General features: G+C 30.8%; 63 protein-coding genes (2 of these 63 cut by a window edge). 32 read left to right on the top strand and 31 right to left on the bottom strand.

Annotated features, from left to right (window positions below):
- The 3 genes in view from ACTTAW_RS06230 to ACTTAW_RS06240 are tightly spaced (at most 3 nt apart) and all read left to right on the top strand, a layout consistent with a single transcriptional unit that may run on beyond the window.
- On the top strand, positions 1-409 hold the end of the coding sequence (locus ACTTAW_RS06230) for an aldehyde dehydrogenase (protein WP_440614213.1). 1079 nt of this gene lie to the left of the window's left edge; 409 of the gene's 1488 nt are visible here — the last part of the coding sequence; its start codon lies off the left edge, out of view; it ends in the stop codon at positions 407-409.
- A 3-nt stretch (positions 410-412) separates the two neighbouring features.
- Complete coding sequence (locus ACTTAW_RS06235) at positions 413-1567, top strand: epoxide hydrolase family protein (RefSeq protein WP_440633521.1); 1155 nt, start codon at positions 413-415, stop codon at positions 1565-1567.
- Positions 1568-2581, top strand: coding sequence for an Ldh family oxidoreductase (locus tag ACTTAW_RS06240; RefSeq protein WP_440651551.1), 1014 nt, complete (start codon positions 1568-1570; stop codon positions 2579-2581).
- On the opposite strand, the gene ACTTAW_RS06245 is transcribed toward ACTTAW_RS06240, so the two are convergent.
- Positions 2561-2758, bottom strand: coding sequence for a hypothetical protein (locus ACTTAW_RS06245; RefSeq protein WP_440651552.1), 198 nt, complete (start codon positions 2756-2758; stop codon positions 2561-2563). The genes ACTTAW_RS06240 and ACTTAW_RS06245 overlap by 21 nt on opposite strands.
- A 114-nt stretch (positions 2759-2872) precedes the next feature.
- On the opposite strand from ACTTAW_RS06245, the gene ACTTAW_RS06250 reads away from it, so the two are divergent.
- On the top strand, positions 2873-3829 hold the full coding sequence (locus ACTTAW_RS06250) for a MarR family transcriptional regulator (RefSeq protein WP_440651553.1): 957 nt from the start codon (positions 2873-2875) through the stop codon (positions 3827-3829).
- Here the strand turns inward: ACTTAW_RS06250 and ACTTAW_RS06255 are convergent.
- Entirely contained in the window at positions 3822-4670 is an 849-nt protein-coding gene (locus ACTTAW_RS06255) for a bile acid:sodium symporter family protein (protein WP_440651554.1), read from the bottom strand. The genes ACTTAW_RS06250 and ACTTAW_RS06255 overlap by 8 nt on opposite strands.
- Before the next feature lie 155 nt (positions 4671-4825).
- On the opposite strand from ACTTAW_RS06255, the gene ACTTAW_RS06260 reads away from it, so the two are divergent.
- Genes ACTTAW_RS06260 through ACTTAW_RS06285 form a run of 6 tightly spaced genes read left to right on the top strand, consistent with a single transcriptional unit; the run spans position 4826 to position 11774 of the window.
- Entirely contained in the window at positions 4826-5863 is a 1038-nt protein-coding gene (locus ACTTAW_RS06260) for an ABC transporter substrate-binding protein (protein ID WP_262590513.1), read from the top strand.
- Between the two features lie 12 nt (positions 5864-5875).
- Complete coding sequence (locus ACTTAW_RS06265; protein ID WP_440651555.1) at positions 5876-8068, top strand: ABC transporter permease; 2193 nt, start codon at positions 5876-5878, stop codon at positions 8066-8068.
- A gap of 3 nt (positions 8069-8071) precedes the next feature.
- Positions 8072-9127, top strand: a complete 1056-nt coding sequence (locus ACTTAW_RS06270; protein ID WP_440651556.1) for an ABC transporter ATP-binding protein — start codon at positions 8072-8074, stop codon at positions 9125-9127.
- Between the two features lie 4 nt (positions 9128-9131).
- Positions 9132-10043, top strand: a complete 912-nt coding sequence (locus tag ACTTAW_RS06275; protein ID WP_440651557.1) for a bifunctional enoyl-CoA hydratase/phosphate acetyltransferase — start codon at positions 9132-9134, stop codon at positions 10041-10043.
- Between the two features lie 60 nt (positions 10044-10103).
- Positions 10104-11384 (top strand): histidinol dehydrogenase, encoded by a 1281-nt coding sequence (gene hisD, locus ACTTAW_RS06280; protein WP_440614200.1) that lies wholly within the window; start codon positions 10104-10106, stop codon positions 11382-11384.
- Between the two features lie 24 nt (positions 11385-11408).
- Positions 11409-11774, top strand: coding sequence for a rhodanese-like domain-containing protein (locus tag ACTTAW_RS06285; protein WP_075505893.1), 366 nt, complete (start codon positions 11409-11411; stop codon positions 11772-11774).
- Here ACTTAW_RS06285 and ACTTAW_RS06290 read toward each other — a convergent pair.
- Positions 11771-12856 (bottom strand): ester cyclase, encoded by a 1086-nt coding sequence (locus ACTTAW_RS06290; protein WP_440651558.1) that lies wholly within the window; start codon positions 12854-12856, stop codon positions 11771-11773. The genes ACTTAW_RS06285 and ACTTAW_RS06290 overlap by 4 nt on opposite strands.
- A gap of 49 nt (positions 12857-12905) precedes the next feature.
- On the opposite strand from ACTTAW_RS06290, the gene ACTTAW_RS06295 reads away from it, so the two are divergent.
- The 7 genes from ACTTAW_RS06295 (at position 12906) to ACTTAW_RS06325 (ending at position 19872) form a co-directional block, all read left to right on the top strand.
- Positions 12906-13850 (top strand): cupin domain-containing protein, encoded by a 945-nt coding sequence (locus ACTTAW_RS06295; RefSeq protein ID WP_440651559.1) that lies wholly within the window; start codon positions 12906-12908, stop codon positions 13848-13850.
- Entirely contained in the window at positions 13820-14812 is a 993-nt protein-coding gene (locus ACTTAW_RS06300; protein ID WP_440651560.1) for an ester cyclase, read from the top strand. Before ACTTAW_RS06295 ends, ACTTAW_RS06300 begins: the two co-directional genes overlap by 31 nt.
- Positions 14813-14815: 3 nt before the next feature.
- Positions 14816-15943, top strand: coding sequence for a cobalamin-independent methionine synthase II family protein (locus tag ACTTAW_RS06305; protein WP_262590504.1), 1128 nt, complete (start codon positions 14816-14818; stop codon positions 15941-15943).
- An 85-nt stretch (positions 15944-16028) separates the two neighbouring features.
- Positions 16029-17249, top strand: a complete 1221-nt coding sequence (locus tag ACTTAW_RS06310) for an ABC transporter substrate-binding protein (protein ID WP_440651561.1) — start codon at positions 16029-16031, stop codon at positions 17247-17249.
- A 48-nt stretch (positions 17250-17297) separates the two neighbouring features.
- On the top strand, positions 17298-18326 hold the full coding sequence (locus ACTTAW_RS06315) for a carbohydrate ABC transporter permease (protein WP_262590502.1): 1029 nt from the start codon (positions 17298-17300) through the stop codon (positions 18324-18326).
- A 2-nt stretch (positions 18327-18328) separates the two neighbouring features.
- Positions 18329-19210, top strand: a complete 882-nt coding sequence (locus tag ACTTAW_RS06320) for a carbohydrate ABC transporter permease (RefSeq protein WP_075505887.1) — start codon at positions 18329-18331, stop codon at positions 19208-19210.
- Positions 19207-19872 (top strand): HAD-IA family hydrolase, encoded by a 666-nt coding sequence (locus ACTTAW_RS06325; RefSeq protein ID WP_440651562.1) that lies wholly within the window; start codon positions 19207-19209, stop codon positions 19870-19872. The genes ACTTAW_RS06320 and ACTTAW_RS06325 overlap by 4 nt, the downstream gene beginning before the upstream one ends.
- Here ACTTAW_RS06325 and ACTTAW_RS06330 read toward each other — a convergent pair.
- The 6 genes from ACTTAW_RS06330 to ACTTAW_RS06355 form a co-directional block, all read right to left on the bottom strand.
- Entirely contained in the window at positions 19859-20614 is a 756-nt protein-coding gene (locus ACTTAW_RS06330) for an alpha/beta fold hydrolase (RefSeq protein WP_440651563.1), read from the bottom strand. The genes ACTTAW_RS06325 and ACTTAW_RS06330 overlap by 14 nt on opposite strands.
- Entirely contained in the window at positions 20611-21228 is a 618-nt protein-coding gene (locus ACTTAW_RS06335) for a LysE/ArgO family amino acid transporter (protein WP_440651564.1), read from the bottom strand. Before ACTTAW_RS06335 ends, ACTTAW_RS06330 begins: the two co-directional genes overlap by 4 nt.
- 9 nt (positions 21229-21237) lie before the next feature.
- Complete coding sequence (locus tag ACTTAW_RS06340; RefSeq protein ID WP_440618248.1) at positions 21238-22743, bottom strand: ABC transporter permease; 1506 nt, start codon at positions 22741-22743, stop codon at positions 21238-21240.
- Entirely contained in the window at positions 22733-23794 is a 1062-nt protein-coding gene (locus ACTTAW_RS06345) for a quaternary amine ABC transporter ATP-binding protein (protein ID WP_440651565.1), read from the bottom strand. Before ACTTAW_RS06345 ends, ACTTAW_RS06340 begins: the two co-directional genes overlap by 11 nt.
- 68 nt (positions 23795-23862) lie before the next feature.
- Positions 23863-24825 (bottom strand): ABC transporter substrate-binding protein, encoded by a 963-nt coding sequence (locus ACTTAW_RS06350; RefSeq protein ID WP_440651566.1) that lies wholly within the window; start codon positions 24823-24825, stop codon positions 23863-23865.
- Positions 24826-24926: 101 nt separating this feature from the next.
- A complete protein-coding gene (locus ACTTAW_RS06355; protein ID WP_440651567.1) occupies positions 24927-25337 on the bottom strand; it encodes a VOC family protein in 411 nt (136 codons plus the stop codon).
- A 73-nt stretch (positions 25338-25410) separates the two neighbouring features.
- Here ACTTAW_RS06355 and epsC point away from each other — a divergent pair, with 73 nt between their 5' ends.
- The gene (gene epsC / locus ACTTAW_RS06360; RefSeq protein WP_440651568.1) at positions 25411-25995 is read left to right on the top strand and encodes a serine O-acetyltransferase EpsC; all 585 of its coding nucleotides are present in this window, start codon (positions 25411-25413) and stop codon (positions 25993-25995) included.
- The gene (locus tag ACTTAW_RS06365) at positions 25988-26989 is read left to right on the top strand and encodes a cysteine synthase A (protein ID WP_440651569.1); all 1002 of its coding nucleotides are present in this window, start codon (positions 25988-25990) and stop codon (positions 26987-26989) included. The genes epsC and ACTTAW_RS06365 overlap by 8 nt, the downstream gene beginning before the upstream one ends.
- Here the strand turns inward: ACTTAW_RS06365 and ACTTAW_RS06370 are convergent.
- Positions 26986-27402: a hypothetical protein gene (locus ACTTAW_RS06370; RefSeq protein ID WP_440651570.1), complete on the bottom strand. Its 417-nt coding sequence runs from the start codon at positions 27400-27402 to the stop codon at positions 26986-26988. The genes ACTTAW_RS06365 and ACTTAW_RS06370 overlap by 4 nt on opposite strands.
- A 162-nt stretch (positions 27403-27564) precedes the next feature.
- On the opposite strand from ACTTAW_RS06370, the gene ACTTAW_RS06375 reads away from it, so the two are divergent.
- From ACTTAW_RS06375 to ACTTAW_RS06405, 7 genes are read left to right on the top strand one after another with little or no spacing between them, the layout of a single operon-like run.
- Positions 27565-27993: a hypothetical protein gene (locus tag ACTTAW_RS06375; RefSeq protein WP_440651571.1), complete on the top strand. Its 429-nt coding sequence runs from the start codon at positions 27565-27567 to the stop codon at positions 27991-27993.
- A 13-nt stretch (positions 27994-28006) separates the two neighbouring features.
- Complete coding sequence (locus tag ACTTAW_RS06380; protein ID WP_440651572.1) at positions 28007-28381, top strand: hypothetical protein; 375 nt, start codon at positions 28007-28009, stop codon at positions 28379-28381.
- 25 nt (positions 28382-28406) lie between these two features.
- Positions 28407-28781, top strand: coding sequence for a hypothetical protein (locus tag ACTTAW_RS06385; protein WP_440651573.1), 375 nt, complete (start codon positions 28407-28409; stop codon positions 28779-28781).
- Between the two features lie 15 nt (positions 28782-28796).
- On the top strand, positions 28797-29120 hold the full coding sequence (locus ACTTAW_RS06390) for a GYD domain-containing protein (RefSeq protein WP_075505873.1): 324 nt from the start codon (positions 28797-28799) through the stop codon (positions 29118-29120).
- 13 nt (positions 29121-29133) lie between these two features.
- The gene (locus ACTTAW_RS06395) at positions 29134-29454 is read left to right on the top strand and encodes a nuclear transport factor 2 family protein (protein WP_440651574.1); all 321 of its coding nucleotides are present in this window, start codon (positions 29134-29136) and stop codon (positions 29452-29454) included.
- A gap of 38 nt (positions 29455-29492) precedes the next feature.
- Positions 29493-29825, top strand: a complete 333-nt coding sequence (locus ACTTAW_RS06400; protein WP_440651576.1) for a DMT family transporter — start codon at positions 29493-29495, stop codon at positions 29823-29825.
- 1 nt (position 29826) lies between these two features.
- Complete coding sequence (locus tag ACTTAW_RS06405; RefSeq protein ID WP_262590486.1) at positions 29827-30162, top strand: DMT family transporter; 336 nt, start codon at positions 29827-29829, stop codon at positions 30160-30162.
- Here the strand turns inward: ACTTAW_RS06405 and ACTTAW_RS06410 are convergent.
- From ACTTAW_RS06410 to ACTTAW_RS06420, 3 genes are read right to left on the bottom strand one after another with little or no spacing between them, the layout of a single operon-like run.
- Positions 30141-30512, bottom strand: a complete 372-nt coding sequence (locus tag ACTTAW_RS06410; RefSeq protein WP_440651578.1) for a DUF952 domain-containing protein — start codon at positions 30510-30512, stop codon at positions 30141-30143. The genes ACTTAW_RS06405 and ACTTAW_RS06410 overlap by 22 nt on opposite strands.
- A 1-nt stretch (position 30513) precedes the next feature.
- Complete coding sequence (locus ACTTAW_RS06415; protein ID WP_440651580.1) at positions 30514-31077, bottom strand: DUF924 family protein; 564 nt, start codon at positions 31075-31077, stop codon at positions 30514-30516.
- Positions 31074-31880 (bottom strand): inositol monophosphatase family protein, encoded by an 807-nt coding sequence (locus ACTTAW_RS06420; protein ID WP_262590483.1) that lies wholly within the window; start codon positions 31878-31880, stop codon positions 31074-31076. The genes ACTTAW_RS06415 and ACTTAW_RS06420 overlap by 4 nt, the downstream gene beginning before the upstream one ends.
- A 67-nt stretch (positions 31881-31947) precedes the next feature.
- Between ACTTAW_RS06420 and ACTTAW_RS06425 the strand changes: the two genes are divergently transcribed.
- Positions 31948-33051 (top strand): TauD/TfdA family dioxygenase, encoded by a 1104-nt coding sequence (locus tag ACTTAW_RS06425; RefSeq protein WP_440651582.1) that lies wholly within the window; start codon positions 31948-31950, stop codon positions 33049-33051.
- On the opposite strand, the gene ACTTAW_RS06430 is transcribed toward ACTTAW_RS06425, so the two are convergent.
- From ACTTAW_RS06430 to ACTTAW_RS06490, 13 genes are all read right to left on the bottom strand, one after another.
- On the bottom strand, positions 33041-33628 hold the full coding sequence (locus ACTTAW_RS06430) for an FMN-dependent NADH-azoreductase (protein WP_075505866.1): 588 nt from the start codon (positions 33626-33628) through the stop codon (positions 33041-33043). The two genes, ACTTAW_RS06425 and ACTTAW_RS06430, sit on opposite strands and share 11 nt — an antisense overlap.
- 8 nt (positions 33629-33636) lie before the next feature.
- A complete protein-coding gene (locus tag ACTTAW_RS06435; RefSeq protein WP_440651584.1) occupies positions 33637-34344 on the bottom strand; it encodes a cytochrome c biogenesis CcdA family protein in 708 nt (235 codons plus the stop codon).
- Positions 34345-37035: a phosphoenolpyruvate carboxylase gene (ppc, locus tag ACTTAW_RS06440; RefSeq protein ID WP_440651586.1), complete on the bottom strand. Its 2691-nt coding sequence runs from the start codon at positions 37033-37035 to the stop codon at positions 34345-34347. It lies immediately after the preceding gene.
- Entirely contained in the window at positions 37010-37921 is a 912-nt protein-coding gene (locus ACTTAW_RS06445) for an SMP-30/gluconolactonase/LRE family protein (RefSeq protein ID WP_440651588.1), read from the bottom strand. The genes ppc and ACTTAW_RS06445 overlap by 26 nt, the downstream gene beginning before the upstream one ends.
- Positions 37914-39086, bottom strand: coding sequence for a mandelate racemase/muconate lactonizing enzyme family protein (locus tag ACTTAW_RS06450; protein ID WP_440651590.1), 1173 nt, complete (start codon positions 39084-39086; stop codon positions 37914-37916). Before ACTTAW_RS06450 ends, ACTTAW_RS06445 begins: the two co-directional genes overlap by 8 nt.
- A 6-nt stretch (positions 39087-39092) precedes the next feature.
- Positions 39093-39935, bottom strand: a complete 843-nt coding sequence (locus ACTTAW_RS06455; RefSeq protein ID WP_440651592.1) for a fumarylacetoacetate hydrolase family protein — start codon at positions 39933-39935, stop codon at positions 39093-39095.
- A 21-nt stretch (positions 39936-39956) separates the two neighbouring features.
- Complete coding sequence (locus tag ACTTAW_RS06460; protein ID WP_440651594.1) at positions 39957-40700, bottom strand: SDR family oxidoreductase; 744 nt, start codon at positions 40698-40700, stop codon at positions 39957-39959.
- The gene (locus tag ACTTAW_RS06465) at positions 40697-41566 is read right to left on the bottom strand and encodes an NAD(P)-dependent oxidoreductase (RefSeq protein ID WP_440651596.1); all 870 of its coding nucleotides are present in this window, start codon (positions 41564-41566) and stop codon (positions 40697-40699) included. Before ACTTAW_RS06465 ends, ACTTAW_RS06460 begins: the two co-directional genes overlap by 4 nt.
- Complete coding sequence (locus tag ACTTAW_RS06470; protein ID WP_075506115.1) at positions 41563-42885, bottom strand: TRAP transporter large permease; 1323 nt, start codon at positions 42883-42885, stop codon at positions 41563-41565. The genes ACTTAW_RS06465 and ACTTAW_RS06470 overlap by 4 nt, the downstream gene beginning before the upstream one ends.
- A gap of 1 nt (position 42886) precedes the next feature.
- Positions 42887-43456: a TRAP transporter small permease subunit gene (locus ACTTAW_RS06475; RefSeq protein WP_262590473.1), complete on the bottom strand. Its 570-nt coding sequence runs from the start codon at positions 43454-43456 to the stop codon at positions 42887-42889.
- A gap of 59 nt (positions 43457-43515) precedes the next feature.
- Positions 43516-44532, bottom strand: coding sequence for a TRAP transporter substrate-binding protein DctP (gene dctP / locus ACTTAW_RS06480; RefSeq protein WP_262590472.1), 1017 nt, complete (start codon positions 44530-44532; stop codon positions 43516-43518).
- Positions 44533-44657: 125 nt separating this feature from the next.
- Positions 44658-45626: a 2-hydroxyacid dehydrogenase gene (locus ACTTAW_RS06485; protein ID WP_440651598.1), complete on the bottom strand. Its 969-nt coding sequence runs from the start codon at positions 45624-45626 to the stop codon at positions 44658-44660.
- Positions 45627-47411 carry an IlvD/Edd family dehydratase gene (locus ACTTAW_RS06490; RefSeq protein WP_440651599.1) on the bottom strand — a complete coding sequence of 595 codons (1785 nt, stop codon included), beginning with the start codon at positions 47409-47411 and terminating at the stop codon, positions 45627-45629. It abuts the gene before it with no gap.
- 46 nt (positions 47412-47457) lie between these two features.
- On the opposite strand from ACTTAW_RS06490, the gene ACTTAW_RS06495 reads away from it, so the two are divergent.
- From ACTTAW_RS06495 to ACTTAW_RS06505, 3 genes are read left to right on the top strand one after another with little or no spacing between them, the layout of a single operon-like run.
- Positions 47458-48963: a UxaA family hydrolase gene (locus tag ACTTAW_RS06495; RefSeq protein WP_440651601.1), complete on the top strand. Its 1506-nt coding sequence runs from the start codon at positions 47458-47460 to the stop codon at positions 48961-48963.
- A gap of 13 nt (positions 48964-48976) precedes the next feature.
- Positions 48977-49840 (top strand): DMT family transporter, encoded by an 864-nt coding sequence (locus tag ACTTAW_RS06500; RefSeq protein WP_440648122.1) that lies wholly within the window; start codon positions 48977-48979, stop codon positions 49838-49840.
- 13 nt (positions 49841-49853) lie between these two features.
- Entirely contained in the window at positions 49854-50711 is an 858-nt protein-coding gene (locus tag ACTTAW_RS06505; protein WP_440651603.1) for an NAD(P)-dependent oxidoreductase, read from the top strand.
- 284 nt (positions 50712-50995) lie between these two features.
- On the opposite strand, the gene ACTTAW_RS06510 is transcribed toward ACTTAW_RS06505, so the two are convergent.
- From ACTTAW_RS06510 to ACTTAW_RS06520, 3 genes are all read right to left on the bottom strand, one after another.
- A complete protein-coding gene (locus tag ACTTAW_RS06510) occupies positions 50996-51517 on the bottom strand; it encodes a hypothetical protein (RefSeq protein ID WP_440634417.1) in 522 nt (173 codons plus the stop codon).
- An 8-nt stretch (positions 51518-51525) separates the two neighbouring features.
- The gene (locus ACTTAW_RS06515; RefSeq protein WP_440651605.1) at positions 51526-53955 is read right to left on the bottom strand and encodes an FAD-dependent oxidoreductase; all 2430 of its coding nucleotides are present in this window, start codon (positions 53953-53955) and stop codon (positions 51526-51528) included.
- Between the two features lie 78 nt (positions 53956-54033).
- The gene (locus tag ACTTAW_RS06520; protein ID WP_440648128.1) at positions 54034-54501 is read right to left on the bottom strand and encodes a c-type cytochrome; all 468 of its coding nucleotides are present in this window, start codon (positions 54499-54501) and stop codon (positions 54034-54036) included.
- On the opposite strand from ACTTAW_RS06520, the gene ACTTAW_RS06525 reads away from it, so the two are divergent.
- Together ACTTAW_RS06525 and ACTTAW_RS06530 are read left to right on the top strand one after the other, a co-directional pair.
- Positions 54496-55023 (top strand): cytochrome b, encoded by a 528-nt coding sequence (locus ACTTAW_RS06525; protein WP_440651607.1) that lies wholly within the window; start codon positions 54496-54498, stop codon positions 55021-55023. The two genes, ACTTAW_RS06520 and ACTTAW_RS06525, sit on opposite strands and share 6 nt — an antisense overlap.
- Positions 55024-55039: 16 nt before the next feature.
- Positions 55040-56356: an MATE family efflux transporter gene (locus ACTTAW_RS06530; RefSeq protein ID WP_440651609.1), complete on the top strand. Its 1317-nt coding sequence runs from the start codon at positions 55040-55042 to the stop codon at positions 56354-56356.
- Here the strand turns inward: ACTTAW_RS06530 and ACTTAW_RS06535 are convergent.
- Entirely contained in the window at positions 56343-56780 is a 438-nt protein-coding gene (locus tag ACTTAW_RS06535) for a DUF4396 domain-containing protein (protein WP_440633562.1), read from the bottom strand. The two genes, ACTTAW_RS06530 and ACTTAW_RS06535, sit on opposite strands and share 14 nt — an antisense overlap.
- Positions 56780-56968, bottom strand: partial view of an MBL fold metallo-hydrolase gene (locus ACTTAW_RS06540; RefSeq protein ID WP_440647622.1) — the 3' end only. Its footprint extends 828 nt past the window's final position; the window shows 189 of its 1017 coding nt (coding positions 829-1017); the start codon falls outside the window, past its right edge; it ends in the stop codon at positions 56780-56782. The genes ACTTAW_RS06535 and ACTTAW_RS06540 overlap by 1 nt, the downstream gene beginning before the upstream one ends.

Raw genomic sequence — 56968 nt, forward strand, 5'->3', positions numbered from 1 at the left:
AGGAGCAAAACTATTATCAGGTGGTATTTCCAGCAAGAAACAAAAGGGTTTTTATGCAAAACCTACTTTATTTGATGGATTGAAAGAAAATATGACAATCGCTCAAGAAGAAATTTTTGGACCTGTGCTTGGCGTTTTAACTGTAAAAAATGATGAAGAAGCTTTAAAAATTGCTAGTAATTCTAAATATGGATTGCATGCAAGTGTGTTTACTCAAGATATAAATAGAGCATTTCATTTAGCTAAAAGTTTACCTTGTGGAACTGTGTCAGTGAATACTTTTTCTGAGGGAGATATCAAAACACCTTTTGGGGGATATAAGCAATCAGGCTCTTTAAGTAGAGATCAAGGTACTGAAGCTTTAAATTCATTTCTTCAAACGAAAACTATTTGGATAAGTCATAACTAATTGATGATCAAACCATACAAAATAAGTGTGCCTAAAAGCACGCTTAATAATATTTACAAAAAAGTAAGAGCCTATCCGTGGAACATGATGCAAAATGTAAATGGATGGGAGTATGGAACTAATTATAATTATTTAAAAAAAATATCTCAATATTGGGTTTCAAAATATAACTGGAAGAAATTTGAAAACAAAATTAATTCTTTTAAAAACTATAAGACTAATGTGGATGGTATAAATCTGCATTTTATTGTTGAAAAAAGTAAAAACCCTAAATCAAGACCATTATTACTTTTGCACGGATGGCCTGGCAGTGTAATTGAGTTTTTTGATATCATTCCAAAGCTTGCTCATCCTGAAAAATTTGGTGGAAAAATTGAAGATGGTTTTGATGTCATTGTGCCCTCATTACCAGGATTTGGTTTTTCAACTCCGATTAAAAAAGCTTTAGGTCCAAGAAAGATTGGAAAAATTTTAAATAAATTTATGGTCAAAAATTTAGGTCATAAAAATTACATTGTGCAAGGTGGAGATTGGGGAGCGACTATTGCTGCATGGATTGGTCTTGATAGTGCAAAAAATTGTAAGGGAATTCATATTAATTGTTTGCCAATCCGACATCCAAAAGGACCAAGAAATAATAAAGAGAAAAAATGGGAAAAAAAATTCAATTTTGATCAAATAATGCAGGAAGGCTACAGAACTCAACAAGCAACAAAGCCACAAAGTTTATCTTATGCAATGATAGATAGTCCGGTCGGAACAGCCGCCTGGATTTTAGAAAAGTTTCACGGTTGGTCACACCTAAATAAAGGGAAGATAGAAAAAACATTTTCAAATGATGAATTAATATCAAACATAATGATCTATATTATTACAAATAGTTTTAATACTGCTGCTTGGATTTATTTTGGAAGAAGAAAAGAAGGTGGCAGGTCTTTTCCAAAAAATTTTAAAAAAATAAATGTTCCAACAGCAATAGCAGAATTTCCAAAAGAAATGCTAGAGTGGCCTCCAAAATCTTACGTAAACAGAATTTTTAATATTAAAAGATGGAAAAAATTTCCTAAAGGTGGTCATTTTGCAGCTTTAGAGGTTCCAAATTTATTAATTAATGATATTAAAAATTTTTTTAACGAAGATTTAAAAATATTCAAATAAGTGAAAACACCCCTATTAAAAAAACAAGTAATTAAGATTTTTCAAAAATTCGGTTTAAGTAAAGATCATGCTTTAATTTCTGCTAATGCTTTAATCAATGCAGAACTAGTTGGTGCTTATGGTCATGGTTTATCTAGACTTAAAATGTATTGTGATCGTATTTCTAAGAAAGTAATTAATCCAAAACCAAAAATAAAAATTAAAAAAATTTCATCTTCTATCTCACATATTGATGCAAACAATAGTATTGGATTTGTTGCTGCTGATCTTGGAATAAAAACTGCAATTAAACATGCACAAAAAACAGGAATAGGAATGGTTGCAGTAAAAAATAGTGGTCACTATGGTTTATCAGGTTATTACGCAGAACAAGCGGTTAAGAAAAATTTAATAGCAATGATTTATACAAATGCTCCTCCAGCAGTTGCTCCTCATGGTGCATTAAAAACTTTATTTGGAACTAACCCAATTTGTTTTGGAACCCCTACTGGTTCTAAAGTTCCTTTTATTTTAGATACATCAATCTCAATGATTAACAGAGGTAAAATTAGAGTTGCTGCAAGAAACAATCAAACAATTCCAGCTGGTGTTGCATTAGATAAATTTGGAAAACCAACTACTGATGCGAAAAAAGCATTAGCAGGAGTTCAATTACCTATTGCTGGTTTTAGAGGTTCAGGACTTGCTTGGATGGTTGATATTTTAAGTGGAGTATTAACAGGAGGAAATCATGCAGGTCGAGTTAAAGATCCTTTTGATGATTTTTCAGGACCGCAAAATATTGGACATTTATTTATAACGTTTAAAGCAAACTTATTTCAAAAAAATTATAATCAAAGAATTAAAGACAATATTAAAACAATTAAAAAACTACCTAAAATTAAAGGTGTAAAAGAAATAATGTATCCAGGACAAAACAAATTTAATCGTTTCAAACAAAATCTTAAAAAAGAAATTAATATTCCTGATATTATTAAAAAAGATTTAGAAACTTTAATAAGTAAAAAAAGTTAAAACTCCTAAACAAGCAACAACAGAAGAAACGATGATTGTTCTTTTAACTTTTTCTTTTTTTTTCTCTTCAAGAAGTCTTTGCTTTAGAACATCCACATTCACTCTTTGTGGAGCTTCAATATTTTGAGGGGGGTTCTCAATTTCAACGGATGTTCTATTTAAGCTTTCTGTACTCATAATTTTTAAATACAAAATCATTTAATCATTAATAGTTACATTATTACATATTAGGAATGTCCAAAATGGGTTGACTCTTATTTATGTATTGTCCATATTGGGTTTTTTTAAATCATGAGCACACTACCAAGCATATCTGATGCACTGGATGAAAAAAAGGTTACATCAGTAATCAATAAAAAATTTAATAATTTCGTTCCAGCTTTTTATAAATTTGTATCTGAATGGGTAATTAGTGCTTATTCAAATTTCAAAGACATAGAAATGTATATGATCTTGATCTATTTGGTTAATAATAATTTTAAATTTTTTAAAAAAAATGGAATTCAGGTCGATTACAACACCTTTTATAAAGACAAAACTTTAGAAATCGAAGCAATTAAAATAATTGAAATTTCTAGAGATCTTCAAATGCCTAAAGAAAGTGTAAGAAGAAAGATTATTTATCTAGAAAAAATAGGCGTAATTAGACGAACAAGAAAAAAAATTTTTATTGATAGATCTGCTTATGAAACAGTACAGCCAATAAGCGCATTAAAAAATATATCGTATTTGGTATCAATTTCTTCAAAAATTTTAAAACAAGAAAATAAAATTCCAAACTCTTTTTCTTCCAATGAAATAACAGATAATATTAAGAATAATTTCTCATATTGTTGGTACGAATTTTATAAATTTATTTTTTCTTACTTTTTCAGATGGAGAAAAGAAACAAAAGATTTAGAAACATTATGCGTAGCTTTGCTTATAATATCAAATGCATCATCAAGTAAAAAATTTATTATCCAGGATATAGATATTGAAAAGTGGAGAAAGCGAATATCTTATGCAGATACAGTTGGTTTGAATTCCATGTCAATATCAGAGATTACAGGTATTCCAAGACCGACTGTTGTTCGAAAAGTTAATTTTTTAATTAAAAGAGGTTTAGCAAAAATGGATCAAAAAAAATTAATTTCAGTTAAAATTGATGAAAAAATTTTTTCAAAAACCCAAAAAATACAAGAACAAACAATAAAAGAAATTTCAGAACTAATTTATAAAATTTTAAATAAAGCTACAATTAACTAGATCTTCTTAAAATATATATAAAAATAAATCCCGTAATATACATGACTAAAGCATAAGCAGCTGTTGGTATCATGTAAGCAACATCATTAAAAATTTGAGATGCAACAAATACTGCTAAAGTTCCATTTTGAAGGCCGCACTCTAAAGAAATGCATTTTCTCTGAGCAACTCCAGTTGCAAAAACTTTAGCAATATAAAAAGCTAAAATCATCATCACTATATTTAAAATTAAAACCGCTATTCCAGCTTGAGCTAAATAATTAAAAATATTTTCTCTTTCCTCAATCCATATTGCTGCAAATACAATAACAAATAATAAACTAGTAGTTCTATTGACAATGTTAATATTTGAAGAGATAAAATTCTCTGCAAATGCTCTTATAACCATTCCTATAATTACTGGAACAGTTACAACCAGAGCCATTTTAAGTGCAATCCCTGTCATCGTAATATCTGTAGACATTTCAGTAACCCCTAGTATTCCAGCTGAAGTAAAAACTATAAATGGAACTGAAATAATACTAATTAAACTTCCAACAGCTGTTAAAGAAATTGATAAAGCTACATCTCCATCTGCAAACTTGGTCAGAACATTTGATGTAACACCTCCTGGTGCTGCAGCTATAATCATTAAACCTAAAGCTATTTCGATTGGTAATCTTAAAATTAGAACCAATATGTAAGCTACAATTGGTAAAAGAATTAATTGGCAAGTTATTCCAATTAAAAAATCTTTTGGATTTCTAATTACTCTCGTAAAATCTTTTACAGATAAACCAAGTCCTAGGCCAAGCATTATCAACGCTAAAGCTAACGGTGCTATTTTAGTTACAATCTCCAAATATCTACCCTCTCAATAAAAATTTTTATATCATACATCTGATATGGATAACTAAAAAAAAAATTAAACCTGAAGGTGTATTTTGTAATAAAACGGTAACAATTAAATTAAAATCATAATAACTTTCTCGTTAATATAACTTTAGAGAGGATATTATGAATAAACTATTAAAAATAGCATCTATTGTCCTTCTTTTTTCATTAACAATGTTTGGCTTAACAAACAAAGCTTCTGCTGCAAAGTTAACTTTATATTGCAGTGTTGAAATTGATGTTTGTGAAATGCTTGAACAAGCTTATGAAAAAGAAACAGGCACAAAAGTTGCAATGACAAGAGCAAGTAGTGGTGAAACTTTTGCAAAAATTAAAGCAGAAGCTTCTAATCCAAAAGGTGATGTTTGGTTTGGTGGAACTGGTGATCCACACTTAACAGCTGCTCAGGAAAATTTAACTGAAAAATATAAATCAAAACACTTTGATGATTTATTACCAGCAGCTCAAAACCAAGCAAAAAATGCTGACTATAAATCTGTAGGAATTTATGTTGGTGCATTAGGTTTTGGATACAATAAAGATCTTTTAGCAAAAAAAGGTCTTCCAGCTCCTAAATCATGGATGGACTTAACAAAACCTATTTACAAAGGTGAAATCCAAGTAGCAAATCCAAATTCATCTGGAACTGCTTACACAACTTTAGCTACAATTCTTCAAATTTTTGGAGAAGATAAAGGTTGGGATTACATGAAGAAACTTCATGCAAATATAAACACTTATACTAAATCTGGTTCTGCTCCAATTAAAGCAACTGGAAGAGGTGAAAACTTAATTGGTATTTGTTTCCAACACGATGGTGTGAAACAAACTAAGAAAGGTTTACCTGTAGTAACTGTTTCTCCTGAAGAAGGAACTGGTTATGAGGTTGGATCAATGAGTATTATTGCTGGTGCAAGAAATATGAAGGAAGCTAAAAAGTTTTATGACTGGGCATTAAGTCCTGCAATACAAACTATGGTGTTCACTTCAGGAAAATCTTTGCAAGTACCATCTAATACTAAAGCAAAAGCTGATCCTGATGCTCCAGATTTATCAACTATAAACTTGATTGATTACAATTTTAAAGTTTATGGAGATAAAGCAACAAGAGCGAGTCTGTTATCTAAGTGGGATAAAGACGTATCTGTAATTCCTAGATAATTTTAGGAATTAATGAGAGGGCTCGTCATTTGTTGGATACTAATTGGTGGAACAGGTTTCTTTCTCTTTCCATGGTATGTAACAGGTGACGGGTTTTTCTCAATCAATTGGATTTTAGAGTATTCTTTAGAAGATTACGGATCTGCCCTACCTCAAGTTTTTATAAATAAAAAATATTGGTTATTCCCATTAATCTTTCCATTATTTTTACCTCTAACTACAATTAAATTAAATCAAACCAATCCTCTGTATTCAAAAATATTTTTGTACTCAGGTTTATTTGGTTTCTTTTATTTTTTCTTACAAGGTTTTGCTGTTGGGATCAGAGGGTGGAATTATGAAATATTCCAATCAATTTTTGGAGATGTAGAAAATCAATATGGAATGGGTTCAGGTGCAGTACTTACATGTTGTGCTTTTATATTTTATATTACTCACGGCCTTGCATCTCGTGGCTGGTTAAATGGAGATAATTTTATTGTAGGAAGTATTGGAAGTATAATTATTTTAGTATCTACTTTTGTTTTTTTTCCAATATTTAGAATGTTTGGTGTAGCCTTTAAAGGAACTGAAGGTGGTTACGAAATTAGTAATTTTTCAGATAAGATTTTTAACAAAGGGATATGGGGATTAGATTGTTTATATAGTGACTATGCTTGTGGTGTTTTTTGGAATACTATTACCATGGGTACTCTTACTGCTTTTTCATCCACAATTTTAGGTTTAGGTTTTGCACTTTTAATAGCAAGAACAAGTTTTAGATTTAAAAAAACAGTTAGAATATTATCTGTCTTGCCAATCATCACACCTCCATTTGTAATCGGTTTAGCTATCATAATTTTATTTGGAAGAACTGGTGTTGTAAGTTCGTTTCTTGAATGGGGATTTGATATTGAACCTTCAAGATGGATTTATGGCTTACCAGGGATTTGGTTTGCACAAACTCTTGCTTTCACACCTATTGCATTTTTAGTTTTAATTGGTGTTGTTGAAAGTGTTAGCCCATCAATGGAGGAGGCATCGCAAACATTGAGGGCTTCAAAATGGCAAGTATTTAAAACTGTTACATTACCTTTAATGAGACCAGGAATAGCCAATGCATTTTTACTTGGTTTTATTGAAAGTTTAGCAGACTTTGGAAACCCATTAGTACTTGGAGCTGAGTACGATGTTCTATCAACTGAAATATTTTTTGCAATTGTTGGTGCACAATATGATGAAACTAAAGCAGCAATACTTGCAATGATTTTATTGTCTGTTGTCTTAGTTGTTTTTTATCTTCAAAATCAATGGTTAGGAAAAAAATCTTATATTTCAATTTCAGGTAAAGGAGATAGTGGAGTTCATCCTGAGCTACCGAATAAAACAAAATGGGTAATTTATTCAACAGTGCTTCCTTGGGCTTTACTAACTTTTATTATCTACGTCATGATTATGTTTGGTGGATTTGTAGAAATGTGGGGCATTGATCATAGCTTTACTTTAAAACATTATATTGAAGCCTTTAGTGTTGAATGGGTAGAAGACAGAGGCTTCTTGTGGACAGGAACTGCATGGAATTCATTTAATACAACATTTACAATTGCTTTGATTTCATCTTTACCTACCGCTGCAATAGGAATTTTAACTGCATATCTTTTAACAAGACATAGATTTAAAGGTAAAAATGCTTTTGAATTTGGAACTATGTTGAGTTTTGCAATACCTGGTAGTGTTATTGGTGTTAGTTATGTTTTTGCTTTTAACGTTCCACCATTAGAATTAACAGGGACAGGAATAATTTTAGTAATTGCATTTGTATTTAGAAATATGCCAGTTGGTGTAAGAGCTGGAATAGCTGCCATGAACCAACTTGATCCTCATTTAGATGAAGCTTCTTCAACTTTAAACGCATCAAGCGCTCAAACTTTTAGAAATATAATTCTTCCATTGCTTAAACCAGCAATTACTGCTTCATTAGTATTTAGTTTTGTAAGAGCAATGACAGCAATTAGTGCTGTTATATTCTTAGTCAGTGCAAATTATGATCTTGCAGTATCTTATATTTTAGGAAGATTAGAAAATAATGACTATGGTTTAGCGATAGTATATTCATCTGCTTTAATTGTAGTAATGTTGTTTACAATTATGTTAATGCAATTAATAATAGGAAAACGTAAACTAGGAAGAAGAGATCAAAACTCATCAATTTTACAGGGAATTTAGATAATGAAAAAAGCTGAAGTGAAGTTTGAAAATATTACAAAGAAATTTAATGAAACTACAGCAGTTGATAATGTTAGTTGTAAATTTGAAGCTGGAACGTTGACAACGTTACTTGGTCCATCTGGATGTGGAAAAACAACTTCACTAAGGATTATTGCAGGTCTTGAAAGAGCTACAAGTGGAAAAATTTTAGTTGATGAAGAGGACGTAACATTGCTACCTGCAACAGATAGAGATGTATCCATGGTATTTCAATCTTACGCTTTATTTCCACACATGAGTGTATTGGAAAATGTTTCTTATGGTTTAAAAATGATCAATGTAAATAAAGAGGAATACGTTCAAAAATCATTAGAAACATTAAAACTAGTAAACCTTGAAGGATATGAAAACAGAATGCCTTCTGAACTATCTGGAGGACAACAACAAAGAGTTGCTGTTGCAAGAGCAATTGTATTGGAGCCAAAAGTGCTTCTGTTTGATGAGCCTCTTTCAAACTTAGATGCAAAATTAAGAAGACAAGTGAGAGAAGACATTAGGGAAATCCAACAAAAGTTGGGGGTAACAACTATTTACGTAACGCATGATCAAGAGGAAGCTTTAGCTATCTCAGATAAAGTAATTGTAATGAATAATGCAGTAATTGCTCAAGAAGGTAGTCCAAAAGATCTATATAATTTTCCTAGAAACAAATTTGTTGCAAACTTTATTGGTGATGCAAATGTTGTGAAAGCTGAGGTCATAAATAAAAATTCAAATTCATATGATATCAAAATAGCTGAAATGAATATCAAAATTCAAAGTGACAACGAGTTAAATGGAGATATTTCTGTTGCTTTAAGACCCGAAAAAATATCAATTGATAGAAATAAAGGTGATAATTGTATTCATGCTACTGTAAATAATGCATCTTTTGTGGGCAGTAGTTATCAATACATTTTAAATTCTAAAGTTGGGAAATTATATGTTGTATCAGGTGATACAAATGACATTTTTAAAGTTGGAGAAGAAGTTTTCTTGAGTATAAATGAGCAAGAAGTAAAAATTCTTAACGACTAAAATTATGCTTTCAAACAAAGAAATTGTCTGTCCGAATAAACTTTTAGATATAGCTCATAGTAAAAAAGGAGTTAAGGTTGCAATTGTAAATGCTGGTAAACCCCTACCCATGTTATCTGTTCAAGACGCTGTAAATGAAAATCTAATTGAACCAGTTTTTATTGGTCATGAAGTTGAAATACAAAAATGTGCTGAAGACCTTGGTTGGGATATTTCAAAATATGAACTTATTCATGAGCCAGTTGAAAATAATACTGCAAAAATTGCAGCTAAACTTGCTAGTGAAGATAAAGTTAAAATAATTGTTAAAGGACATATTCATACTGATGTCCTTATGAAAGAAGTTTTAAAGCGAGAGTATAACTTATTAGGTAAAACTAGATTAAGTCATATCTGGCATATGACAGTTGAAAAAGAAGATAAGCCATTAATTATAACTGATGGTGCTTTAAATGTTTTGCCAAATGTTAAAACTAAAATGCATATTCTAAAAAATGTAATAAATTTTTCAAATCGTATTGGAATTGAAAGACCAAAAGTTTCTGTATTGTCTGCAACAGAAGAAGTTTTAGAAAGTGTACCAAGTTCAATTGAAGCTGCTGAAATAACAAAACTTGCTAAAGAAGAAAATTTAAACGCAGATGTATTTGGACCTTTAGCATTTGATAATAGTATTTCTAAAAAATCTGCTGGAATTAAAGGAATTAAAAACTTAGTTGCAGGAGAAGCTGATGTACTATTAGTTCCAAGTGTTGAAACTGGAAATGCCCTAGTTAAAATGATGATTTATTTTATGGGTGCCTGTGCTGCAGGAGTTGTGGTAGGAGGAAAAGTCCCGGTTGTAATAACTAGTAGATCAGATGAAGCGCAAGCAAGATTAGCATCAATAGCTGCGGCAGTCGTAGCTTTGGACTAAATGATTAATTGAATTTTATAAAAAATTAACCTAAAAAACTTTAAATTTAAAAGGAGAGAAATGGCAATTACATACTTAAAAAAATCACCAAAAACATCATCAACTGACGATACAAAAACAAGAGAAATAGTTGAAAATATTCTTAAGGATATTGAAACAAGCAAAGAAGAAGGTTGCAAAGAGCTTTCAAAAAAATTTGATAAGTATGAAGGTGAAGTAGTTATCTCTAAAGAAAAAATTGAAGATATTAAAAAAAATTTAGATCAAAAAACAAAAGATGATGTCCAGTTCGCTCATGAAAGAGTCAGAAAATTTGCGGAAGCTCAATTAAAAAATTATGGTCAAGATTTTGAAGTTGAATTGTCTGAAGGTTTATATGCAGGTCAAAGATTAATTCCTGTTAATACAGCTGGATGTTATGTACCTGCTGGAAGATATGCTCATATCGCATCTGCAGTAATGAGTGTAACAACTGCTAAAGTTGCTGGGGTCAAAAATATTTTAGTGTGTAGCTCTCCAAAACCTGGTGTTGGCGTTCATCCAACTATTGTTTATACAGCTGATCTTTGTGGTGCAGATGTAATTATGAACCTAGGTGGTGTTCAAGCAATAGCTGCGATGACAAATGGTTTATTTGGAAATGCGCCTGCTGATATATTAGTAGGTCCTGGAAACCAATTTGTTGCTGAAGCTAAAAGAATTTTATTTGGTAAAGTAGGAATTGATTTATTTGCAGGTCCAACAGAAATAGGAATTATTGCTGATGAAAACGCAGATCCAGAAATCGTTGCAGTAGATTTAGTGGGTCAAGCAGAGCACGGATACAATTCACCAGCTTGGCTTTGGACAACAAGTAAAGAATTAGCAGAAAAAGTAATTAAAAGAGTACCTGAACTTATTGCTGATCTTCCAGAGTTACCAAGAACTAATGCTGAAGCTGCTTGGAGAGATTACGGAGAAGTTGTTCTTTGTGATACAGATGAGGAAATGGCTACGATTAGTGATGAGTACGCACCTGAACACTTAGAAGTTCAAACTAAAAACTTAGAGTGGTTCCATAAAAGATTAAAAAACTACGGTTCTTTATTTATCGGTGAAGAAACAACTGTTGCTTATGGTGATAAATGTTCAGGAACAAACCATATTCTACCAACTAAAGGTGCTGGAAGATATACGGGTGGTTTATTTGTTGGTAAATTTATCAAAACTTTAAGTTTCCAAAGAATGACTAAAGAATCTACTGAACTTGTTGGAGCAGCTGCTGCTAGACTTTCAAGATATGAAGGAATGGAAGCTCATGCAAGAACTGGTGATGTTAGATTGAAAAAATACGGTTACTAAACAATTTATTAGATAGGATTTAACATGAAAAAATTTGAAGAAGTAATGAGCGTCAGCAATGAAATTGAAAACATCACTGCTGAAGAAGCAAAGAAGAAATTAAATGATCCTAATGTTCAATTTATTGATGTTAGAGATAAAGAAAGTTTTTCTAAAGGGACTATTGGAAATGCAATGCATTTAGATAGAGGTTTGCTAGAATTTTATTTAGCTGAAGGAAGTCCTATTGAAAACGATACTTTTAAAAATAATCCTGACAAAGAATATGTTGTATTTTGTGGTTTAGGTGGTCAAGGAACTCTTGCTACAAAAACAATGAAAGAAATGGGAATTAAGAACGTTAAAAATATTACAGGCGGTATGTCTGAGTGGGATAAGTTAAAAGATTAGTCCTTAATTAAATCTAAAACATCAACACCTATTTGCTTAAGTATATGTATTAAGTCTATAGGTACCCAGTTTTCTCTAATTTTACCTTCGTGGTGATGGTAAAAATCCATTACTCTCATAGTAACGTTTTGATTATCAGATTTGTATCCTAACCAATCATCTGACCCATAAACTGCTTGTATGCTATGCCAGCCAGCAGTCATTGAAAAGTTTCCATCGCCAAGTTCGCAGTAATGTCCTAGTTTCCAATAATTTCTTTCTTTAAAAGTTTTTCTAAATGGTAACTGATGGTTATCTACAAATCCCTCTAAGTTTCTTCCAGTGCCTATTCCGCTTGGCCCATACCATATCATTTTATCATGCCAAAATTCACTTTGTGGATGATTAATTAATTTACCTTTTAATTCTTCATCTGAATTAGTTTCTAACTCTGGCTTGATGTTCAAGCTTCTTTGCATCGTTAAAGATTGATCTAAACTTGCTTCAGAAACTTTCATATCTTTTTCAAAATAATTTACACCATCAGTATTAATTGGATTTAGCCAATTTCCCTCTGAACCTCTTGAGGCTTTAATTGGATTTTTTCCTGTTTGAAATATCAAATCTAATAAATCAATTAAGATATAACTCTCTACAATTTTATCATTTTTCAATTCATGGACTTCGCAGCATTTAAGATTTACCATTTTATTAATTGGCTTTATCCCAAAAATAGGTTTTTTGAATGTCCCTGAAAGCATAGATACTGATCCAACTTGAACTTTATCTCTAAATGTACCTCCAATGACTATCTGTTCTCTTCTCTCAATGTCTGGAAAAGCTTCAAATAGAGGTAGCCAAAATTTTTCTTTAAATGTATTTGCACCCTCAAATTCATTAACAGGGTGAAAACAATTAACTTTTACATCTTTATCAAAATAATTTTCTATATTTTGATCTAATTTAGATATTCCACCTTCTATAATTGTTTTTAAATAGCCTCTTACTTTTGTTTTATTATTGAAATTTTCTTCAGGTGTAATTTCTAATTTTTTTACACCTTGCTGTTCTTTTAAACCTGTATCAAATTGTTGTATTGGCATTTATAATAATTTAAGTAGGGTTAATATCATAATTCAATTAGAAAAACATATGGAAAATAGGTTAGCAAAATTTAATGAGCTGGTTCCAAGTACCCTGCCCTTTGTAGAAGGTAAACTTGAAGGTCACAAAGAAAGAAAAAATTATTCTATAGTTGGACCTGGTGTAGCTGAAGATAGCAAACAATTTATAAAAATTGCTATGCCTCATAGTTTTAACTTAGGTGCTGTGTCAGCACTTCCCCAAAATGGTTCAGGCCTACATAGTCATACAACTGCAGAAGTATTTGTTATTTATTCTGGTAGATGGAAATTTTATTGGGGGGCAGAAGGGAAAGATGAAACAATTTTGAATGCTGGCGACATAATTTCAATGCCAACTAACATGTTTAGAGCATTTGAAAACGCAGGTGACGAAGAAGGATTAATTTTTGTTGTTTTAGGTGGAGATGATCCTGGAATTATAACTTGGGTTCCAAGTGTTTTGGAAAAAGCAAAAAAAACTGGTATGGCACTTTTAAATGATAATTCGTTAATTGATTTATCTATTAATCAAATTCCAGAGGGAAAAACAATTCTTGAGCCTATTTCTCAAGAGGAAATAAAAAAATTTGATAACTATAAATTGGATCAACTAGAAAAGTTTATATGTAAAAGTAATGAAAATTCAAAACATGAAAACAAACTAAATGAGAACATTAATTTAATTCAAATTCTTGGAAATAAATTTGAAAAGAAGGAATTCTCTCCAGTTATAAATCAAGATACAGGATTTAATCTTTCAATTTTAAAATCCATTAAGGGTCATATTACAAATTTAAAATTTGAAAAACCTACAATAATGTTCTCAAGAACTGGAAAATGGGAAATAATGATTGATGATTTTCAGTGTGTTTTAAATGCTAAAGATACAATTTCTATTCCAATTAATTCTAGCGTTAATATTAAAATAGATGAAAATGAGGAATGTTACTTAAATTGTGTAACACAAATCTAATGAAAGGTTTTGATCCAAAATATAAAAACTTTCCTGATTACATACTTAAAATAACTAAACAAATTTGGGAAAATAAAGATGTTGAGTCTATTGGTCAATTTTATAGCGACAATATTCCAGTTAGATCACCTTTTGGTGTCACGTATGGAAATAAACCTGTAATTGATGCAACTTATGGGACCTTAAAAGAATTTCCTAACAGACAATTGCTTGGAGAAGATGTGATTTGGAATGGAAATGATGATATTGGTTATCATTCATCTCATAGAATTTTAAGTAAAGGAACACATCTTGGTGATGGTTCATACGGCAAACCAACTGATAAAGATATTTATTATAGGGTAATTGCTGATTGTGCATGCAAAAATAATCAAGTCTATGATGAATGGATTGTTCGTGATCAAGGAGCAATGGTAAGACAAATAGGATTTACACCAAAAGATTTCGCTCAAATGCTTATAGATAAAGAAGGCGGCGTTGAAAAAGCAAAACAATTATTTAATTCAAATTCTGAGATGAATTCAGATTACAAACAAGGCGTTGTACCTGATGATTCTGCTGGAAGTAAATACTCCAAAATATTAAAAAATATCTTTAAAGATGATTATGATTTTTCTGACTATGCAAGAGCTGCAACCATTTATTGGCCTGGAAACAAAATCGGACATGGGAGAGAAGATATAATCAAATTTTGGAATGCTTTAAAAAATACTTTGAGTGATATGAAGTTTTCTGTTGAGCATATTGGTTATTTAGAAGAAGCAGATAAAAATCCTAAAGCATCAATACGATGGTTTCTGCAAGGTAATCATTCAAAAGATACTGAAGAATTTGGAGAAAAATCAAATAAAAATATTTTTATAATGGGTATAAACCATGCAGAAATAATTGATGGAAATGTTATAAGAGAATGGGTTTTGTTTGATGAGGTTGCAATTTGGAAACAAATTTTAATGAAATAAATTATGAGTAAAATTAAAACAACACATGTGGGAAGTTTACCAAGATCAAATGAATTATCTGATCTTTTATTTAAAAAAGATCAAAAAGAAAAAATAGATTTAAATCAATTTGATGAAATTGTTCAAAGAGATGTAGATAATATTGTTAAAAAACAAAAAGAAGTTGGAATTGACTTTATTAGTGACGGTGAAATGTCTAAGATTAGCTATGCAACTTATGTTAAAGATAGAATTGATGGCTTTTCAGGAGAGAGTGAAAGAAAAGCACCAAAAGATTTAGATGACTTTCCATCTTTTAAAGAAAGAATTGCAAGAACAGGTGGCACTCCTACTTACACAAGACCTTGTTGTACAAGTGAGTTAAAAATTAAAGACAAAACTTCTCTAACAAAAGATATAAATAATTTTAAACAAGCTTTAGAAAAAAATAATCATAAAGATGCGTTTATGAATGCTGCTTCGCCAGGAGTTATTTCAGCTTTCTTACCCAATAAATTTTATAAAAATGATGATGAATATTTAGAAAATTTATCTAACCTGATGAAAGATGAATATGAAGAAATTACATCAAATGGATTAAAACTTCAGTTAGATTGTCCAGATTTAGCTCTTGCAAGACACATGACTTTTAAAGATTTATCAGAAGAAGAATTTTTAATAAGAGCAGAAAAACAAATAGAATGTTTAAATAACGCTATTAGTAATATAGATAGCTCCAAAATAAGAATGCACATTTGCTGGGGTAATTATGAAGGACCTCATTTACATGACATTGCGCTAGAAAAAATTATGCCTATAGCTTTAAAGGCTAATATACAAACATACTTAATTGAGTCGTCAAATCCAAGACATTCTCATGAGTGGCAAATTTTTGAAAATTTAAAAATCCCAAATGACAAAATAATTGCTCCTGGGGTAATCGACTCAACAACAAACTTTGTTGAACATCCCGAGGTTGTAAAAAATAGAATTGTAACCTATTCAAAAGTTGTTGAGAAAGATCAATTGGTTGCTGGAACAGATTGTGGTTTTAGTACCTTTGCGGGCTTTGGAAATGTTGATGAAAATATTGTTTATAAGAAGCTAGAGTCTTTGGTACTTGGCGCAGAACTTGCGTCAAAAGTGATTTAATTTCCTCTTTAATTTAAACTTCCTAATAGATATAGTTTTTGAACTTAAATTATAATTTAACAATAAATATAAAGAGAGAAAACATATGAGAAAAATACTAGTTACTTTATTGTTTTTACTTTTTGGAACTTCTGCTTATGCAGATTGTAACATTAAAAGTGGTTCAATAAATATTTTGGCTAATGATTTTCCTGCATTAAGAACTTTCGTTGAAACTTCTAAACAATGTAAAGGAAGTGCAGATTTTAAAGTGACTCATTCATCTGAGCACAATAAAATCGCAGTGCCAGCTCTTACTGCAAATCCATCTGAATTTTCAGCTAGAATTGCAGCAAACAGTTCAATCGTTCCTTTAATGAACCAAGACTTAATAAGACCTTTAGATGATCTTGTTAAAAAATATGGAAAAGGAATTCAAGACTCTCAATTGATCACAATTGATGGAAAAGTAATGGCTGTAGCATTTATGGCTAACACTCAACACTTATACTATAGAGAAGACGTTTTAAAAGATCTTGGTATAGCTGTTCCAAAAACATATGAAGAGGTAGTTGCTGCTTCTGAAAAAATTAGAGATTCAGGAAAAATGCAATATCCATATGCTGCTGCTTACAAAGCAGGTTGGAACTTAGCAGAAGAGTTTGTGAACATGTACATTGGTCATGGTGGTGAATTCTTTAAGTCTGGAAGTGCAGAACCAAATGTAAATAATGCAGAAGGTGTTGCTACTTTAAACATGCTAAAAAAATTATCTGAATTAAGTAACCCAGATTATTTAACACATGATAGTGAAGCTATTAAAGTTGAATGGGAAGCTGGAAATGTTGCTTTAATGACATTATGGGCTTCTAGATCAGGTACACTTTTAGATGATGAAGGTGATGCTAATATTACTAAAGCTACAAAACTAACAGGTCCAGCTACTGTTGCTGGCGGAAATATCCCAGCTGCAACTTTATGGTGGGATGGTTTCACACTTGCAAAAAATAGACCTGATGCTGATGCTGAAGCTACATTTAGAGCTTTGGCGCACGCTGCATCAAACAAGAAAATGGTTGCTGATGCTGCTGACCAAGCTGTTTGGTTAGTAGAAGGATTTGTTCCTGGACCAAAATCTATTGGTGTAATTGAAGCTGTAAAAATGGGTGCAAAACCATATCCAATGTTACCACAAATGGGTTTAATGCATGGTGCATTAGGAAGTGAGATTGTTGAGTTTTTACAAGGTAAAGAGTCAGCTGAACAAGCATTGAAAGATGTTGAAGCTGCTTACACTAGTAAAGCTAAAGAACAAGGCTTTCTATAAAATCTAATCTTTAAGTGGGGACTTGATCCCCACTTAACTAAAATTTTCATGCCTAATAAAACTTTTTTTTGGTTTTTTTTACCAACAGGATTAGCAATGGTCCTATTTATTGGGCTTCCTATCATTTCTACTGGAGTTCAATCCTTTTATGCTCAGCATGATCAAGTAGTTAAAGAAGTTAAAAAATGTGATCCATTTGGCTGTACTGTTTCAATTGTAGTCGACAATGAAGCAACTACTAAAATTAGAGAAGCAAAACCTTTGGGGAAATTTAATGGTTTTGGGACGTATATAGATAGAAACCATTTAGCAACAGAGGAAATAAAAAAATTTTGGAATGAAACAGAAACTTTTGGTGAATTTGTTGATCAAGTAACCAATCTACCATTTTATAAAGCGCTAATCTTTACATTAACTTATTGTATATTTGTAACTCCAAATGTTTTGTTATTAGGTTTTATTATAGCTTTGAGTTTAAACGCAATCTCAAGAAAAATTAGAGGTCCTTTAATTTTTGGTACTATTTTGCCAATGATTGTAACTCCATTAGTTGGGTCGTTAGTATTATTCTGGATGATAGACTCTCAAGGAATAATTGGAGCTAATATTCAAAATTTAATGAATGATCCATATTTGTCTTTGAAATCCTCTAAAACACTCACGTGGATAACAATTATTATATATGGAATTTGGCATCACTCCCCTTTTGCATTTGTAGTTTTCTATGCTGCGCTTCAAACAGTTCCTCAAGAACCAATTGAAGCTGCAATTATTGATGGTGCTTCTAGATTTCAGAGAATTAAACATATTGTGCTCCCTCATATTTACCCAGTGGTAACATTTGTTGCATTAATTTCATTAATGGACAATTTTAGAGTATTTGAACCAATTATAGGTTTTAGTGCTGAAGGTAGTGCGCAATCTCTTTCATGGTTAATTTACGATAACCTGGTAAATGAAGAAGTGATTTTATTTGGTTCTGCTGCAGCGACATCAATGATGACAATCATTGGCATAGCTATTTTGCTTGCCCCTGTATTAGTTAGAACATGGAAAGAATTTAAAACTGCGAGATAAATATGGATTACGGTTTAGATAAAAAATCAAATACTTTAAAAACATTTAATACCATATTCATTATTTCTTGGTTGTTAGTTGCATGCTTTCCATTCATCTGGACTTTTTGGGGATCATTTAAAGTAAGAGCAGACTTTTTTTCAAGGTCAGATTGGTGGTACGCTGTTTCTGCTTTCAACACTTTAATTGAAACTGGAGAAAAATTTACAACAAATGCATATCATGAAGCATGGTTTGAGGGTGAATTTTGGAAAGCATCCAAAAATACCATTATTGTTACTGTGTTTGTTGTTAGTATTTCATTGTTTTTGGGAACTTTAGGAGCGTACGCTCTTTCAAGATCAACTGAGAAATATGCATTTTGGATTTTAATGGCAGCTTTAATCTTTAGAGCTATGCCACATATAACCCTAGTCTCGGGTTATCTATTTCCATTTTTTGAATTACAAATATGGGGCATACTACCAACAACTATTGTTGTTTTAGTTGCTATTAATCAACCATTTACTTTATGGTTACTCTATTCATTCTTTAAAACAATTCCAAAAGAGCTTGATGAAAGTGCGTTGATTGATGGATGTTCATATTTTCAAGCATTTAGACATATCATAATGCCAGTGATGTGGCCTGGAGTTATTACTGCTGGATTATTTAGTTTAATGCTTGCTTACAATGATTTCACTGTAACGGCTTTACTACTTAATCAAGAAAATCATACAATGGTTCCAAAGATACAAAGTTATTTAGGAACTAACCAACATGAGGGTAATCTAATGTGGGCAGTTTCAGCAGTAGTTTCTGCAACGGCACCATTATTTATGTTGGTCATGTTCTTCCAGAGACAAGTTATCAGTGGTTTAACTACTGGAGCTGTAAAAGGTTGAAGAAATATTACAAAGCTTTGTTATTCGGTTCTATTGGAACCCTTGTTGAAACATCAGAAATTCAGAGAAAATCCTTTAATGAAGCTTTTAAAAAAAAAGGATTGGATTGGTATTGGACTAAAAAAGAATATATCAAACTTCTAAACAAATCAGGTGGTAAAGATAGAATAACAGAATATGCAAGAACAAAAGGTATTAAAGTTAATGCTAAGCAATTAAGAGATTTAAAAACTAAACTATTCAATAATTACTTAAAGAAAAATCATTTAAAATTAAGACCAGGTGTTAAAAATATAATTAATCTTTGTAATAAAGAAAAAATTAAATTAGCTTTTGTAACCTCTACCTCAAAAAATAATATTAATTCTATTCTTTTCTCATTAAGAAAATCAATTAGTCAAAAAAACTTTGACTTTATTGGAAATTCAAAATTAGTTAAAAATTTAAAACCAAATCCAGACATATACCTTCTTGCATTAAAAAAACTTAAATTAAAACCTAAGGAATGTTTAGCTATTGAAGATTCTCAAGAAAGTTTGAATTCAGCAGTTAATGCAAAAATTAGATGCATAATTTGTCCAGGAAAGTTTCACATAAATAAAAAGTTTAAGAACGCTTTTAAAAAATTAGAGAAATTAAATAAAAATATTATTCTGAAATAAAATCATTTACTAGATTATTAAATCTATCTGGTTCTTCTAAGTGAACATTGTGACTGCAATTTTTAAATATTTCTAATCGACTATTCTTAATATTTTTATTTAATGTATCGACTTGTTCATAATTATAAGAGATATCTTTATCACCCCATATAATTAAGGTGTCATTTTTAATGTTTTTTAAATTATCAATACCTCTCCAATTTTTCATTGCAAGCAAGGCGTTATCAGCAGTTTCTAATGAAACATTTTTAACTGCATTAGCACATAAAAAATAATTTTTATCTTTATCCCCTTTTACAAACCATTTAGGTGGAACTCTTGAAAATGATACTTCAGCACCCTCTTTCTTAAGTTTCTCTCTTGTTTCGTCCATAGTTTCAAATCTACCGGGGATATCTCCAATAGATCCTGTTGCAAAACAGATTAATTTATTAACTCTATCACCAATTAATTTTGTTATTTCTTGAACAATCATTCCACCCATTGAATGTCCAATTAAATTAAATTTTTCGATTTTTTTTTCATCTAGTATTTCAATGATTTTTTTTGCCATCGCATTAATAGAATTTAATGATTGTGCACTATGACTTTCACCAAAACCAGGAAGTGCTGGTGCAATAACTCTAAAATTTTTTGAAAAGTAATCTTTTTGAAAGCACCACATCTCTGAGGAACCTAAATATCCATGTACTAAAACAAATGGAAAACCTTTACCTTTATCATCTACAAAAATATTACTCATAAAAGCTTAATTATCATTTCCTTTAAAATAAACAAAACTAAAAAACTCATAAAAACTATGATGAATATATTTATTACCTGCCATATTTTTTTGTCATTAGCATACTTAGAAAGGTAATTTGATAAATATCCTAGAATAAAAAAAAATAAAAAAGAAGCTAAAGATGCGCCTATCGCAAATGAAAATTTTTGATTTAATAAGTAGTTCTTAGAGAAATTTCCAAGAATAAAAACCGTATCAGAGTAAACATGTGGATTTAAATATGTGAACCCCAATGTTTTTAAGAAAATATTTAACCTTGATACTGCACTAACATTACTTTGAAAATTAACTTCTTTGTAATGAGTTTTAATTTTTGAATAGATAAAATGAATTAAAAAAACCACTAAAAGAAGGTTAAAAATAAATTCTACAATTGGGTTAAAATATTGATTAAAGAAATGAAATAAAAAAATTCCAAAAAAAATTAATATTAAATCAGAAACTGAGCAAATAAAACAAACTAGAAATACATGCTGTTTTTTTAAACCTTGTTCAATTACAAAAATGTTTTGAGCACCAATTGCTAAAATTAAACTTAGGCCAGTAAAAAAACCTAACAGTGCGTATTCCATTGATTTTTCTTAAACTCGTTTTCTACCCTGAACAACTCTATCAAGAATAAGAGCTACAAATAATATGGCAACACCAGCTAAAATACCTTGTCCTACGTTTGCGTATTGAAGTGCTTCTAATACATCTTGACCTAAACCTTTGGCACCAATTAATGATGCTACAACTACCATTGCTAGACTTAACATTACTGTTTGATTAACACCTGCTAATATAGATGGGGTTGCTAATGGCAGATCTACTTTTCTAAGCAAATACCATTTAGATGCACCATAAGCAATTGCAGCTTCTCTAATTGTTTCAGGTACTCCTCTTAAGCCAAGAACTGTTAGTCTAACTACAGGTGTTCCACCAAATATCATTGTAATAATAACTGCTGCGACTTTTCCAGTTCCAAAAAATGCTATTACAGGAATCATGAATACGAAAGCGGGCATTGTTTGCATGAAATCCATAATCGGTCTTATCATTGAATAAAATCTTTGTCGTCTTGCACAAAAAATTCCAAGAGGAATACCAATTACAATACTTAATACTGCTGCTGTTCCTAAAAGAGCTAATGTTGTCATAGCTTTAACCCAAAAACCTAAAAATCCCATGTAACATAAAAATCCTGCTGAATAAATTGCAGCTCTAGGTCCTGCCGCTAATCCAGTTAAAGTTACAATGGTCGTAATAATTACTATCCAAGGAGTTTTTACAAATAGTAACTCTAAGAAATCTAGTACTGATCTAATACCAATAGTGATTGCCGTAAATAACGCATCTCCTTTTAATACTGCATAATCGAAGATCGTTTCTACCCATTTTATTGATGTTAACCTGATATCTGGATGAGTTGGGAAGTCGTCCATTAATGTAATGACACCAGGAAAACTATAATGCACTACAGAAAAAAACATAATAACTGCAGCAAACATTGTGCTTGATACAAAATTCTTAACTTGCATCCCAGGTCTTAGAGTTTTGTCTGATAACCATTCTGAATATCTTTTTTCTAATATCGAGTTAGCTAGTATTCCTTGAACAACTTTAACTGCAATTAACAATCCAATACCAAAAATTGTAATCCAAATAGCTGATGCCTCAATCCTTGCTACTTCATCTATGTAACCTTGCATGGCATCTTCTAGTGATTTGATATTTCTTTTATAAACCTCAACTTTGTCTGGATTATTTGTAATAGCTGCTTCTAACTGTTTGTTTCTAAAAGCTATGGTTGACTCAACTTGTTTAATTTTTTCTACAGCTTCTTTAGTAATATTACCAAACAAACCTCTAATAATTTGAACAACTGAAAACGTCTCTATAATTAAGAAAGCTAAAGCCCAATTCCAAATATTTCTCATTCCAAACCATATTGGTCCTAGAATTCCAGCATATAAATTGAATGAAAATGAAAAAGAAGGTTTGCTACCAATTTTTTGAAATTCTTTAATATAATATTCAGGATTAGATTTTACAAAATCTGTAATTAATTCTGATCTGGTTGGATTATGTATTTGTTTATTCTCCATCTCCACCCTCTATAACAGCTTTTAAAAGATCAGATTGTGTTAACACACCAACATTATTTTGATTATTATCCTTAACTACCAATGGTCCTTCGCTAGATTTTGATAACTCAATGAGCTTGCTTAATAATTCATTTTCTCCAACACTGTTGCTGCTTTCATTTAATTTTCCATTAGCACTCTCGTAACTCTCAATAGATTGCATAATTGTTTTTGCTTGAACAACTTTAAGTCTTGAAATTCCTTTTACAAAGTCAGCAACATATTCATCTGCAGGACTTACAACTATTTCTTCAGGTGTACCTATTTGGATTACTTTTCCGTCTCTCATAATTGCAATTCTGTGTCCTACTCTTACTGCTTCATCTAAATCATGAGTAATAAATACTGTGGTTTTTTTCATTTGTTTTGAGAGTTTGATGAATTCAGCTTGAAGCTGTCTTCTTATCAGTGGATCTAATGCACTAAAAGGCTCGTCCATTAACAGAAATTCAGGATCAGCTGCTAGTGCTCTTGCAAGACCTACCCTTTGTTGCATTCCCCCAGATAGTTCGTGAGCAAACTTATTGCCCCAACCTTGTAGCTCTACAATTTCTAAAATTTTATTTGCAGCATCTAATCTATCATTTTTGCTTACACCTCTTATCTCAAGCGGCATTGCAATGTTATCAACAACAGATCTGTGAGGCATGAGTGCAAAGTTTTGGAAAACCATCCCTATTTTTTTATTTCTTAATTCTTGAAGGTTTTCTCTATCAAAGGCCATTACATCCTGACCATTAATTAAAATTTTGCCTGATGTTGGTTCTAAAAGTCTATTAATATGCCTAACTAATGTAGATTTTCCACTTCCAGAAAGCCCCATTACACAGAATATCTCACCTTGTTTAACATCAAATGAAACATCTGAAACTCCAATAACTGAGTTGTAATTTTCTAAGGCTTCTGTTTTTGAAATTTTTTTATTTTGGATTGCATCTAATGCTTCTTTAGAAGTATTGCCAAATACTTTCCAAACATTTTGAATTTGTATTGCTGAACTCGATGAATCCATTTTTGTTTTTTATTATAGGAAAATATACTCGGCAATCTTAAATTGCCGAGTATAGATTTTGATTTAGATTATAGTCCTAACCAACCGTCTACAGTTGATTTATTTGCTTCCATCCAAGCTCTTGCTACATCAGCTGGATCTTTTTTCTCAACTGAAACCGCATAAGCCATTGCAGAAACATCATCAGCTGTTAATTGAAAATTCTTAAAGAATTCTACAATTGCTGGTGATTGACTCTCTAAAGAAGTAGCCCAACCGATTTGGATTTGCTTAAGAGCATCTTTTGATGCAACATAAGATTTCTTGTACCAGTCAGCATCTGCTTTAGGTTGAATCATTTTATATTTTGCAGGATCATATTTTGGTTCTGTTAACATGACTACGTCAGCCATTCCCCAAATTGCATGAGGTTTGTAACAATAGAATGCGTAACCTTCACCTTTTTTGATTGAGTCTAGTACTCTTGCATTTTTAACTGCTTCAGCAGCTCTAACTGCTTCGATACCAGCATCATATAAACCATAGTCTCTTAATTTAACTTGGTTAACATTAGCAGAAGCCCAACCATCAGCACCAATCCAAAACTCACCTTTACCATTTCCATCGCTGTCCATTGCTTTAACAACTTCTGGTCTAGCTAAGTCTTCAATAGCTGTAATATTCATTTTTTTAGCAAACTGTTGAGAAACACAGTAACCTTGGTTTCCTTCATATGGTTTGCTACTTAATTTTAAAGTTCCTTTTGGAACTAAATCATTAGTGTAAGCTTCTTGGTTTGGTAACCAAATATCTGGGTGAACATCGATTTCACCTTTTCCTCTGTCAATTGCTGCATAAATTGCAGTATTGTTTCCAGGAACTAATTCTGCTTCACCACCCATTTTGTCTGTAACTACTGCAGCAAGTAAATTTGCAATTGCAGTTGCACCTGTCCAACCTGGATCTCCAATTTTAACTTTTTCTGCGTTTGCAGAGAAAATTGATAAAACTGAAATTAATCCAGCTACAAGTGTAGATTTGATTATTTTCATTATCTCTCCTTAATTATTTATAAATAAAGTCTAACGCGAATTGAGATAACGTGTCAAAGAAAATAAAGATATAAAAGATAAGTATAATTATTAAATATAATTTATTCTGGATTAGACGTTAGTGTCTTTATTTCTAAAATATTTTCGTTTGGATCTTTTACAAAGAATGTTTCTTGTTCATACTTAGTGCCTTTAAATCTTAAATATGGTTCATCGTAATATTTAGTACCACTATCCTTTAATCTTTGTTTAAGTGCATCAAAATCTTTTCTCGATAAATGAACACCAAAATGGGGTACAGATACATTCCCCATGTCAACATCATGTCTTTCACTGTCTAACTTATGAGCACTTTTGTGAAGCGTTAATTCATTACCCCAAAAATCAACATCAGCCCACTCTTGTGCAGAATTATCCAGTCTGCATCCTAAAGTTTCACTATAAAACTTTTTTGCGACCTCAAGATCACCACAAGGTATAGCTAAATGAAAACAATTAGTGTTTTTGTACATAATTAATCTTTAATAACAGAATATAATGACTATATAAGCCACTTATCGAAATTTCAAGTGAGCATAAAATACAATGAATGATTATTTACAATCGATAATTGATAGAGATCCTGCAGCAAAATCAAAGCTTAGTTTGATTTTAACCTATCCAGGTGTCAAAGCAGTATTCTTTCATAGACTAGCAAACTTTTTTAGTACTGCTAAATTTTATCTCGTTGCAAGAATCATTTCTCAATTTTCAAGATTCTTAACTGGTATTGAAATTCATCCTAATGCAAAAATTGGAAAAAATTTATTTATTGATCATGGTATGGGAGTAGTGATTGGTGAAACTTCAGACATTGGTGATAATGTTACTATCTACCATATGGTTACATTAGGAGGAATTGCACCAAGTATAAATTCAAATGATCAAAGAAATATGAAGAGACATCCAACAATTAAAGATGAAGTAGTGATTGGATCAGGAGCACAAGTTTTAGGTCCAGTAACTGTTGGACGATGTGCAAAAATTGGAGCGAATGCTGTTATTACAAAAGATGTTCCTGAAAATGCTGTTATGGTTGGAATTCCCGCTAAGAATGTTGGAATAGCTGATAGTGAATTTAAACCTTACGGAATTACTCCTGATAGTGATAAAAAATCAGATAATGAATAATACACAAAACGATTTTATTTCTGGGATTGGAAATACTCCTCTTATAAAACTTAGAGCTGCATCAGAGATTACCGGTTGCAATATTTATGGTAAGGCAGAATTTTTAAATCCAGGTGGATCTGTAAAAGATAGAGCTGCACTTGCATTAATTAAAGACGCACAAGAAAAAAAATTAATCTCCAAAGGAGGAACTGTTGTTGAAGGTACAGCTGGTAACACTGGAATTGGTTTGGGTCTTTTAGGAAATTCTTTAGGTTACAAAACGATTATTGTAATGAATGACAATCAAACTCAAGAGAAAAAAGATTTACTAAGAAACCTTGGTGCTGAGTTAAGATTAGTTGAACCGAAGCCTTATAAAGATGACAATAACTTTGTAAAAGTTGCTTCAAGACTTGCAGATGAATTAAGACCCTCAAATAATAACGGAGTTATTTGGGCAAACCAATTTGATAATACTGCAAATGCAAAAGGTCATTACGAGGGAACAGGTCAAGAGATCTGGGAACAGACAGAAGGTAAAGTGGATGGTTTTGTGTGTTCATCTGGAACTGGGGGCACCATTTCGGGTGTAAGTAATGCGTTAAAAGAAAAAAATAAAGATATCAAAATTTACCTTTCAGATCCTAAAGGTTCTGCTCTTTATAATTATATAAAAAATGGAGAGTTAAAATCTGAAGGAGGATCTATAACAGAAGGAATTGGCTCAAGTAGAGTTACAGCAAACTTTGGTGAGGCCAAAATTGATGACGCCTACTCTATTGATGACCATGAGGCTCTACCTATTCTTTATGATTTAATTCAAAATGAGGGTTTAAGTTTAGGAACTAGTTGTGGAATAAATATTGCTGGAGCTATTAGAATGGGAAAGGAATTAGGACCTGGTAAAACTATAGTAACCATTCTTTGTGACAGAAGCGATAAATATGCAACTAAAATGTTCAATAAGAAATTCTTGGAAGAAAAAGGTCTACCAATACCTAGTTGGTTTTAGATATAAATCTTATCTGCTAATCCGTAACAAAGTATTGCACTTAACAAAGTAAGAATACCCGGTGCAATAATTCCTTCATTAGATGTTTGTGGAGTGTGACCCAACTTATTAATTTTAATATTATAAATACCAACAATAAAAGCTGAAAGGTTTTGTAAAAATACTAAATTAAAAAATGCCCACGTACCTTGAAGACCATCAGGTCTTATAAATCCAACCCATATTGCCATTGCAACAGCACCTATAAACAAAGAACCAAAAAATCTGGTCATTCCAGCACCAGTATCATCAATACCGAACTTATCTAAAAATTTCTTTGTAGCGAAAACGGTTTGATATGCATAAACAGCAAAAACAATAAAATGTACCAAAAATATAATTAAATAAAAAATTCCATTAAATTTTTCAATCATAACAAAACTTTATCAAATTTTATCATCAGATAAAACAACATAATCAGCAACTTTTGTGCTCCTTAATTGCATAACTGACGCGCGTTATAAACACGAGAGACTTTGTCATGAATATGTAACAGTCTTCTATTACTTATAATTAATAACTAAAAGAAAGATAAAATGAAAAAAATAATAATAGTTTTGGTGCTTAGTTTATTTACTACAATTGCTAACGCTGACGGCCATGCAAAAGCAAATGCGTTTGCTATTACTTTGAAAGTTCCAGCTAGTGATGTTGCTAAAGTTGAAGAAATGTTGAAAACGCACCATAAATGGATGAAAGAAACTCATCCAATGACTGGTGAAAAAAAATTAAATTCATATTCAGTTATCAAAGGACCTGAATGGAATAATCCTGCAGATCCTTCACAAGGTATGACTGGAAATATGTATTTTATTTTAACTGAGTATTATGAAAATCCTGCTGGTTTTCAAAATCATCAAGAGCTTGGAAGCAAATGGCCAATGATACAAGAATTTCAACAAATGCTATTCAGTTATGTTGTGGGATATACTTTTCCTGGAACAACTGTTGTTACGATAAAATAAAAAGAAGAAAATTATGAAAAAAATAATATTAACATTAATTAGTATTCTATTTTTGACTTCTTCGTATGCTGGTATGAGTGAAGATGACAAAAAGAAGACAATTGAGTGTGCAGGAATTTATTATGCAAATAGTATGATTCCACAAGCAGAACTTGAATTGGAAAAAATTACACATTCTTTTGCTGCTAAGAAATTTTTAAGCTCTTACTTGGTTAAAGATGGTGTAAATGAAGAAAATCTTAATAAAGAATTAATTAAGGTTGTTGATGAACGTTATGGAAAACCATACGAGGAAAATACCACAATGGAATGTGATAGTTTTGTTTATAAATTAATCCCTAATTCAAAAGAGGAAATAGATAAATTGGTAAAATCAGGGATTTACTAAACAAAAAATTTAGAAACGAAAATATATGAAAAAAATATTAGTGATTTTATTCAGTGTTTTATTTCTGACCTCTGCATATGCGGATATGTCTGATAGTAATAAAAATAGAGCTTGGGAATGTAGTGGTATTTATATGGCTAACTATTTCTTGCCACTCGGTGAAACATTTGAATATAGTATGAAAGAAAAATCTATGGCATCAGTTAAAGTTTTAAAAGCTTATGCCTTAGAAGTTGGAGTCCCTGAAAAGCAATGGGATGAAGGAGTAAACAAAGCTGTTGATAAGTTTTATGGATCTAAATTTGACGAGGATAAAACTAATGCCTGTCATGAATTTGTAAACTCAACGGTACCTAATGGAGAAGATAGAGTTAAAAAAGTAGTACAAACTCTATATTAGAAAGGAGTAAAAAATATGTCTAAATTTTATATTATAGGAAAGATTAGTCGTGATCTTGCTTTGAGAATGCAGAGCGATCCAAATGCAGATAGAGGAGCAGCGATCAAAGCTATTTGTGATACTGTTGGAGTAAAGTTTCATAGTTATGAGTGGGTTCGAGGAAGATTTGATGTAATCAATGTTATTGAAGGAGATTACGAAAGTGTTCTTGGAATGAAAGTTGCAATTATGAATGCAGGTTTAATGGAAGATATTATGATTCATGAAGTGTTTGATTATAATAAAACTTTCAACAAAGCTGCAGATGCTGGAAAAAACTTTAAAAAACCAGGTGAATAAACGAAAGGAATAAATGTCTATCTTAGAAAAATATAGTGCCGCACTAAAAAATAAAGACGAAGCAGCTATGAATGAGCTTTTGCATGATGATTTTAAATTTACAATGCATAAATCAGGAAATGTTTTAACTAAAGGTGATGTTATCAAATGGGCAATGAGTGGTGACATCAATCAAGATAAAGTTAGAATTGTTTACGAGAATGATGAAGTTGGAATTCATCATGCTTTTGTTACATTTAACGATGGAAATGTTGAGGCTGTAATGGCAGTTTATAAATATAACAATGGTAAAATTGTTAGTTTAGAAACTGGCGCTACTCCAATGCCTAAATAATTATATATATTTAGCGGGATTTCATTTAATATTATTAAATGAGTCTCGCTACTTCATACTTGTTCCTAGGTATTGCTGTATTCCTAGGAGTTACCTCAAATAGTTTTGCTAAAAGTGCTGAAGGTTTTACTCTTCTCTTTCCAAGTATAATTACTGCAATTACAATTGTTTTGTGCATGTATGCACTTTCATTAGTGATGAAGAATATACCAATGGGTATCACTTACGCTTCATTTGCAGGGTTAACAATCATTGCAACAGTTATAGTAGGTGTAATTAAATATAATCAAATTCCAAATCTTTACTCCATGATCGGACTAGCATTTATAATTATTGGAGTTTTAATGGTTAATTTGTTAGGCAGTAAATAATATGAAACCTTTTATAGGATATTTATTTTTAGCTAATGGCATAATTTTTGGAATAGCTTCAAATAGTTTTGCTAAAATCTCTGAAGGTTTTACAAAGCTAACTCCTTCAATTCTATGTATTTTGTTTATGTGTATTACAATGTTTTCAATTGCAAAAGCTATGCATGCAATACCTGTTGGATTTGCTTATTCAATTTATAGTGGTTTGACAGTAACAGGAGTTGTTCTTTTTGCAGTATTAAAATTTAATCAAGTTCCTAATGTTTATGGGATAATTGGAATTGCTTTGATTATTATTGGCGTAGTTATGGTTAATTACTTAGGTCGATTAAATTGATATTTTTTTAAAATGTCTGGAAGTTGATAACTTCCATCTTCATTTAAAGATAGTTCGTATTCATTAATAACAGTGCTTGTATCTAATGGAGAATATAAATGTGGGTACATATCACCATTTGATGCTTGTTCCCAAAGTAAGTGTTCAAGTTTAAAAGCATTTACTCTTAACAAAACAAGGTTTTCTTTATTTGGAAAATGTTTTTTTAAGGTTTCCTCGACCTGATCTTCTTCTGAGAAATGAATATAGCCATCTTTAATATCTTTTTCAGATCCACCATAAGTTCCAGATTGCTTAGCTTTTTGCCATTCTTCTTTATCAATAACTTTAAAAATAAATTCTAAATTCATTTTACCAGGAAGAGTTTGGTCCTTTTAAAAATTCCAGCTCTTCTTCAGTAGATTCTCTTCCTAAAATTTCATTTCTATGTGGATATCTATGAAACTGTCTAATTGCTTTGGTGTGGTCTTGCCAAAATTTTTTAATCTTATTGTATCCTTCATGTTCTCTTAAATATTTATTTAATAAGTAATAAGCCATTTCATGATCACTAATTTCTTCACTATGAATCAAAGGTAAAAGCATAAAAAATCTTTGATCAACATTCATAGCTTCTAAATATCCAGAATACACTGCATCATTTACTATCAATCTAGTTTTTTGATCTTGAGCAAATGCTTTTTTATCATCCCTAAACATATTTCTTGAAAATTGATCAAACAAAATTACCAAAGCTAAACAGCTCATGGGATTATCCTGCCAATCATCATATTCATTTTGACAAGCAAGTTCATAATCTTTTAAAAATTTATCTTTTATCTTTTGATCAAATTTATCATCCTTCTTAAATCTCATTTCAAAAGGAGTTTCTTTAAACCAGAAATCTAAAATTGATTGCGCTCGTTCTGGTATCATTCAGCTAAAGGTTTTAATAATTTTAATATTTGTTTATGATTTGCTTTATTATTTGAGACAATAATATTTCCTCCTACCACAGGATTTCTATTCCCCCACGTAGTTACTATGGCTCCACTTGCTCTCACTATTGGCATTATTGGATGAATGTCCCAAATTTTGTTTGCACACTGTGCAACCATTTCCAATCTACCTTCAGCTAGTTGACAATATGTCAAAGCATCAAAGCATGGAAATTGCATTCGTTTAATAAATTTTTGAATTTTGGATTGTTGTTTTAAGGTTAATTGATTATGAAAAGCAGCAGCTAACTTTGAATTTGCAAAATTTAATTTAGAATTAACTTTTAGTTTTCTTTTTTTGTTATTTTCAAAAACGTATGCGGTGTTTTTGTTTACATTTAAGTAATATTTTTTCATTTTAGGGAAATTTGCTAATCCTAAAATTGGCTCTCCATTATAATTTAATGAAATCAAATTACTCCAACTAGGATTACCAACAACATACGATCTAGTACCATCAATTGGGTCTATTACCCATGAAAATTCACTTTTAGTATTTTTGTGACCGTATTCCTCACCTATAATTTGATGATCTGGAAATCTTTTAGAAATTTTGGATCTTATAAACTTTTCAAAAGCTTTGTCAGATGTAGTTACTGGATCATAACCTTTGCCTTTCATTTTATTGGTTATCTTGAACGGCTTATCTAACTTAGCATAATAAAATTTTGTTAGATCTTTAGCTAGCTGGTTTAAAAAACTTGAAAATACTGGATATTTTTTTGTATCAAAATTATTCACAAAGAATTCTTACTATTTAATTTATATTGATTAAAGTTAAATTTTAAATAATGCTCAAGTATTATTTATGAAAATTGAGCTTCACGAAAATAAAGTTTACTTCAATAATGGTACTGAAAAAAAAGAAATACATCCTTTTTGGTTAAGAGAAAGAGTGGATGGTGAAGAATTTGTTGATAAAGGAACTCAACAAAGACTTTTTGACCCAACTAGTTTGAGTAATGATATAATCATTAATAAAGCCTCTATTCATGAGGAATTTTTAGAAGTTAACTTTAATGATGGAATTAGTTCTAAACTTAATCTTAGTAAAATTGCTTTAGAATTCTCAAAAGAAGATACAGTTATAAAATCTATAGAAAAAACTAAATGGGATTCCAGTTTAAGCAATATCAAAAATTTTGAATACCAAGATAATTTTTATGAAAGTAAAGAAATGCATGACTTACTTGTTTCTTTCTATAAGTTTGGATTTGTTGTAATTAAAAATATACCAACAACTAAAAATTATATTGTTGAGTTTGCAAACTCAATAGGCAGTGTTAGACGAACAAACTTTGGAGAATATTTTGATGTTAAATCAAAACCTGACCCTAATGATCTTGCATATACTTCTTTAGCTCTTGCACCGCACACAGATAACCCATATCGAAACCCTGTACCATGTATCCAACTTTTGCATTGCATAGAGAGTAAAGTTTCAGGAGGATATTCTATACTGGTTGATGGATATACTGTTACTGAAGATTTAAAAAAAAGTTATCCTGATTATTATAAAATCTTAACAGAAGTAAAAGTAAGATTTAAATTTATTGATAAAGAAGTAATTTTAGAATCTTTATGTCCTTTAATTGAATTAGATGAGTATAAAAATTTTAAACAAGTAAGATTTAGTCCAAGATTAGATTTTGTTCCAATCTTAGATAAAGAAGAATTAGATTTATACTATCAAGCAAGAAAAAAACTGTCTGAAATGTACAATTCAGATAAATATAGAATAGAATTTAAACTTGCTCCAAAAGATTTAATGATGATGGATAATCATAGGTTGCTTCATGGACGAACAGTTTATGATGCTAATGAAGGAGAAAGATTTTTACAAGGTTGCTATATAGACTACGACAGTACCGAAGGAAAATTAAGACACTTAAAAAGAAAGTTTAATCTATAGAAATATTTTCTATTTGAGCTTCTGCATCCCTAATAGATTTTTCATAATCTAAAGCCATTTGATCAGCACTTATAACTTCAACTTTTTCAATTCCAAAAAAATTTAAAATAAATTTTAACCAAGGCGTTAAAAAATCTTCTGAGCTATTTAGTTTTGTTCCACCAGAAGTAATTACAAGATATGCTTTTTTATTTTTTAATAACCCTTCTCTTCTACCATTAGGTTTAAATTTAAAGGTTTCCCCTATTCTTGCAGCTAAATCTGACCAAGCTTTAAGAGTTGCGGGTGGTCCGTAATTATATATTGGAGCTGAAATTATAATAATATCACTCTCTTTTAATTCTTTTACAAGCTTATCAGAAAGTTCAAACATTTTCTTATGTTCTTCAGTTTGATCCTTCTCATCAATTTTCATTCCAGATTCTGTTAAACCACTTACAAAAAGCATTTCATCATCTAAATCTCTATAAATTACTTCATCCTCTGGTTTTTTGATTTTTTCCAAAAGTTTTTTTGCTAACGCTCTCGATGTTGAGCCTTTTTTTCTAGCACTTGAATCTATTTGATAAATTTTCATTAATTACTTTAACCAAAGTTTTGCATAAAAGGAAAGATCTCAATTAAATAAAACCCAATTGCTTGCAATTTATTTGTAATAATTAATATTCCAGTTACTAAAAGAATTGCACCACCCACTTTTGATATAATATTTATATACTGACGCATATTTTTTGAAAAAATTAAAAATTTTTGAATTAAATAGCCAGATAAAACAAAAGGTATAGCTAAACCTAAAGAGTAAAAGCTTAATAAAATTATTGCTCCTGATAAAGTATCTTCAATTGAAGCTAAAGCCAAAATTGATCCTAATATTGGACCAATACAAGGTGTCCATCCAAATCCGAAAGCAGCTCCAATTATTACAGGAAAGAAAAAGCTATCAATTTTTTTAAAATCAAATCTTCTATCAATATTTAAAAATCCAAAATTAAAGACACCCAACAATTGTAATGAAAAAAATATAACAATCAGTCCAGCGATTAATCTTAAAGATTGAGAGTTTTCTAACAATACTTGTCCTAAAAAAGATGCTGAAGCTCCAAAAATGATAAATACTAATGAAAAACCAAAACAAAATTTAATTAAGGGAACAATATTAAAATTTTGTTTCTCAGTTATTTCTTTAAGAGATTGGCCTGATACAAAAGATATATATCCAGGTATCAAAGGTAGAACGCATGGTGATAAAAAACTTATTAATCCTGCTCCAAAAGCAATTAAATATTCAATCATCTATCCAGTGTTTTTCATTGCTGCAGAAATTCCTGCAATAGATGTCATTAAAGCATCGTCTAAATATTTCTTATCTGAATTTTTAAATTTTTTATTTGTTAATTTATTCATTATATTTGCCTGAAGAATGTTAAGCATTTCAGTGTAGTTGTTTCTGATAAATAACGCTTTTCTAAACTCTTTCCTCTCTTTTATAACTTCTTTTGGAGTAATTTTATTGTGCAATTTGACCAATGCATCAAATTGAAACCTCAATCTTTTTCCAATTCTTATCAAAGATTTATCAGCTAAATTGTTTTCATAAATCACTGATATTTCAGGATCAACCTTTGAAATCACCATATCCAAAATATCCATTGTTGATACAAAATAAGGCCAGTTCCTCTCCATGTCTGTCATAGTTTTTTTAAACTTTTTAATTGATCCATATCTTAAAGCCTCAGTTGTGCCGAGCCAAGCAGGAAGCATTAATCTAATTTGTGTCCAAGCAAATACCCAAGGAATAGCTCTTAAACTTTGTATATTGTCAACATTTTTTCTTTTGGTAGGTCTTGAACCAATTGCAAGTTTTCCAAGTGACTTATGCGGAGTAACAGTTTTGAAATATCTAATAAAATCCTCACTTTGATTTAAATATTTTCGGTAAGCAGATGTAGAAATCTCAGACATTTTTTGAATAAGCTCTCGCCAATTTGGTTTTGATCTAGGAGGTGGATTTAGAGTTGCCTCCATTACTGCTCCGATATAACTACATAGATTGTATTCAGCTAAAGGTTTATATCCATATTTTTGCTGTATAACCTCTCCTTGATCAGTAATTCTAATTTTTCCATTTACTGTTCCAGATGGTTGAGATTTAAGAGTTGCCTGAATTGGTCCTCCTCCTCTTCCTGGAGATCCTCCTCTTCCATGAAAAAATACAAGATCTATTTTATATTTTTTAGCTAAATTTCTAAGTTCTTCTTGAAGTTTGTATTGATGCCAACTTGCAGATAGTTTTCCTGCATCTTTACTAGAGTCTGAATATCCAATCATTACTTCTTGTTTTGAGTTGATCATTTTTCTGTACCAAGGAAGTTTAAATAAATTTTGCATAACACCTTTTGCATTCTTTAAATCATCTAAAGTTTCAAAAAGTGGTACTACTCTTAACAAATTCTTTGTTTCAGCCTGTAATTGCAATAAATAAACAGATAAAATATCAGATGCTTTTGAAGTCATTGAAATTACATAAGCACCCATACATTGCTCTGGCTCTTTAGATATTTGTTTAAATGTTTTCCAAACTTCTAAATTCTCTTTGTCTCTTAAATTAATTTTATTAACAAAAGATTTTTTTTGTTTTATTGATTTATTAAGTAATTCAATTTTCTTTTCTTCAGGTAATTGTGAATAATTTATTTTATTTTTCTTTTTAAATATTTCATTTAAAAGTTTTTCATGTCTATCAGACTCCTGTCTAATATCTAATCTTGCTAAATTTATTCCAAAACATCTAACTCTTCTTATCAAATCCAGCAAATCTGCATTTGCAATATGTTGACCTTTGTTCATGTTCAAGGAAGTTCTAACTTCTCTTAATGGATTAATAATTTCATACTTATCTTTTAGTAATTTATTATCATCTAAGGGTTTATTGTAATTTATATGTGCTTCAATTAACTGATATGTTCTTCTTACTTTGTCTCTTAAAGGTCTTAAATAAACTCTATAAGGTTCAAAACTATTTCCAGTAAATTTTTTGATTGCTTGTGAACATTCTTCCATTGATAAATCTTGAATTAATTTTGTGAGTTCTCTTTCGTATAACTTTGCAGCTTGCCATCTTGAAAATAAAATTACTTTTTTTGTTACTTCAGATGTAACATTTGGATTTCCATCTCTATCACCACCCATCCAGGAACCAAATTGAATAGGATTAAAGTTTCTAGGAAGATCTTTATTTAAATTTTTCCTAAAAATATCATTCAACCTTTTATAAACTCTTGGAATTGTGTCCCATAAACTATCCTCTATTACAGCCAAACCCCATCTGGCTTCATCAAGTGGTGATGGTTTGGTTCTTTTTAATTCATCAGTTTTCCAAATAATGGCTATCTCAGAATATAGTTTTCGATCAATTTCAATAATCTTTGCGGGGTATTTTTTATAAAGATGACGTTGTTCCATCAAGGTAGTTAAATTTGCGTATTTTTGAATTAGTGTTCTTCTCTTAACTTCTGTTGGATGTGCTGTGAGTACTATTCCAATATCAAGTTTTGTTGCTTGATCATAAATTTTTTTGTCAGAGATTTTTCTATTTTTAAAAAGATTGTTAATTATATCCTCAATAAATAGATTTTGTTTTTTGTTCTTAAAGTATGGATTATCGTATTCATTAAGTTTTCTAGAAGCATCTAACGACTCAGCTAAATTCATTAAATTAAGAATATGTGAAAAAGCTCTAGTGACTTTAAAAGTTATTTCAGGTGAAAGCTTTCTTGTGTCTTTTGAAATTTTGGAAAATACCTTACTTTTATTTTTATCTAATAAGGTGTTTTTAGATAATAATCTTAATCGCTCAACAATATTGAAAAATTTTGTGCCTTCTTGATCTTTGATTACTCTTCCAAGAAAAGTTCCTAATAATCTTATATCTTCTCTTAAAAGCTTAGTAGGTATTCGTTCATAGTAAAGATCTCTCTGCTTCATTACTTAAAATAAATTTTTTTTGTAAAACTCCTTTTGTGTTTGTTTTTACACCAAAAAAGAATCCTGAATATCTAAATTTTCGCAAATCAGCCTTGTCCATTCCTTTTGTAGCTGTTGAAACGTACAGTTCTTGATTATTCTTACCACCAAACGCACAATTAGTAATATTTTTAGCTGGAAATTTAATTCTGTGAATTAATTTTGCTCTACTATTAAATACTGAGACACATGCCCCACGAAAATGGGCAACCCATAAATTTTTATTTTTATCTACAGTCATTCCATCTGGAACTCCTTCTTCAGGAGTTAACTTTTTAAATATTTTTTTACTAATTATTTTATTATTTTTATTTATCTTAATTTTATAGATAGTTTTTTTAGGACTATCAGTATGGTAAAAATTATATTGATCAATAAATGCTGGGCCATTTGTAATTCTATAATTTTTATCAACTCTAGTTAATTTTAAATTTTTATCTAATTTATACAAAGATCCTTTTTCAATTTTTCTCTCTAAGTTATCCATAGTTCCAAACCAAAGATTTCCAGCAGGATCTGTTTTACCATCATTTATTCTATTCAATTTTAATTTAGGTTCTATTGGTATCGATTTTAAAACTTTTTTTGATTTTAAATTTTGAATTCTTATTTCACCTTGCAATCCTAGAATAAATATATGATCTCTTATGTGGGCAATGAAACCTACTTCTTTATTTACTTTAAATATTTTCTTTTTTTTATTTTTTATATTTAAAGAACAAATTTTCTTTTTCTTTATATCAACAAAATAAATTGAGTTGTGTTCTTTAACCCAAAGTGTTCCTTCACCTAAAGTACATCTTATTTTCCAAATTGGTTTAGGCTCTGTAGTTTTAATTTTATTCATTTACTTCAAACTCCTTAATAAAATCCTCATTTGGGTTTATACCAATACCTGCATTGTCTGTCACTGATGCAAATCCCTTATTGTTTTTAACTTGATCTAAAATTGAAAAATTTTCTTTTGGTAGATCTGTAATAAAGATATTTTTCTCTGTTGTATCAAATTCGAGCATAGATTTTGTTGGGAATAATCCCCCTGGCATATCTGGTTGTGCAGTCAGTAAATGAAGATTTACCGCTATACTTACAGCAGATCCCCAAACATGATTAATTACAGGAACAAAGTTAGCCTGCGCCAAGGCTGCAACTTTCAAATATTCTGTAATACCTCCTAATCCACATACTTCTGGTTGTGCTATATCGATGCAATCATTGTTAATTAATTTATTCCATCCATACTTTGTAAATTCTGCTTCACCTCCAGCAACACTGGTTGATATATTTTTTTTTAATTCTTGGTAACCGTTGTAATCTTCAGGAGCGACAGGTTCTTCAAACCAATAAACATCTAGTTCATCAAGTCCTTTTCCAACATAAAGAGCATCTTTCAGATTATAAGCATGGTTAGCATCCACCATTAATTTAAAATCTTCACCTATAGAATTTCTAACTGCTTGAACTAACTTTAAATCTTCTTTTGGACCTAATCCAACCTTCATTTTCATTGCTTTAAAATTTTTTGATTTAATCTGTTTAGCTTCTTCTTCAAACAACGGAATTAATTCATCCACTGATTTTTTTTGTAACATCATTCCATATCCATAAACAGGAACTTCATTATTACATTTCCCACCAACAAGTTGGTAAAGAGGAGAGTTTGTTTTTTTTCCTAAGATATCCCATAGAGCTATGTCAACTCCTGACAAAGCTTGTATTGGCATTCCTTTTTGACCACTATCTCTTAAAAGATTGTAAACTTTTTGCCAGATATGTTCTTTATTCAAAGGATCCTCGCCTATTATTAAAGGCTGAATTACCTTTTCAACAATGAACTTATTGGCTAAAGCAATATTACCTGGACCAAAACATTCACCCCATCCCGTAATGCCTTCGTCAGTTTGTACTTCAACCAAATGGGCTGTTCGGTGTTTATAATATTGTTGTGAATAACCTAGTTCTTTCTCTAACTCATATTTAAGTACATGACTTTTAATAGAAGTTATTTTCACAAAAGATTATAAAGCAACTACTTTAGAGTTTTGCTCTCCTAAATTTTCAATTGATAATCTCATTGTATCACCAGCTTTCAAGAATTGTTGTGGTTTCATTCCCATACCAACTCCTGGAGGTGTACCAGTTGTAATTATATCACCTGGCTGTAATGACATAAATTTACTTAAATAAGATACAATAACGTTAACATTAAAGATCATAGTATTAGTGTTTCCAGTCTGCATTCTTTGACCATTAACATCTAAACTCATTTTTAAATTATTAATGTCAGCAATTTCATCTTTGGTTACCAAGTAAGGTCCAATTGGTCCATACGTGTCATGAGATTTTCCTTTAACCCATTGACCCATTTTTTCTATTTGCCATTCTCTTTCACTAATATCGTTTACTAAACAATATCCTAAAATGTGATCTTGTGATTGAGCTTCTGAAATATGTTTTGTATGCTTTCCAATTACAATTCCTAATTCTACTTCCCAGTCTAATTTTTTTGAACCAGACACAATTTCGATATCATCGTTAGGACCATTGATGCAACTTGTTGCTTTCATAAAAGTAATTGGTTCAGATGGAACCTCTGCTCCTGTTTCTGCAGCATGATCTGAAAAATTTAAACCTATCGCAATAAATTTTCCTGGTTTTGTAATACATGAACCAATTCTCTCACTTGAAGATATCTCTGAAAGACTTGCTAAATCAGCACTTTGTAATTTTGAAATAGTTTCAAAATTTAAATGATCAGGATTTAAATCTGAAATGTGTGAACTAATATCTCTAATTTTACCATCTTTGTCTAAAGCTGCTGGTTTTTCTTGTCCTTTTTGGCCTACTCTTAATAATTTCATAATTGTCCTTTTGTTATTAAATTATATTGAAATTCCACCATCAACAGAAATTGTAGTTCCTGTTGTAAATGTTGCATCATCACTTGCTAAATAAACTGCAACTGCAGCAATTTCTTCTGCAGTTCCTAATCTTCCCATTGGTTGTCTTGCAATAAAATCTTTTTTTGCCTGAACTGGATCTGGGCTCTGGTTTACTCTGTCTTGCCAAGATGGTGAGAAAACTGTTCCAGGAGCAATTGAATTACATCTGATATTTTGTTTTACAAAGTCAGCAGCAATTGCTTTAGTTAAACCTATTACAGCGCCCTTTGTTGTTCCGTAGACAAATCTGTTTGGAAAACCTTTTAAGCTTGAAGCACATGAAGACACATTAATTATACTTCCACCATTTTGTTTTACCATCAATGGTAACATCGCCTTACACATAAAATACATTGATTTCACATTTACATTTGATGAGAAATCCCAATCTTTTTCATCACATTCAAGAATTGTTCCATGGTGAACAAATCCAACTGCATTAAATAATACATCTACTTTATCAAGAGTTTTAGTAAATTCTAAGATAGCGTTGTTATCAGTTGAGTCTAATTTGGTAACTTTGATATCTGGATATTCTTTATTTAATTCTGCTAATGTTTTTTCGTTTAAATCTGTAGCTGTTACATGAGCTCCTTCTTTATGAAATGCAATTGCTGTTGCTTTTCCAATTCCTTGTCCTGCTGCTGTTACAACAATTTTTTTGCCATTAAGTCTTCCGCTCATTTTTTATTTATCCTTTCAATCTCGTTATAAAGTGAACTGTGATCAGTGTTGCCATGACCATTATCAACTAAAGTCTTATACATTTCTTTAACTAAATTTGAAATAGGTAAATGTGTATTATAAGAATTTGCACATTCTAAAATGTTATTCATATCTTTCAAATGAGTATAGGTCTTGCCCTTAGGGCTAAAATCTTTATCAATCATTCTCTTTCCATGGGTTTGAAGTATTTTACTATCAGCCCATCCACCAGAAAGAGCTTTGATTAATTTATTTGGATCTGCTCCAGCTTTTTCACATAATGTTATGGCTTCTGCAACAGCTCCTATTGTAACTCCAACAACAATTTGATTTGCTAGTTTTGATACTTGTCCACTTCCAACAGGTCCAACCAATGTTGGGTTTCCCATTGCTTTTAAAATTTTTTCAGAATTATCAAAAACACTTTGATCACCGCCAACCATGATGGCTAGCGAAGCTTCTTCTGCTCCGATTGTTCCTCCTGAAACTGGTGCATCTAGATAATTTACATTTTTTGATTTTAAATTAGTTCCATGTTTTGTTGCTGTCGTGGGTTTTACAGAGCTCATATCTATAACTGTTGATCCTAATTTTAAGTTGTCTAAAAAATCTGAACTAGAAGTTATTGCATCTACAGCACTATCATCAGTTAACATGGTAATGACAAAATCACTATCCTTAACTACATCACTTATTGTTTTTGAAATTTCTGCACCATACTCTTTTAGTGGTTCTGCTTTTTCTATTGATCTATTAAAGGCTTTTAATTTAAATCCAGATTTTAATATATTTTTAGCCATTGGAAGGCCCATTAGACCTGTTCCAATAAATCCAATTGTTATCATGGTTTTGGTTTAAACTCGTGGAAATTTTGTGTCATTGCTTCAGGGAAGAACATAACACATGCTAATACAATTAACTGAATTACTATAAACGGAGCAAAACCTCTAAAGATATCTGTTAAAGATATGTGTGGAGGAGCAACCGATTTTAAATAGAAAGCAGCGGGCCCAAATGGTGGACTTAAAAATGAAACCTGCATATTTACACAGAATAATATTCCAAACCAAATCGGATCAAAACCAAGTGCAATTACAATTGGTAAAAATACTGGCATCGCCAATAATACAATTCCAACCCAGTCCATGAATGCTCCCATGATTAAGAACATAATCTGCATCATGAAAATTAGATACATTGGTTTCAAATCATACGCTAAAATTGTTTCTGCTACATATTTTGGGCCACCTGCAAGAGAATAAGCTCCTGCTAAGACTGTTGCACCAAAAGTAATTGTCAAAATCGTTCCAGATGCTTTGAAAGTTCTTGTTAATGCATCTTTAAATAAAAACCATGTCAGCTCTTTTCTTGCAAAAATAATAATTAAAGTAGCAACAACACCCATCCCTGCGGCTTCAGTAATACCAGTCATTCCAGAATAAATTGAACCTAATACAATAATTACAATTCCAATTGGTGGAAGTAGACCTGGAAGGTAAGACATTTTTTCTTTTAAAGTTAAAGCCGGCTCATCACTCAATGGAGCTAAATGAGGTTGTAACCTTGTTCTAATAAGAATGTATGTAATAATTAAACCTGAAATCATTAAACCTGGAACAATTGCTTCTTGGAATAACATCGTAATAGAGGTCTCTGTTGTTAATCCATAAATAATTAAAACAATTGATGGAGGTATCATTGTTCCTAAAGATCCAGATGCACAAATAATACCAATAGACATGTCTTGATCATATTTAAGTCTTAACATTTGTGGTAATGCAATTAATCCTAATAAAACTATTTCTCCTCCAATAATTCCACTCATTGCAGCCATGATAGTTGCCATGATTGCAGTAACTACACCTACTCCACCTCTAGTTTTTCTTAACCACGCGTTTAAAGCATCATAAAGATCTCGTGCAATGTTAGAGCGTTCGAGCAAGGAGGCCATAAAGATAAACAAAGGCACTGATAAAAATGAATAAGTAACAACCAGTGAGTAATACCTTGAAAGCAATATTCCTAAAGCATGCTCACCTATGTATAAAAATACTAGTACTGCACCCATGAAGCCTGATGCAAATCCCATCGGAACACCAATAGATATTAGTGCTAATAATCCCACTATTAATATTATCGAGAGTGTTCCTATTTCAAATTCCATCTTACTTTAATTCTTTTGAAGGATCGTATTGTTTTTCTTTTGGATTTCTCCAATCAATGATTAGGTTATTTACTGATTGAACTGCAATAAGAAATACGCATAAAAGTGTAAGTGGTTTCATTGTAGCCGGAATTGGAGGATCCCAATAAGTTGCAAATCTCTCCCAGGTAGTGAAAGATCTGTGTGCATCTTCCCATCCACCATAAATTACTGCTGTAGCAAAAAGAACAATAATTATAGTACTAATTAAGTCAAAAATTCTTTGAGTTGGTCTTCCAACCCAGTCGTAAAGTAAAACTATTCTAATATGGCTTCTTAATCTTGTTGCATAAATTCCACCAACTAAATAGCAAACACCTGCAAGCCACAAACATAACTCATTAGCCCATAAAGTTGGCTTAAATAAAACATATCGCATAAAAATTTCATACATCATCACAATTACAATTACAGGAATTAAATATTTTATTGTGTGACTTAAAAATAAGGAAACTCTATCAATCCAATTAATTGGAAAATCATCTTTACTCGCTACTTTTTCGTTTTGTTCTTGTAACTCTTTATCTATCATTGAGTAAAAATTTTAGATTTTATTCGAAGGGCCTTTTCAGGCCCTTCAAAAATTATTTATTACATAATACCATTAGCTTTCATGTAAGCTTTGTGTATTTCGATTAAAGCCGCAGCTTCTGGAGATTTAGTCTTCCATTCTTCCCAAGCAGCAAGTGCAGCTGTTCTGAATTTAAGTCTATCTTCTCTAGACCAGTCATGAAGAGTAACGCCCATTTCATTTAAAGCTTTAACAGCTTCAGCGTTTTTTCTCTCAACTAAGCTAGTAATAGTTCTTCCAGCGATTTCTATTCCAGCTTTCATAGCACCTTGCTCATGTGGCTTTAACTTGTTCCATACTTTTGTGTTACAAGCTAAGTGGTCAGCCGGCATAGAGTGGAAACCTGGGTATGTAGCATATTTGTTTTGCTCATAGTGTCCACCAGCATAGTTAGTTGCTAAAGATGAATAGTCAGCACCATCGATTAGACCAGTTTGTAAAGCTGTAGGAACTTCACCAAAGTCCATAACGATTGGCTTCGCACCTAAAGTTGTAAAGATCATACTTTCCATTCCTGGAGGTGATCTAAATTTAAAGTCTTTCAATGAAGCAACATCTGGAATTGGTCTGCTAGATATTAAAGACTCATGTCCTGGTATCCACCAACCAATCAAAGTCATTCCATATTTGTTGTATAATGCATCAACAGCATCTTGAGCACCTGGGTAGTTCAAGAATTCATATTGTTGGTATGGGTTATCGTATCCACCCATTACATCACCTGCAAATTGGAACGCTGCATTTTTACCAGTTTGGTAACCAGCACCAGTCATATCACAATCGATAATTCCAGTTTGTGCAGAGTTAAATACCTCAGCAGATTTACCTGTTACTGAAGATGAGTAGAACATTTCAATTTTCAAGCTTCCACCAGAAAACTTTTCTACATTTTTTGCGAACTGAGCCGCAACTTCACCATTTGGTGAGCTAGCAGTAAAGTGAGTTTCAATCTTTAAAGTCTTTGCATTTGCAGAGCCAAATAAAGCAACTGAAACCATAGCCACCGCTGCTAAAGTTTTAGATATTAATTTAAACATTATCTTCCTCTCGTTTATGTTTTTTCGAAAGTTAATCATAAATGATTTTCTATTTCAATTAAATCGGTTTAATTATTATATATAGAAATTATATATATTTTATAAACACAGAGAATAGAATTGTTCTAAACTACTTCTGAAATCAAAGGTTTTTCATTAAAAAAACAATAGATATTATCTACCGCCATCATGCTCATTGCAAGACGTGTTTCATGTGTCGCACTACCTACATGAGGAAGAGCAAAACAGTTATCTAGTTTTAAATATCTGTTATCTAAATTTGGTTCATTGTTGAAAACATCTAAACCGGCTGCATAAATTTTTTTATTTTCTAGTGCATCAATTAATGCATCGTCATCAATTGTTGATCCTCTTGATGTATTTATGACAACTGCATGTTTTGGTAATAAACTTATTGTATCTTTATTAAGAATGTATTTTGTTTCTGCGGTAGCTGGTGTGTGTATGCTTACAAAATCACAATTTGGTAACATCGAATTTAAATCTGAATAATATTTTGCACCATCTTCTAAATCTGCAGACAACTTATTTCTATTATAATAAATTATTTTCATTCCAAATGCTTTTGCATTTTTAGCAGCCATTCTTCCTATTCGTCCCATACCAATAATACCTAAAGTTTTGCCAGTAACTGAGTTACCAATCATAAATTTAGTTAAGTCAGGTTTTTGATTTTTCCAATTATCAGTTCTAACTAAATTATAAGCTTCGCCAATTCTTCTTGAGGCAGCTAATATTAAAAGAATAGTTAGCTCTGCAACAGCTTCGTTTAATACATTTGGTGTATTGGTAACTTTTATTTTTTTTTCTAAAGCAGAGTTAACAGAAATATTATCGTAACCTACTCCTACCTGAGCAATGATTTTTAATTTACCATTAAGATTATTAAAAAAATTTTCTCCAATTTTATCAAATCCTGTAGAAATCATCCCATCATAGTCATTTATTATCTTAATTAATTCACTTTCTGGAATTGGCTCATCTTTTGGATTTAATGTTACATCAAATTCTTTACTTAATTTTTCTTCTGCTAAATCTGAAATTTTTCTAGAAACTAATATCTTTGGTTTCATTTAATGAGAGTCTCTAGGTAAACCTTTTGTATGAGATACATCCAAATATTTTCCTCTAGAATTAATACAAGCACCATCATCTAATTGACCTACTGTATTTCTGAATATTTCTTGCCAAGGAGTTTGATTATTTGCTTTAAATTTCTTTCTATTTTTTCTTCGCTTCTTAAACTCAGCCTGAGAAATTAGTAAATCAACTCTTCTTTTATTTAGATCAATTTTAATTTTATCACCTGTTTTGACTATTCCTAAATCTCCTCCAACTGCAGACTCTGGTGACACATGAAGTATTGAAGGACTTTCAGATGTTCCACTTTGCCTTCCATCTCCTAAAGTAGGCAGATGTCTAATACCTTTTTTTAACAATCTGTCAGGTGGTTGCATATTAACTACTTCTGCAGAACCAGGGTAACCTACTGGACCACATCCTCTAACAATTAATATTGAGTTCTCATCAATTTTTAATTTCTTATCATTAAGTCTTTTATGGTAATCTTCAGGACCTTCAAAAACAATTGCCTTACACTCAAAAGCATTAGGGTGTTTAGGGTTTGATAAATATTGATCTCTAAATTCTTTACTGATTACTGATGTTTTCATTATTGCAGATGAGAAGAAATTACTTCTCATAACTAAGAAACCAGCTTTTTCTGTTAGAGCATTTTTAAATGTTTTGATCACTTTGTTATCTACATCAATTTTCTTTTTCAAATTTTCACCTACTGTCTTTCCAGTTACAGTCTTTATGTTGGTATGAATTTTTTTATTCTTAATTAATTCTTTCATAACCGCTGGTATTGCACCTGCTCTGTGAAAACTTTCCATTAAATATTCACCAGCTGGCTGACAGTTTACTAGCAAAGGAATATTATGACCTAATTTTTGCCAATCAGATAAATCAAACTTAATTCCCATGTGTTTAGCTATTGCACTTAAATGTGTTGTGCAGTTACTTGATCCACCTATTGCGCTTGCAACTACTACTGCGTTTTCAAATGCTTTACGTGTCATAATTTTTGATGGTGTTAAATCTTCATGAACCATTCCAACAATTCTTTTTCCAGTTTCATATGAAATCTGTTCTCTTTCTCTATAAGGTGCAGGAATTACAGCTCCTCCAGGTAGGGACATGCCTAAAGCTTCTGCAACTGAATTCATAGAAGATGCTGTTCCCATAGTATTGCAATGACCAGCGCTTGGCGCAGAAGATGCAACCATGTCCATAAATTCTTCGTATTTAATTTCTCCCTTAGCTAACATTTTTCTAGCTTCCCAAACTACTAATCCAGATCCGGCAAGTTTTCCTTTGTAAACTCCATCTAACATTGGGCCACCTGAAAGAACTATTGCAGGAATATTAACTGTGGCTGCTGCCATTAATGCTGCAGGAGTAGTTTTATCACACCCTGTAGTTAAAATAACTCCATCGATTGGATAACCATACAAAACTTCTACCAAAGATAAATAAGATAGATTTCTGTCCAACATAGCTGTTGGTCTTTTTCCAGTTTCTTGAATAGGGTGAGTTGGAAATTCCATTGGAATTCCTCCAGCTCTTCTGATCCCATCTTTAATTCTTTTAGTTAAAGACATAAAATGTCTGTTACATGGAGAAAGATCACTGCCTGATTGAGCAATACCTATAATTGGATTTCCAGATTGTAATTCTTTTCTTGTAAGACCATAATTTAAGTACCTTTCTAAATATAAAGCCGTCATGTCAGGGTTTTTTGGATTATTGAACCACTGTTGACTTCGGAAACTCTTTTTTCTTTTTTTAGGCATAATTAATATAATGGTTTGTTTAAGTTATTGGTTATATAATAAATTTATGAATAATCTAATAGTTTTAAATAGCAATGACAACGTTGGCGTAAGTCAATTTATCATACCAGAAAAAACTAAAATTGAAGGACATGATATAAGTACGTTAGATCCAATCCCTTTTGGTCACAAAGTATGTTTAAAAGAGATTAAAAAAGGTGATCCTATTATCAAATATGATCAAATTATTGGATTTGCTTTAAATGATATTAAACCAGGAGAGCATGTTCACTCTCATAATTTAGAATTTAGAGAATTTAAAAGAGATTTCAAAGTAACTGATAAATCACACAATGTTGACGAAAAAGCAGATACTTTTTTCAATGGAATATTAAGAGATAACGGCCAAGTAGCTACAAGAAATTATATTGGAATAGTTAGTACCGTTAATTGCTCTGCAACAGTTACAAAAATGATTGTTGAAAAAATAAAATATTCAGAAATTTTAAAAGATTATCCAAATATAGATGGAATTGTGCCTATTACTCACTCAACAGGATGTGGAATGAATACTGAAAGTGAGGGAATGCAAATTTTTCAAAGAACGATTGATGGTTTTAAAAATCATCCAAATTTTTCTCATGTTTTTGTTATAGGTTTAGGTTGTGAATGTGCTCAGGTAAGTTTGTTTGACGAATCTTTAAAGAAACATAACAGAATTCATTTCTTAACTATCCAAGATGAAGGTGGAACTAAAAAAATTGTTGACAAAGTATTATCTCAAATAAAAAATCTTTTATCTGAAGCAAATAATGTTCAAAGAACATCTCAGCCTGTTAGTCATTTAACTTTAGCCTTACAGTGTGGAGGATCTGATGGCTATTCAGGAATTACAGCTAATCCTGCATTGGGAGTTGCTGCTGATCTATTAGTTAGAAAAGGAGGAAGTTCAATTTTATCAGAAACTCCAGAAATTTATGGAGCAGAACATTTATTAATTAACAGAGCTAATTCACAACAAACTGCAGATAAATTAATTAAAAGAATAGAATGGTGGAGACATTATACATCAATAAACAATAGTTCTATGGATAATAACCCTGCACCAGGAAATAAAAAAGGTGGGCTTACAACTATTTTAGAAAAATCTTTAGGTGCAGTTGCTAAAGGCGGAAACTCAATTTTACAAGATGTATTGAATTATGCTGAACCTTTAAAAAATAGAGGTTTCAATTTTATGGATTCACCTGGATATGATCCAGTATCTGTTACAGGGCAAGTTGCATCAGGAGCAAATGTAATTTGTTTTACAACTGGAAGAGGATCTTGTTTTGGATGTAAACCAGTTCCAAGTTTAAAACTCTCAACTAATTCAGCAATGTTTGAAAGAATGTCGGAAGATATGGATATTAATTGTGGAACAATAGCTGAAGGAAAAGAAAAAGTTGAAGAAGTTGGTCAAAAAATATTTGAATTAGTAGTAAATACTGCATCAGGAAATAAATCTAAGAGTGAAATCAATGGCTACGGTGACGAGGAGTTTAATCCTTGGCAAGTAGGCGTTGTAATGTAAAAATTTTCCTAAAGTGCAAAATCAAACATCTTTATTAAATGTAATTTTATTAGCTGCAGGTGGTTTCTTTATGTTTGTTTGTATGGACTCTACAGCAAAATACCTGGGAACAGTAATGCCTGTTACACAAGCAATTTGGGGGAGATTTTTTTTTCATTTAGTATCTTTAATTGTATTTTTTTTAATATTTAAGCCGAAAGTAAACTTAAAAAAAAATTTTAAAGTTCAAATAATTAGATCAACATTAATGGTGACAGCTACATCGTTTATGTTTTTTTCTCTTCAAAAGTTTGACCTGGTAGATATTTATGTAGTTTTCTTTACAGCGCCATTAATCGTTGCTTTGCTTTCTGCTTATTTTCTAAAAGATATTTTGACTTTTAAAGGAATTCTTTTGATGCTCCTTAGCTTTAGTTCAATTGTTTATTCATTAAGTCCTAGCATGAAAATATTTAGTGTAGATTTAATTTTTCCAATCGTTCCACCTATTTGTTGGGCACTTTACCAATTTTTTACAAAAGTTGTATCTAGTGATAACGATCCATTTGCAGCAATATTTTATACTTCTATTTTGGGAGCAATAATATTTAGTGTTTATATTTTTTTTAACTGGGAACCATTAAGTAATAATATTTTTTGGTTATATTTAGCACTGCTTGGTATTGCAGGCTTTGTGAGCCACTCTTTAATTATATATGCAATTCAATTATCAAATTTATCTTTTGTAACAAATTTTCAATATTCTCAATTAGTTTGGTCTACAATTTTTAATTTTTTCATTTTTGGTGTACCTTTTGATGTAAATAAGATTGTGGGTGTTGTGGGTGTAATAATATTTGGTTTATTGTTTATAAGAACTGAAGGTAAAAAAAGTTAAATTAGGAGGTCAGATGAAAAATATTGGTTTTATTGGTGTAGGTTATATGGGCTATGGAATTGCTAAAAACATCATTAAGCACAAAAATAATCTTTTTGTAATTGCTAACAAAAATCGTAAACCTATAGAAAAGATAGTAAGTGAGGGAGCTGAAGAAGTTAAGTCATTTGAAGATTTTGCTTCTAAAAATTTAGATGCTTTATTTATGTGTGTTACCAACACACCTATTGCAAAATCTATTTCAGAAAAATTATCAAATATCTTGAGTGATAAAACAATTGTAATTGATATTACTACTCACAATAAAACTGGCTCTATTGAAACTGAGACAATTTTTAAATCAAATAATATTAACTACGTTGAATGCCCAGTAATGGGGGGACCTGTTCAAGCAGAAGAAGGTGTTTTAGGCGGTATTGTCGGAGCGTCAGATGAAAATTTTAAAATAGCAGAGCCTTATTTTAATATATTTTGTAAGGATTATTTTCATTTTGGTCCAGTAGGTATGGGTGCAAAATCAAAACTTTTAAATAACTTTTTGTCTTTAGGAAATGGAGCATTAGTAAATCATTTAGCAAAATGTGCTACTGGATTAGGATTAGATCTAAAAAAGGTATTTGATGTTGCAAAGCTAGGATCTGGAAACTCTGCGGCTCTGAACAGAGTTTTTGATAACTTACTCAAAGGTGATTACACAGGATTTAAATTTACCGCAAGTAACTCTGTTAAAGATTTAACTTACATTCAGGATCTTTTAAAAGATTTTCCTGAAGCTGAAAAAGTTGCTGAACTAAATAAAAATTATTTTCAAAAAGCTGTTGATGATGGTTATGGAGAAAACTTTATTAGTGAATTAATTAATAAAAAATAATTGAAGGAAGTTAAATAAGATATCGGGAATCTACTAAAGCAGTAGGTTGTATTCAACTTATATATTTGCATTAAATGCAAATAAATTTATTGAAAATAATTTTGATATAATTACCTTTTTATATGAAGGAGGTTTATGTTAAAATTGCTACCACCTGATACTTAGCTGAAGATCTTTAGATATAAAAAAACTTAAAATAATAAAATCCGTTTGGATTTAATGCCAAAGAGGCGATAAAAAGGGAGCTCTTTAGGTATCAACTAAAGAGCGAACCCTTAAAAAAATTAATTTTTAGACTTTAATATTTCTAGCGGAAGTGGTGCTTCTGGATATTTTTTTTCACACAACTTTTCATAAATTTCACAAAATTTAAAAATTGTTTTTACAACTTCATTTTCATCTCTTGAGTTTAATTTTGTAATTAGTTTATCTCGATCTTTTTCTAACTCTTTAATTTGCTCACCTGAAAAAAATTCTCCAGTTTCTATTTCCCAGTAAGTATCCTCTAATTCCACTTCACTTAATTCCTTTAATTTTTTTTGTAACATTATAATTGTTTCATCATCAGTTTCTGTATTTCTCATAGGAGAATTTTTTAATTTGCCCAAACATTTGTCTCTTAAACCATCAATAAAATGATCATAAGGTTTTCCTAAACTTAATTCTTTAAAATGATTACTAACAAAATATTTTTTGATTGCTGAATCTGTAGAAATTTTTTCTTTACCCTTAATTATTGCAACTTGAACATATATCTCTTGAGAAACGTATTCCTCTATATGATCTGTTACTGATACTGGAAGCATGGTATATTTTAAGACTTTAGCCTATCGTTATTTGAATCAAAAGCAGGTTCATCAATAACTTTTGATTTAACATCTTTTCCTTGGATTTTAATCAAAAACTCATTTCCAACTTTAGCAAATTCAGTTTTGACATATCCAAAGGCTAAACTTTTGTTTACTCTATACCCATAAGCCCCTGATGTAGTGAGACCTACTATATTACCATTAGAGTAGATTGGTTCATTTCCATGAGCATCTGCATCTACAGCATCAACTTCCATATAAACTAATTTAATCTTTGGGCCATTTTTTATTAAATTCGATACAATTTTAGACCCTTTAAATTCAGATTTTTTTTCAATATTAAAAAATCTTTCCAAGCCTGCTTCAACTACGCTAATTTCTGGAGTTAATTCTGACCCCCAACCTCTGTATCCCTTCTCAATCCTCATAGAATCCATTGCATGAGCTCCAAAATCTATAATATCAAATTCCTTACCAGCTTCGCTTAATAACTCATATAGTTTTTCCATGTCTTTAAAGTCATGATGCAATTCCCAACCTAGCTCACCTATATAGTTTACTCTTAAAGCTGTTACATTAATGTCGCCTAAACTTACTTCCTTACTTTTTAACCAAGGGAAATTTTCATTTCCTAAATCTGTCTCTGTTAATTTTTGCAAAACCATTCTTGATTTTGGTCCTATGATACCAATTACACCTTTGTCTAAAGTTATATTTTTAATTTCAACTTTTTCGTTTTCTTTTTTATTCTGATTTAGCCAATCCAAATCTCTAATTTCTGATACTGCACCTGATAATGCGTAATAATGGTTATCTTTTAATTTGGTTAAAGTTAGTTCAGTTTGAATTCTTCCAATATCATTTAAAAGATGAGTTAAAACAATTCTTCCATCTTTTTTTGGAAGTCTATTAACACAAAGTCTTTCTAAAAAGTTATAACTATCTTCTCCAGTAATTTCGTATTTTGAAAAAGTTGATAGATCTATCAAGCCTACGTTGTTATGAACATGTAGACATTCTTTTTGAATTATAGGAAATAAATTATTTCTTTTATAACTTAATTCTTCTTTAGTATTATCTTTATTAAACCAAGCTGGTTTTTCCCATCCATATAAATCAAAATATTCAGCACCTTTTTCTTTCAACTTTTGGTAAATTGGTGTTGTTTTCATTGGTCTTCCAACCTCTACAAAATCATTAGGCATTGGAGTTACATACATTCTTCGATATTGCTCTTTTGATTTTTCAACTGAATAATTTTTATCAACCCAACTCATGTATCTTCTTGGTTCGAATTCCATCATATTTATTTCTGAGTCACCATGCACAATCCACTGAGCCATATATTTTCCAGCTCCCCCTCCATGAGCAATTCCAATACTTGCTGCACAAAACATCCAAAAGTTTTTAAGTCCTGGTGCAGGACCAGCTAAAAAATTATCATCAGGTGTATGTGTAATAGGACCACATATAATTCTTTTAATACCCACATCTTTAAACTGTGGAATACGATCCATTCCTTTTTCTAAGTGTTCTGCAATTCTATCAAGATCTGGATCTAACAACTCCATATCAAATTTCCAATCCATTCCATCTAAAGCCCAAGCTGCTACATCTTTTTCATAAGGACCAATTAAAAGTCCTTTACCCTCTTGTCTTAGATAAGAAGAAGAATCTGGGTCTCTTACAACTGGTAATTCTTTACTTAATTTTTCTATTTCAGGATGTGCTTCTGTAACTAAGTATTGATGGATCATGTTTATACTTGGAACATTTTTTAAACCAACCATCTGTGCTACTTCTGGACAAAAGCTTCCTGCAGCATTAACAACATGCTCACAAACAATATCACCCTTTTCAGTAATTACTTTCCACTCTCCTGAAGGCAATTGTTCAATATCAGTTACTCTATTTTTTCTATAAATTTTGGCTCCACCATTTCTTGCTCCTTTAGCCATTGCATTTGTTGTGCTGGTTGGATCTGTATAGCCATCTTCTGGAGTTAAAAAAGCACCTTTAATTCCATCTAACTTTATAAAGGGATGATATTGATGAATTTCTTCTGTTGATATAATTGAACATGGAGAACCAGCTATATCTAAAATTCCTTTAGTATAATCAAACCACTCAAGATCCTCTTTGGTATATGCTAACCTTAAACTTCCTGTTTCATGAAATCCTGTTGGTTGTTCAGTTTCTTTTTCTAGTGACTTATAAAGGTTAGTTGAATGAAGATGTATTTTGGCAAGATTTAAACTCGTTAACATATGAGGACATTGACCTGCAGCATGCCAAGTTGATCCTGAAGTAAGTTCACTTTTTTCAATCAATACGACATCACTCCATCCTTCTTTTGTAAGATGGTAGAGCAAACTAACTCCCATTATTCCACCACCAACAATTACGAGCTTTGCGTGAGACTGAATTTTATCCATAAAAAACTGAAACTACTTAGATTTTAAATTAATTAAACAAAATTAATTTTAATTAACCAAAATGGGTATATGAATTTATTAATGCTGTTTTCTATATTTGGAATGACAGGCCTTACAATTTGCCCACATTAATTTTCCTAGAGTTCCTCTAATATCATCTGCATCTTCTATAATAGAAGTGAGTTTGATCATATTATCAGCAGATTTTTGCATTAATGCGTTGAAAGCATCTTTTTCTTCCCAAATTACAGGTAGTGCTTCTGTTTTAAATCCTTCTTTAGAATTTTCTGGAAATAGATCTAATAAAGTAATGTAATTTTCACTCATTTCTTTCATTAGTTCTATTGCTTCATCAAAATCTCCATTTGAAGAAAAAGATTGTACCCTCTTAGCGGTACTATAATTCTTACTAAATAGTGCTTTTCTACTTTTAATAATATCTTCTACTGACAACTCAGCATTAGCTAATGAGCCAGAAAACACCATAATTAAAGATAATATTATTGTACCAAAGATCTTCTTGGTATGTTTTAATAAGTTATGCATGTTAAGAACACCTTAACAGAATATGGACTGATTTCAAAGTTAATGCACTGGTTAAGTGCAATCTTGCTTTTAATTCAAATTCCTCTTGGCTTTTATTTAGTTGGTTTAGATTTTGGTGAAAACAGAATAACTATTGAAAACATTCATGTATTGATTGGTCTTGGAATATTTTACGTTATAATTTTTAGATTACTTAATAATTTGATTAATCCTGTTCCAAAGTTAGGACCTGCTACTTTTATGGGGCAAAGGTTTATTGCTAAACTCAATCATTTGTTGTTATACATTGCAGTCTTATCAATAACTATTTCGGGAATATTGAAAAAACTATTTAATGGTGAACCTTTGGTGATTTTTTTAAAAGAAATAAAAATAAAAGAAAATTTTGAACTTGCTGATCAATTTTATAATATTCATATAATATCAAACTATCTAATTATTTGTTTAGTTGCTTTACATGTAAGTGCCGTAATAATTCATAAATTATTCTTTAAAGAAAATTTATTAAAAAAAATATTATAATAATTAATCATCAGACATGGAAAAATCATCGATTGGATATATTTTAAAATTATCTATTCCAATATTTTTTGCCAACTTGGCTATTCCATTAGTGGCAATTATCGATACGTCTTTAATGGGTAACTTGGGTAATGTTTCTTATTTATCTGCGACTTCTGTTGCAGCAAATTTATTTTCAATGATTTTTTGGAGTTTTGGATTTCTAAGAATGGGAACTGTCGGTATGGTCTCTCAAGCTAATGGAGCTGAAAATTATAAAGAAATTATTAATATTGTTTTAAGAAATTTGTTATTTGTAATTATACTTTCTATTGTCTTATTTTTTGCTCAAAATTTAATTCTTAAGATAAGTTTACAAATATTTGATCTAAATTCACAAACTACTTCTTTTTATGAGGAATATTTTAAAATTAGAATTTATTCAGCTCCAGGTGAACTTACTCTTTATATTATAACAGGTCTTTTTGTTGGATTACAAAAAACTAAAATTTCAAGTATTGCAGTAGGGTTTTTCTCAATATTAAATATTATATTGAGCATAATTCTCGTAACTCAATACAATTTAAATATTAAAGGTGTTGCTTATGGAACTCTTTTTTCTGGGATAATTACCTCTACTATTTTTTTAATTTATACTTTTTTTTATTTAAACAAGCTTACAAAGATTAATTTTATAATAAGAGAAATTGTTGATCTAAGTAAATTAAAAAATATTTTTAATATTAATTTTAATATTTTTATTCGAACTATATTGCTTACTTTTTCTTTTTTGTGGTTCACATACCTTGGATCAAAAATTGGAGAAGAGTATATAGCTGCTAACGCAATATTAATTAATCTCGTCTTTCTATCAGCATTCATTTTAGACGCTTACGCATTTTCAACTGAAGGAATTATTGGTTATTCATTGGGTAAAAAAGATAAAAATTTATTCAGTTCAATTGTTAAAAATTCTTTTATTTTAAGTTCAGTTACAGGCTTAGGTATTTCTGTTGTTTATTATTTTATTCATAAGAATGTGATTAATATGATGTCTGATATTGATCTAATAAGATCTTTAAGTTTAGATTATTCAATTTGGATGATTATCTTGCCTTTTTTTGCATCTTTTTGTTATCAATTTGACGGTATTTTTATTGGAGCCTCTCAAACAAAAGAAATTAGAAATGCTATGTTTTTTTCTGTTTCTTTATATTTATTAATTTCTTTAGTTCTTACAAATTACATTTCAAATCATGGGGTATGGATATCACTAACGATATTTATGATTTTGAGAGCTTTGTCTTTATTTTATTATTTAAACAAGATTTATTTAAGATTTAATGACAGTTAATCCCGTATTTTTTTAATCTCCAGTAATTGTAGGGCCATGGAGTTAAAAAACCTACTATCAGCATAATTGGAATAACCCACCAAGTTAAAATGGCACCACCTGTTAAAACAAAGTCAGTCAAATTCATCATCACTTCCATGCTAATCATTGAAATCAAACTCATTCCAGAAGCTGTCTTCAAAGCATTATTAAATTCAAAACCTTGTCTCATTAGAATTATTGTTTCTAATATTATACTTGTGATTAAACCGTTTATTATTGCTAGAATCATTATTCCTAATACTGGAAACGGAATTTGTGTAAGTTGAAAAAATAAAATTGTTCCAAAATCTCCGATGGCACAACCTAATAAGCACCATGCTGTATTCTTTGCGCTTCTTCTCCAAGTATGTTTACAAGACCAATGAAAAGTTGATGCTGTCATTAGTTAATTTCTAATCCTTTTTTTTTCCATTTTTCTAAACCTCCAATTAAATGAAAGCAGTTACCAAAATTATATGATTTAGAAATCTGAACTGCTAAAGTAGACCTGTGTCCATGAGCGCAGTAAAAAAGAATTTTTTTATTTTTTAAACTATCTTTATTTTTCTCAATGTAGTCATGCATGGAAGG

Source organism: Candidatus Pelagibacter sp. HIMB1495 (genome assembly GCF_052047955.1).
Classification (GTDB): domain Bacteria; phylum Pseudomonadota; class Alphaproteobacteria; order Pelagibacterales; family Pelagibacteraceae; genus Pelagibacter.

Excerpts from the sequence above, each read along its gene's own strand:
- ppc (WP_440651586.1), bottom strand. The coding sequence starts at position 37,035 with ATGAAGCAGAGAGATCTTTACTATGAACGAATACCTACTAAGCTTTTA.
- ACTTAW_RS06335 (WP_440651564.1), bottom strand. The coding sequence starts at position 21,228 with ATGGAATACGCACTGTTAGGTTTTTTTACTGGCCTAAGTTTAATTTTA.
- ACTTAW_RS06315 (WP_262590502.1), top strand. The coding sequence starts at position 17,298 with ATGCCTAATAAAACTTTTTTTTGGTTTTTTTTACCAACAGGATTAGCA.
- ACTTAW_RS06260 (WP_262590513.1), top strand. The coding sequence starts at position 4,826 with ATGAATAAACTATTAAAAATAGCATCTATTGTCCTTCTTTTTTCATTA.
- ACTTAW_RS06410 (WP_440651578.1), bottom strand. The coding sequence starts at position 30,512 with ATGAATTTAGAATTTATTTTTAAAGTTATTGATAAAGAAGAATGGCAA.
- ACTTAW_RS06520 (WP_440648128.1), bottom strand. The coding sequence starts at position 54,501 with ATGCATAACTTATTAAAACATACCAAGAAGATCTTTGGTACAATAATA.
- ACTTAW_RS06495 (WP_440651601.1), top strand. The coding sequence starts at position 47,458 with ATGAATAATCTAATAGTTTTAAATAGCAATGACAACGTTGGCGTAAGT.
- ACTTAW_RS06525 (WP_440651607.1), top strand. The coding sequence starts at position 54,496 with ATGCATGTTAAGAACACCTTAACAGAATATGGACTGATTTCAAAGTTA.
- ACTTAW_RS06270 (WP_440651556.1), top strand. The coding sequence starts at position 8,072 with ATGAAAAAAGCTGAAGTGAAGTTTGAAAATATTACAAAGAAATTTAAT.
- ACTTAW_RS06250 (WP_440651553.1), top strand. The coding sequence starts at position 2,873 with ATGAGCACACTACCAAGCATATCTGATGCACTGGATGAAAAAAAGGTT.
- ACTTAW_RS06380 (WP_440651572.1), top strand. The coding sequence starts at position 28,007 with ATGAAAAAAATAATATTAACATTAATTAGTATTCTATTTTTGACTTCT.
- ACTTAW_RS06535 (WP_440633562.1), bottom strand. The coding sequence starts at position 56,780 with ATGACAGCATCAACTTTTCATTGGTCTTGTAAACATACTTGGAGAAGA.
- ACTTAW_RS06345 (WP_440651565.1), bottom strand. The coding sequence starts at position 23,794 with ATGGATTCATCGAGTTCAGCAATACAAATTCAAAATGTTTGGAAAGTA.
- ACTTAW_RS06435 (WP_440651584.1), bottom strand. The coding sequence starts at position 34,344 with ATGATTGAATATTTAATTGCTTTTGGAGCAGGATTAATAAGTTTTTTA.
- ACTTAW_RS06320 (WP_075505887.1), top strand. The coding sequence starts at position 18,329 with ATGGATTACGGTTTAGATAAAAAATCAAATACTTTAAAAACATTTAAT.
- ACTTAW_RS06405 (WP_262590486.1), top strand. The coding sequence starts at position 29,827 with ATGAAACCTTTTATAGGATATTTATTTTTAGCTAATGGCATAATTTTT.
- ACTTAW_RS06485 (WP_440651598.1), bottom strand. The coding sequence starts at position 45,626 with ATGAAACCAAAGATATTAGTTTCTAGAAAAATTTCAGATTTAGCAGAA.
- ACTTAW_RS06355 (WP_440651567.1), bottom strand. The coding sequence starts at position 25,337 with ATGTACAAAAACACTAATTGTTTTCATTTAGCTATACCTTGTGGTGAT.
- ACTTAW_RS06300 (WP_440651560.1), top strand. The coding sequence starts at position 13,820 with ATGTTACTTAAATTGTGTAACACAAATCTAATGAAAGGTTTTGATCCA.
- ACTTAW_RS06460 (WP_440651594.1), bottom strand. The coding sequence starts at position 40,700 with ATGAGCGGAAGACTTAATGGCAAAAAAATTGTTGTAACAGCAGCAGGA.
- ACTTAW_RS06490 (WP_440651599.1), bottom strand. The coding sequence starts at position 47,411 with ATGCCTAAAAAAAGAAAAAAGAGTTTCCGAAGTCAACAGTGGTTCAAT.
- ACTTAW_RS06275 (WP_440651557.1), top strand. The coding sequence starts at position 9,132 with ATGCTTTCAAACAAAGAAATTGTCTGTCCGAATAAACTTTTAGATATA.
- ACTTAW_RS06425 (WP_440651582.1), top strand. The coding sequence starts at position 31,948 with ATGAAAATTGAGCTTCACGAAAATAAAGTTTACTTCAATAATGGTACT.
- ACTTAW_RS06475 (WP_262590473.1), bottom strand. The coding sequence starts at position 43,456 with ATGATAGATAAAGAGTTACAAGAACAAAACGAAAAAGTAGCGAGTAAA.
- ACTTAW_RS06510 (WP_440634417.1), bottom strand. The coding sequence starts at position 51,517 with ATGCTTCCAGTATCAGTAACAGATCATATAGAGGAATACGTTTCTCAA.
- ACTTAW_RS06390 (WP_075505873.1), top strand. The coding sequence starts at position 28,797 with ATGTCTAAATTTTATATTATAGGAAAGATTAGTCGTGATCTTGCTTTG.
- ACTTAW_RS06235 (WP_440633521.1), top strand. The coding sequence starts at position 413 with ATGATCAAACCATACAAAATAAGTGTGCCTAAAAGCACGCTTAATAAT.
- ACTTAW_RS06415 (WP_440651580.1), bottom strand. The coding sequence starts at position 31,077 with ATGATACCAGAACGAGCGCAATCAATTTTAGATTTCTGGTTTAAAGAA.
- epsC (WP_440651568.1), top strand. The coding sequence starts at position 25,411 with ATGAATGATTATTTACAATCGATAATTGATAGAGATCCTGCAGCAAAA.
- ACTTAW_RS06375 (WP_440651571.1), top strand. The coding sequence starts at position 27,565 with ATGAAAAAAATAATAATAGTTTTGGTGCTTAGTTTATTTACTACAATT.
- ACTTAW_RS06455 (WP_440651592.1), bottom strand. The coding sequence starts at position 39,935 with ATGAAATTATTAAGAGTAGGCCAAAAAGGACAAGAAAAACCAGCAGCT.
- ACTTAW_RS06295 (WP_440651559.1), top strand. The coding sequence starts at position 12,906 with ATGGAAAATAGGTTAGCAAAATTTAATGAGCTGGTTCCAAGTACCCTG.
- ACTTAW_RS06465 (WP_440651596.1), bottom strand. The coding sequence starts at position 41,566 with ATGATAACAATTGGATTTATTGGAACAGGTCTAATGGGCCTTCCAATG.
- ACTTAW_RS06445 (WP_440651588.1), bottom strand. The coding sequence starts at position 37,921 with ATGAATAAAATTAAAACTACAGAGCCTAAACCAATTTGGAAAATAAGA.
- ACTTAW_RS06265 (WP_440651555.1), top strand. The coding sequence starts at position 5,876 with ATGAGAGGGCTCGTCATTTGTTGGATACTAATTGGTGGAACAGGTTTC.
- ACTTAW_RS06340 (WP_440618248.1), bottom strand. The coding sequence starts at position 22,743 with ATGGAGAATAAACAAATACATAATCCAACCAGATCAGAATTAATTACA.
- ACTTAW_RS06370 (WP_440651570.1), bottom strand. The coding sequence starts at position 27,402 with ATGATTGAAAAATTTAATGGAATTTTTTATTTAATTATATTTTTGGTA.
- ACTTAW_RS06305 (WP_262590504.1), top strand. The coding sequence starts at position 14,816 with ATGAGTAAAATTAAAACAACACATGTGGGAAGTTTACCAAGATCAAAT.
- ACTTAW_RS06245 (WP_440651552.1), bottom strand. The coding sequence starts at position 2,758 with ATGAGTACAGAAAGCTTAAATAGAACATCCGTTGAAATTGAGAACCCC.
- ACTTAW_RS06530 (WP_440651609.1), top strand. The coding sequence starts at position 55,040 with ATGGAAAAATCATCGATTGGATATATTTTAAAATTATCTATTCCAATA.
- ACTTAW_RS06365 (WP_440651569.1), top strand. The coding sequence starts at position 25,988 with ATGAATAATACACAAAACGATTTTATTTCTGGGATTGGAAATACTCCT.
- ACTTAW_RS06505 (WP_440651603.1), top strand. The coding sequence starts at position 49,854 with ATGAAAAATATTGGTTTTATTGGTGTAGGTTATATGGGCTATGGAATT.
- ACTTAW_RS06515 (WP_440651605.1), bottom strand. The coding sequence starts at position 53,955 with ATGGATAAAATTCAGTCTCACGCAAAGCTCGTAATTGTTGGTGGTGGA.
- hisD (WP_440614200.1), top strand. The coding sequence starts at position 10,104 with ATGGCAATTACATACTTAAAAAAATCACCAAAAACATCATCAACTGAC.
- ACTTAW_RS06385 (WP_440651573.1), top strand. The coding sequence starts at position 28,407 with ATGAAAAAAATATTAGTGATTTTATTCAGTGTTTTATTTCTGACCTCT.
- ACTTAW_RS06395 (WP_440651574.1), top strand. The coding sequence starts at position 29,134 with ATGTCTATCTTAGAAAAATATAGTGCCGCACTAAAAAATAAAGACGAA.
- ACTTAW_RS06285 (WP_075505893.1), top strand. The coding sequence starts at position 11,409 with ATGAAAAAATTTGAAGAAGTAATGAGCGTCAGCAATGAAATTGAAAAC.
- ACTTAW_RS06290 (WP_440651558.1), bottom strand. The coding sequence starts at position 12,856 with ATGCCAATACAACAATTTGATACAGGTTTAAAAGAACAGCAAGGTGTA.
- ACTTAW_RS06470 (WP_075506115.1), bottom strand. The coding sequence starts at position 42,885 with ATGGAATTTGAAATAGGAACACTCTCGATAATATTAATAGTGGGATTA.
- ACTTAW_RS06310 (WP_440651561.1), top strand. The coding sequence starts at position 16,029 with ATGAGAAAAATACTAGTTACTTTATTGTTTTTACTTTTTGGAACTTCT.
- ACTTAW_RS06400 (WP_440651576.1), top strand. The coding sequence starts at position 29,493 with ATGAGTCTCGCTACTTCATACTTGTTCCTAGGTATTGCTGTATTCCTA.
- ACTTAW_RS06430 (WP_075505866.1), bottom strand. The coding sequence starts at position 33,628 with ATGAAAATTTATCAAATAGATTCAAGTGCTAGAAAAAAAGGCTCAACA.
- ACTTAW_RS06330 (WP_440651563.1), bottom strand. The coding sequence starts at position 20,614 with ATGAGTAATATTTTTGTAGATGATAAAGGTAAAGGTTTTCCATTTGTT.
- dctP (WP_262590472.1), bottom strand. The coding sequence starts at position 44,532 with ATGTTTAAATTAATATCTAAAACTTTAGCAGCGGTGGCTATGGTTTCA.
- ACTTAW_RS06350 (WP_440651566.1), bottom strand. The coding sequence starts at position 24,825 with ATGAAAATAATCAAATCTACACTTGTAGCTGGATTAATTTCAGTTTTA.